The following is a 57,671-nucleotide window of genomic DNA, read 5'->3' as shown; positions in this document are numbered from 1 at the left end:
ACCGAACACCAGGACGACTACCACGAGAATAACGATCCAGTGTTTCCAGTCAAAAATGCCCATGCTGCAATTCCTCAGTCAGAAAGTTATTCAGGCGGACGGGCGCGAGGCCTTTTCGGCGTGCCCGGACAAGCCGAAGCGACGGTCCAGTTCATCCAGCACGGCCTGTGGATGCTGCCCCAGTTGGGCGAGCATGACCAGGCTATGGAACCACAAGTCGGCAGTCTCATAGATGACATCGCTGTAATCGCCGCTGATCTCGGCATCCTTGGCGGCGATGATGGTCTCGACAGATTCCTCGCCGAGTTTTTCCAGAATCTTGTTCAGGCCCTTGTGGTACAGGCTGGCGACATAGGAGCTGTCGGCGTCCGCACCTTTGCGGTCCTCCAGCACCTGGGCCACACGGTTCAGGGTATCGCTCATGTTCAATGTCCTGCCGAGTAAATGGCGTGCGGGTCTTTGAGTACGGGCTCGACGGTTTTCCACGCGTCGTTCTCGAACACCCGGTAGAAGCAGCTGTGGCGGCCGGTATGACAGGCGATGTCGCCGATCTGCTCGACCATCAGAACGATCACGTCGGCGTCGCAGTCCAGGCGCATTTCGTGCAGTTTTTGCACATGCCCGGACTCTTCGCCCTTGCGCCACAGTTTGCCACGGGAACGTGACCAGTAGATGGCACGCTGCTCGGCGGCAGTCAGGCTCAGGGCCTCGCGGTTCATCCAGGCCATCATCAGGATGCGCCCGGTCTTGTGGTCCTGGGCAATGGCTGGCACCAGGCCGTCACTGTCCCATTTGATCTCGTCCAGCCAGTCTTTCATCTTCGACTCCGACAGCCGTGCGCGACCCGCCCCGGCAATGTGCAACAGTGTATAACCGGTCGACCTATCGACGCACGACCAGATAAAGGCCCACGGCGACCATGATCCCGGCCGGCCAATGGCCCAGCTCGTTCAACGGTCCACCGGCGGCAAGCACCGCGCCACCGCCCAGGTGCGCCGCGCCGAGCAGGCGCAGGAACCAGTCGTCCTTGCGCTGGTGCCACGGCGGCGCCGGGTCCTTGGCGTGGGGCTGGGACATGCGCTCCAGCAGGTCGCGGGTCATGTTGGCCAGGTGCGGCAGTTGCTCGACCTGGCTTTGCAGGTTGCCCAGCAGGGTTTTCGGGCTGACCCGCTCGCGCATCCAGCGTTCGAGGAACGGTTGCGCGGTGTTCCACAGGTCCAGGTCCGGGTACAGCTGGCGGCCCAGGCCTTCAATGTTGAGCAAGGTCTTTTGCAGCAGCACCAACTGCGGCTGCACTTCCATATTGAAGCGCCGCGCAGTCTGGAACAGACGCATCAGCACCTGGCCGAATGAAATATCTTTTAACGGTTTTTCGAAGATCGGCTCGCACACGGTGCGGATCGCCGCTTCGAATTCATTGAGCTTGGTCTCGGCCGGCACCCAGCCCGAGTCGATGTGCAACTGTGCCACGCGCCGGTAATCACGCTTGAAGAAGGCAAACAGGTTGCGCGCCAGGTAGTCCTGGTCCTCGGGCGTGAGGCTGCCGACGATGCCGCAGTCGATCGCGATGTACTGCGGGCTCCACGGGTTCACCGTGCTGACGAAAATATTGCCGGGGTGCATGTCGGCGTGGAAGAAGCTGTCGCGGAACACCTGGGTGAAGAAGATTTCCACGCCACGCTCGGCGAGCATTTTCATATCGGTGCGCTGGTCGGCCAGGGTCGCCAGGTCGGTGACTTGCACGCCGTAGATGCGCTCCATCACCAGCACCTTTGGCCGGCACCAGTCCCAATAGACCTGCGGCACATACAGCATCGTCGAGCCTTCGAAGTTGCGCTTGAGCTGGCTGGCGTTGGCCGCTTCGCGCAACAGGTCGAGTTCGTCGTAGATGGTTTTTTCGTAGTCGGCGACCACGTCCACCGGGTGCAGCAGGCGTGCATCGGCAGAGAAACGCTCGGCGGCGCGGGCCAGAATGAACAGCCACGCCAGGTCCTGGCCGATGATCGGCTTGAGGCCGGGGCGGATCACCTTGACCACCACTTCTTCGCCGGTTTTCAGCTGTGCGGCGTGCACCTGGGCGACCGAGGCCGAGGCCAGGGGCTCGACATCGAAACGGCTGAACACTTCGCTGATTTTCTTGCCCAGCTGTTCTTCGATCAGCTTCATCGACTGCTGGGAGTCGAACGGTGGCACGCGGTCCTGCAACAGCATCAGCTCGTCGGCGATGTCTTCGGGCAACAGGTCGCGGCGGGTCGACAGGATCTGCCCGAACTTGATGAAGATCGGCCCCAGGTCCTGCAGTGCCAGGCGCAGGCGCGCGCCACGGCTCAGGTCCAGGGTCTTGCGCGGGAACCAGCGCCACGGCAGTACATAGCGCACCGCCAGCAGGAACCACGGCAGCGGCAGGGCGAACAGCAGGTCATCGAGGCGATAGCGAATGACGACGCGTTGGATTCGGAACAAACGGCGGACGGCGAGCAGCTTCATGCGTTATCGCTTGGATCAAGGGAGCGGCTCAGGCGCTCGAAGCGCGCCTCAAGCCGTTCCAGGTCGAGTTTGGCCTGGTCGAGTTCACGAAAGCGCGCTTCGGCTTCCCGTTGCCCGACGAGGGTGCGCGATTCTTCGCTCAGGTATTCGGCGAGGTTCTGATTGAGGCTGACGAAACCCTGCTGGTACCAGCGCGAACGGCTGCGCAGGTGCCCGCCGATCAACTGGGTGGCCACCGGGCCGAGCCAGCGCGACAGCTCGTATTCCCAGTCCAGATCAAGGTCTTGCAGCACCGCGGCGAGGTCCATCAGCACCGCGCTGTCGCCTTCAAGGGTCACATCGGGGCCGTGCAGGATTGCAGTCTTGTCGCGGCTCAAAGCCAGGCGCAGCAGGCTCGCCGCTGGCGCACGCAGGGTGCAGTCGGCATCGGCGGCCCAGTGCGCGGCGAGCATCAGGCCTTCATCGCTGGGCAGGATAAACAGCTGCAAGGCCGGGCTGCTGCAATCGACGGCAATGATCTTGCCGTTCAAGTGCGCCAGCCGCGCCAGGGCGGTGCTGTCCAGGCGCAGGACACGGTTGAGGCCGTGTTCGACGCTGGCGAGAAGGCCGGTGAACAACATCAGGGCTTGATGCCGCGATGCAGGGCAACGATGCCCGAGGTCATGTTGTGATAGGTCACGCGGTCGAAACCGGCCTCGACCATCATCGACTTCAGGGTTTCCTGGTTGGGGTGCATGCGGATCGACTCGGCCAGGTAGCGATAGCTCTCGGCGTCATTGGTGATCAGCTTGCCCATCAGCGGCATAAAGGCGAATGAGTAGGTGTCGTAGACCTTGGACATCAGCGCGTTGGTCGGCTTGGAGAACTCCAGCACCAGCAGGCGCCCGCCCGGCTTGAGCACCCGCAGCATCGAGCGCAGGGCGTCTTCCTTGTGGGTCACGTTGCGCAGACCGAAGGCAATGGTCACGCAGTCGAAATGGTTGTCGGGGAACGGCAGCTTTTCTGCGTCGGCCTGGACGAACTCGATATTGCCCGCCACGCCCTTGTCCAGCAGGCGGTCGCGGCCGACCTTGAGCATCGAGCCGTTGATGTCGGCCAATACCACCTGGCCGGTGGGGCCAACCAGCTTGGAGAACTTGGCCGCCAGGTCGCCGGTGCCGCCAGCGATATCCAGCACCCGGTTGCCGGTGCGCACGCCCGACAATTCGATGGTGAAGCGTTTCCACAGGCGGTGCATGCCACCCGACAGCACGTCGTTCATCAGGTCGTACTTGGCGGCCACGGAGTGGAACACCTCAGCGACTTTTTCCGCTTTCTGGCTTTCCGGGACGTTCTTGAAGCCGAAGTGAGTGGTGGGTTCGGCATCGCTGCCTTTGCGCTGATCAGTCATATCGCTGTCACCAAAAGAGAATGGGGGCATTCTAATCCCCAAGGCATGCTTTGTCTTGGCAAGGCTGAAGGTAAGATGGGTGGCCACCGAGACCTTTTGCCGCATGGCGGGTGAGTAGGGTGCTCAATACGTCTTTATAACGAGGAGTCATTCAAATGGCCCGCATTCAGATTGAACGTGCCCACGCACTGGGTAAGGAAGCTGCCAGGGCGAAAGCCGAGAAGTTGGCACATAAACTCAAGGAACAATATGGCCTGGAGCCGTCTTGGTCTGGCGACACGTTGAACCTCAAGCGTTCCGGCGTCAAAGGCACACTGAAAGTGGCCGAGGATTCGTTACGGATCGACGTGGAACTGGGTCTGTTGATGTCGGCCATGAGTGGCACTATCAAGTCCGAAATCGAGAAGGCCCTGGATAAGGCCCTGGCCTGATCTGCGACCGCGCGCCGCATTGGGTGCCGGTCGATTGCGCCGTTCTTAGGGTGCCGATTCTAATTTTTCTCCCTACTTTGTACTCAGCCCTCAACTCCTGTGGGCAGTTCCTCCACCCTTTTATGCGTGAGGTGCACCATGGCCAAAGTTATTTTGAAGAAAAAAATCGACACCCAAATCAGCGCCCTGAGCGACGTTAAAATCTATGCTCGCAAGATCTGGTTGGCGGGTTTGGGGGCTTACGCGAAGGTCGGCAGCGAAGGCAGCGAGTACTTCAAGGAACTCGTTAAGACGGGTCAACATGTTGAAAGTAAAGGCAAAAAAGTTGTGAATGAACAACTTGATGCCGCCAACAGTCAGATTGATTACGTTAAGAGCAATGTCTCCAGCGTCAAAGGTCGCGTCGAAGTGCAACTGGATAAAGTCGAGAAGGCTTTTGACGAGCGTGTTGCAAGTGCCTTGAATCGAATCGGCATTGCGTCTAAACATGACGTGGAGACACTCTCTGCTAAGCTCGATGAGCTAACGGCATTGCTCGAACGTGTCGCGCGTAAACACTAAGGAGACATCGGATGGCTGTTAAAAAGACTACTCAGAAAGAAGGCAGCTCTTGGGTCGGGAAAGTTGAAGAATACTCCCGCAAGATCTGGCTGGCTGGTTTAGGCGTGTACTCGAAGATCGACAGTGACGGTAGCAAACTCTTCGAGACTTTGGTTAAAGACGGCGAGAAGGCCGAGAAGTTGACCAAGAGCACAGTGGGCAAGCAAGTCGATGCGGCCAAGGCGAGCGCGAGCTCTGCCAAGTCCCGTATCAGTGATGCAAAAAAACAGGTACTGGGTACTTGGGGCGAACTCGAAGGCGCACTCGACAAGCGCCTGAACAGTGCTATTTCGCGCCTGGGTGTGCCTAGCCGCAATGAAGTCAAGGCGCTGCACAGCAAGGTCGATACCCTGACCAAGCAAATCGAAAAGCTGACCGGCGCTAAAGTCGCTCCAGTCAAAGCGGCGGCCAAGCCTGCTGCCAAGCCGGCCGCGAAAACGGCTGCGGCCAAACCAGCAGCGAAAACCGTGGCCAAGCCATTGGCCAAGGCCGCAGCCAAACCTGCAGCCAAGCCAGCAGCTAAACCTGCGGCCAAGGCAGCAGCCAAGCCCGCGGCGAAAACGGCAGCAGCCAAACCAGCAGCCAAGAAGCCGGTAGCGGCCAAAGCTGCGGCAAAACCAGCGGCCAAGCCGGCAGCCAAACCTGCCGCCAAGCCAGTGGCCAAAACCGCTGCCGCCAAGCCGGCGACCAAGCCAGTTGCAGCCAAACCCGCTGCCAAACCGGCTGCCGCGAAACCGGCCGCGAAACCTGCTGCAAAGCCCGCGGCGAAGAAACCCGCCGTAGCCAAGAAGCCTGCAGCGCCCAAGCCAGCTGTCGCGGCCAAGCCTGCAACCCCGGCACCTGCGACCAACTCGGCCACTGCGCCGACGCCGGCCGCGGCGACCCCGACTGTAACGCCGGCAACCCCGACGCCATCCAGTCAGTCCTGATTTTCGGGGGACGTGTAAAAACGCCCGGCCTTAAAGGCCGGGCGTTTTTTTTGGCGGGTGGAACACCGACAGTGATACACGTCTAACGGTCGGGCTCGCCTGGGGCCTCGGATTCGCGGCAGGTTTGCATCAGCAGGTTGTTGAGTACCTTCAATGCCTGGGGCCGCCTCGGGGTTGATCGGTAGAGCAGAACAATCTCCCGCTGGTAGGCGTTCGTGTGGCTTGTTGGTGTTGCGTACACATCGTCGGTCTTCAACCCGGCCCATGCCGGCACCAGGGATACGCCCATGCCCTTGGCGACCATCAGGGATATCGCCTCCAAGGCATCCAGATTGCACAGCACATCTGGCTGTAATTGGTGGTCTTGAAGGTACTGCTGGGCGATCTGGCCGCCCCAGGCATTGGTGTCATAGCTGATCAGCGGGTGGGAAAGAATGGTCGAGGCAATTTCACCGGGTTCGACAGGCGCTTTTGTAAGAATCATCAATGACTCGCGCCGCAACACTTCCAGGGTCAGGGTTTTAGGCAATGCAAAGGGCGGTCGCACCATGATGCCAGCGTCCAACTCGCCGGCGACGACCTGTTCATAAAGGTTGCGCGAATCGCCCGGAGTGATCCGCAGGCGCAAGCGTGGTGCCGCGACCAGCAGTTGTTCCATGACCTGCGGCAGGATACCGGTCAATGCCGTGGACACGGCTCCCAGCCGCAGGTCGCCGGACAGCCCGCCCGCATCCAGCTCGTCGTGTAGTTGTGCACAGCCCTGAATCAGGGCGCGAATGCTCGGCAAGAGTACAAGGCACTGCTCGGAAGGACCGACAGAATGGGCCGCTCGGTTGAGCAACTCGCAGGAAAGAGAGCGTTCAAGCGCCTGGATACGCTGGCTGATCGCCGGGGCGGTAAGGTTTTCCCTGCGCGCCGCTGCGGCGATTGAGCCGGTCTCGATGACGGCAATCAAACTTTCGAGAAATCTGATATCCACAAGAATCCCTTTCGCTGAGAGATATGTAATACGGTTTTTTATAATGATGCTACGTCGTTACTCTTTAATCGTCATTATAAAACCCGGGCATGTTACATGCGGTCAATCTTTCGTATTACCTATCATGTTACAGAGCTTGATGGTGCCACCTATCGGTCTGGTTAGGTATTTGCACGAATTTGAAACCCTGCCCGTGGTTCACTGCCCTGGCCGTCTGCATCAGGTAGCGTGGGGCTCGGGGGCTCTTGAGAAGGAAAAGAAAGCGTCGGTGATCGCAGTGCTCAAGTGTGTGTTTGCGATCATATTCAAAGTTACCCATATCGTTATGCGCTATTCGTCGATCAGGGTTTTCGGTGATGGTTACTTCAAAGAGGCTGCCGGCGTAATACATTGGCGCCCGTGATAATTGCCAAGTGAGAAAAGCAATAGCGGGAAGTTGCAACAGCAATAGATGACGATGTAAGTCTGTCAACCTTGGTTGCAGACTTGTAAGTCGCCGGCCTACGCGGGCTGTGTGTCGTCCAGGTAGCGTAGTGCAAAACGCTCGGTGGCCAACCGTGCCGGCATCAACAGGTGCGGTGCCACCAGCATCATCACTTGATACACCGCCACCCGCACCTCGGCCTCGCGGTCCAGGATCCGCTGGTAGTCCAGGGAGAACAGCAGTGTCATGGTGATCTGCTCCACCAACTGCCCCAGTGCCTGGGTCTCGCTGACCAACTGCCCTTGTGCCTTGAGCCGTGCCAGCAGTGAGGCCAGTGTGCGCTTGAGCGCGGTCAGCAGGTTACGAATCCCCTTGGCCAATTTGGGCAAGCGTCCGGCCAGGTTCGACAGGTCCTGGAACAGGAACCGATAGTGCGCCATGCGCTCGACGATCAAGTGCAGGAACAGCCAGTAATCCTCGGGCGCCAACTGCACATCCGGCGGCGGGTCGAGCAGCGGTGCCAACTCCCCCTGAAAGCGCTCGAACAGCCCCAGTACCAGGGGCTCCTTGCCATGGAAGTGGTAGTAGAGGTTGCCGGGGCTGATCCCCATTTCATTGGCCACCTCCATGGTTGAAACATTTGGCTCGCCCTTGTGGTTGAACAACTGCAGGGCACATTCAAGGATCCGGTCGCGGGTTTTCATCCAGTCTTCTTAATCTGATCGTTGAGCTCAGCGCACCCGCACATAGGTGCCCGGTGCTGCTTCCATCGGTGGGTAGTTCTGGTTGCCCAGGGCCGTCAGGGTTTCGCGCTGCACCCCGGAGCGTTGCTGGATCCACTCAAGCCACTGCGACCACCAACTGCCCTCGATGTGGCTGGCGTCGTAGTACCAGGCGCGTGGATCGCTGCTCAGCTTGAGGTTCTCGACGAAGTTCGCCTTGGGGTTGCCCGGCGGGTTGAGGATGCTCTGGATATGCCCGCTGTTGGAAAGCACAAAACGTTTGTCGCCGCCCAGCAGCAAGGTCGAACGGTAGACCGCGTCCCACGGGGTGATGTGATCGTTGATCCCGGCCACGCTGAAGCTGTCGACGGTAACCTTCTGCAAGTCGATGGGCGTGCCGCAGACTTCCAGGCCACCGGGATGGCTCAAGGGGTTGTGCTTGAAGAAATCCAGCAGATCGCCATGCAAGGCCGCCGGCAAGCGGGTGTTGTCGTTGTTCCAGTACAGAATGTCGAACGCCGGCGGCTCCTTGCCCAGCAGGTAGTTGTTGATCCAGTAGTTCCAGATCAGGTCATTGGGGCGCATCCAGGCAAAGACCTTGGCCATGTCGCGACCATCCAGCACCCCTTCCTGGTAGGAACGGCGCTTGGCCGCTTCCAGGGTCTGTTCGTCGGCAAACAGCGTGGCGGGGCTGTCGATCTGGCTGTCCAGTAGGCTTACCAGGTAAGTGGCACTGGCGACCCGCCGTTGTTGGCGCTTGGCCTGCAGGTGGCCTTGCAGGGCGGCGATGGTCAGGCCGCCGGCGCAGGCGCCCATCAGGTTCACTTCGCGGGCGCCGCTGATCGCCCGGCAGATATTCAATGCTTCCTCCAGCGCCGCCACATAGGTCGACAGGCCCCACTCGCGATGGCGCACGTCCGGGTTGCGCCAGCTGACCATAAACACTTGCAGGCCGTTTTTCAGGGCGTACTGCACGAAGCTGTTGGCCGGGCTTAAATCGAAAATGTAGTACTTGTTGATTTGCGGCGGCACCACCAGCAGTGGCTTGGCGTACTGTTTTTCGCTCATGGGCTTGTACTGGATCAGCTCCAGCAGCTCATTGCGAAACACCACCGAGCCGGGCGTGGTCGCTACCGTCTTGCCCACCTCGAACGCCTGCTTGGTGACCTGGCGTGGCAGGCCATTGTTGTGCAGCAGGTCATCGAACAGGTTGCTTACGCCGCGCACCACGCTGTGGCCGCCGGAATTGAGCAGCTCTTTGATCGCCAGCGGGTTGAGCAGGGTGTTGGACGGTGACACTGCATCGTTGAGCAACGAGAAGGCGAAGTGCGCCCGTGCACGGTCGTCGTCGCTCAGGCTGCTGTCGTCGATCCAGTGCCGGGTTTGTTTCTGCCAGCTCAAATACGCTTGCAGGCTGCGCCGGTACAGGGGGTTGAGGGCCCAGGTAGGGTCGGCGAAGCGACTGTCGTGAGGGTTGGGCTCATGCACGGTCTCACCCAGCAGCACCCGGCCCAGTTGCCCGCCCAATGCCAACGCATGCCGGGCGCTGTGCAACGGGTTGCGCAACCCGTGGGCGGCGACAGTGCGCAGGGTCGATAGCAGATCCCGGCCGCGCAGGCCGGTGATTGCACTTTGTGCATTGATGAACGCGGCGGGTGTAGGTGCCGGGACGTTTACGGGTCTGTCACGCATGGGTCAACACTCCTTCGTCAATTCGCCAACAAGCACGCCAATTCAGAACCATAGTCGGTTCTGGCCAAGTTGCGCGTAGGGGTCGTCCTGACCCGATACCGCTCAGGTGTGGCTATGGGGCGCCGGCTGCGGATGGATCACCGCGCGCAAGCGCTCCTCCTGGAGAAACTTCATGATGATCGGTGCCACCGCTTCGGCCCGGGTAATCAGGAACAGATGGCCGTCGTCGATGATGTGTAACTGCGCATTAGGGATGCGCCAGGCCAGCATGCGCATATTGACCAAGGGGATCAGCGGGTCGTCGTCGCCGGCCAGCACCAGGGTCGGCTGCTTGATCTTGTGCAGCCAGTGAATGCTGGTCCAGCCCAGGCCTGCAAACAGCTGCCAGTAGTAGCCCAGCTTGCCGGCCGAGCGCACTTTGCTTGCGTGTTCGGCGGCCAGTTTTGAATCCCGGCGGAACGAGCCGCCGTAAATCATCGGCGCGATGCGCACCACATGGGACGGTTGGATATAGCGCCGCGGGCTGGCCATCAGCCATAACACCTTCGGTTTGCCGGGCACCATAAAGGCACCGGCGGCGGTGGCGGCCAGGATCAGCTTCTTGCAGCGCTCCGGGTAGTCGTAGGCAAATTGCTGTGCCAGGGCGCCGCCCCAGGAAACCCCGACGGCATTGACCTGGCCGTAGTCCAGGTAGTCGAGCATGCGCGCGGTGAGTTTGGCCAGGCCGGGAAAGCGATAGGGGCGACTGGGTGTCGATGACCCGCCCACCCCGGGTACATCAAAGGCAATCACTTCCAGGTCCGGGTCCAGGGCCTGGACGAACGGAAACACCAGCTCAAGGTTGGCGCCGATGCCGTTGAAAATCAGCAGTGGCGTCAAGTGAGACTTGCCCGGTCGTACCGCCGTGCGGATGGTCTGGCCATCCAGGTCGATGGTACGGAAGATGAACGGTTGCGGCATGCTCAAGCCCTGTGAAGTGTTACTGCGGTCAATGTGGGAGCTGGCTTGCCTGCGTTAGCGGCGGGTCAGTCAGTACATGTGTTGGCTGACCCACCGTTATCGCAGGCAAGCCAGCTCCCACATTTGATCTCATTGCAATCACACAAAAGTGTGGCCTTAGCGCTCGTGAACGTATGTCCCTGGTGCAGCCTCCGCCGCCGCGTAGGCTTTATTGCCTAGGTTCGCAGGCGACTTCTTCAATTTGCCCGAACGCTCCCCTAGCCAGCCCTGCCAGTGCAGCCACCACGAGTCGGTATGCTTGGTGGCGTTTTCCTGCCAGTCCAATGCCTTCTCGCCCATGCTCTCGCTGGTCTGGTAACGCGCCTTGGGGTTGCCGGGGGGGGTTGAGGATGCTCTGGATATGCCCGCTGCTGGACAGCACGAACTCGACCTTGCCGCCAAACAGTTGCGCCGACTTGTAGCAGGACTGCCAGGGCGTGATGTGGTCGTTGGTGCCCGCCAGCGAGTAGATGTCGGCCGTCACCTGCTTGAGGTCAATCGGGGTGCCGCACACTTCCAGGGCATTGGCCCGTATCAGCGGGTTGTTCTTGAACAGTTCGATCAGGTCGCCGTGGAAGGCCGCCGGCAAGCGCGTGGTGTCGTTGTTCCAGAACAGGATGTCGAACACCGGTGGCTCATTGCCCAACAGGTAGTTGTTGACCCAGTAGTTCCAGATCAGGTCATTGGGGCGCATCCAGGCGAACACCTTGGCCATGTCCCGGCCTTCCAGCACGCCGGCCTGGTAGGAATGGCGCTTGGCCGCCTCCAGGGTCTGCTCATCGACGAACAGGGCTACCTGGGTGTCGAGGGTGGTGTCCAGCACACTGACCAGCAAGGTCAGGGCGTTGACCTTCTTCTCGCCCAGCGCCGCATAGTGGCCCAGCAGCGCGGTGCAGGTGATGCCGCCCGAGCAGGCGCCGAGCATGTTGATGTCTTTGCTGCCGGTAATCGCCGTGACCACGTCGACCGCCTCTTTCAGCGCTTCGATATAGGTCGACAGGCCCCATTCGCGCTGGGCCTTGGTGGGGTTGCGCCAACTGACGATAAAGGTCTGCTGGTTATTGCGCAGGCAGAAACGCGCCAGGCTCTTGTCCGGGCTCAGGTCGAACACATAAAACTTGTTGATCTGCGGCGGCACCACCAGCAGTGGGCGTTCGTACACCTGTTCGGTGATCGGCTTGTACTGGATCAGCTCCAGCACGTCATTGCGAAACACTACCGCGCCTTCGCTGGTGCCCAGGCTCTTGCCCACTTCAAAGGCACCCATATTCACCTGGCTCGGCATGCCGCCGTTATGCACCAGGTCCTTGGCCAGGTGCGAGAGGCCATCGAGCAGGCTCTTGCCGCCGGTTTCAAAGAAGCGTTTGACCGCTGCCGGGTTGGCGGCGCTGTTGGTGGGGGCCATGGCTTCGGTCATGAGATTGATGACGAAGTGCCCACGGCTGATGTCCTGCTCCGACAGGTTGCTGTCGCCGATCCAGTCGTGCAGTTCCTTGCGCCACGCCAGGTAGGTTTGCAGGTAGCGCTTATAGAGCGGGTTCTGGCTCCAGGCCGGGTCGTTGAAACGACGGTCATCGCTTTCAGGGGCAAGCTCGGACTTGCCGAACACCACGTTTTTCAATTCGACGCCAAAGTGGGCGACGTGCTTGACGCTGTGCAGGGGTTGCTTGATGGCCTGGGTTAGCACCATGCGTGCAGAAGCCAGTAAATCCTTTTTCCGTAATGCGATGATCGGGTTCAGCCCCAGGGTGTTTTCCGAGGCCTGGCGTTTCAAGTCATCGTTATTCTTGTTACTCATCCACGACGCTCCATTGTCCGAAAGACGAGTACCGGGTACCGCTGTGCACCCAATTATCGAGGCACAACACAAGCCTGGTACTGCTGCTCGGGTGACCGTTGATACCGCATCGTAAAATGCAGGGAACTTGCCAACTCCATTGGTTACCCGAGTTTTATTTAATGCGCAAGCGGACCAATCTTTGGTCACACCACAGGGCATTCAAGCAGATGAAATTAGAAAATGCCCACTAATGAGCAAGAGGCTTGATTTAGAGCATCAGCTTGACGACGGACTGGCTCGGGTCGCGGGTTTTTCCGGCCGCCTTGAGCTCGGCAAGATAATCGGCCCACAGCGCGTCCTGACGTACGGCGAGTTGGTAGAGGTAGTCCCAGGTGAACAGTCCGCTGTCATGACCGTCGTCGAAGGTCAATTTCAGTGCGTACTGCCCGGCAGGTTCGATCTTGGTCAGGCCGACATTCAGCTTGCCGAATTGCAGGATCGGTTTGCCGTGGCCCTGGACCTCGGCGGAAGGTGAGTGCACCCGCAGCAGTTCGGCGCTCAGGTGATAGACCTCGTCGGGGCCGTAGGTCAGAGAGAGGGTCTTGGAGGCTTTGTGCAGATTGATGGCGGTGGGCATTTTAGACATTGGGGGAACCGCTCGTGGATGATCCTGAAGGAACCGGCTTTAAAATGTGGGAGCGGGCTTGCTCGCGAATGCGGTGGGTCAGTCACAGTTGCAGAAACTGACCCACCGCATTCGCGAGCAAGCCCGCTCCCACATTAAAGCAGAGCGGTTCCTGTGCAAGTCTTACAGGATATAACGAGACAGGTCTTCGTTCTGCGCCAACTCGCCCAGGTGGCTGTTGACGTAGTCGGCGTCGATCCTGATCGCCACGCCATTCTGCGCGCCCGCCATGTCGCCGGCGCTGAAGGATACTTCCTCCAGCAGACGCTCAAGCAAGGTGTGCAGGCGACGGGCACCGATGTTCTCGGTCTTCTCGTTGACCTGCCAGGCAATTTCCGCCAAACGCTTGATACCGTCTGGCAGGAACTCAATCCCCAGGCCTTCGGTTTTCAGCAGCTCGCGGTATTGCTCGGTCAGCGAAGCGTGTGGCTCGCTGAGGATGCGTTCGAAGTCGCCCGGGGTCAGTGCCTTGAGTTCCACGCGAATCGGCAGGCGGCCTTGCAGCTCCGGCACCAGGTCGCTTGGCTTGCTCAGGTGGAACGCGCCGGATGCGATAAACAGGATATGGTCAGTCTTGACCATGCCCAGCTTGGTATTCACCGTGCAGCCTTCGATCAGCGGCAGCAGGTCGCGCTGTACGCCTTCGCGGGAGACATCAACGCCGCCGGAATTGCCGCGCTTGGCCACCTTGTCGATCTCGTCGATAAACACGATGCCGTGCTGCTCGACGGCTTCCAGGGCCTTGGCCTTGAGTTCTTCCTCGTTGACCAGGCGCCCGGCTTCTTCGTCACGCACCAGCTTGAGCGCGTCCTTGACCTTGAGCTTGCGGCTTTTCTTCTTGCCCTTGCCCATGTTGGCGAACAGGTTCTGCAACTGGCTGGTCATTTCTTCCATGCCAGGCGGCGCCGAGATATCGACACCAGCGCTTTCGGCGACTTCGATCTCGATTTCCTTGTCGTCCAACTGGCCTTCACGCAGGCGCTTGCGGAACAGCTGGCGCGTGTTGGAATCCGAGGCAGGAGCGGCGTCTTCATTGAAGCCCGCGCGTGCCGGTGGCAGCAGGGCGTCGAGGATGCGCTCTTCGGCAGCGTCTTCGGCGCGATGGCTGACCTTGGTCATTTCCTGTTCGCGCAACAACTTCAGGGCGGCGTCGGCCAGATCACGGATGATCGACTCGACGTCACGGCCCACGTAGCCGACTTCGGTGAACTTGGTGGCTTCGACCTTGATGAACGGTGCGTTGGCCAGCTTGGCCAGGCGCCGGGCGATTTCGGTCTTGCCGACACCGGTCGGGCCGATCATCAGGATGTTCTTGGGGGTTACTTCAACGCGCAATTCTTCGGGCAGTTGCATCCGGCGCCAGCGGTTACGCAGGGCGATGGCAACGGCGCGCTTGGCATCGTCCTGGCCGATGATATGGCGATTGAGTTCATGGACGATTTCGCGGGGAGTCATGGACATAGTGGTGTGTGGTCCTCAAGCAGGAAAAAGCCGACGGCTTATTCCGCGAGGTCCTGCTCCTCAATGGTCAGGTTGTGGTTGGTGAACACGCAGATATCGCCGGCGATACCCAAGGCGGTCTCGACGATTTCCCGGGCCGACAGGTCGGTTTTTTTCAGCAAGGCACTGGCTGCGGCCTGGGCATAGCCCCCACCGGAACCCATGGCGATCAGGCCGTTTTCGGGCTCAACCACGTCACCGTTGCCGGTGATGATCAGGGACGCGTCTTTGTTGGCGACGGCGAGCATGGCTTCGAGGCGGCTGAGGGAGCGGTCGGTGCGCCACTCCTTGGCCAGTTCGACGGCGGCACGTACCAGATGGCCCTGGTGTTTTTCCAGTTGGCCTTCAAAACGCTCGAACAGGGTAAAGGCGTCAGCGGTGGCCCCTGCAAAACCGGCAAGGACCTGGCCGTGGTACAGGCGACGCACTTTTTTCGCGTTGCCTTTCATCACGGTATTGCCAAGGGAAACCTGGCCGTCGCCGCCCATGACGACTTTGCCGTGGCGACGAACTGAAACGATGGTGGTCAAGGGGAGAGTCTCCACGCTGCGGGGCGAAAATGCCCTGATGGAACTCATATGGGGGTGGCGGGGGAGATTTCAACCGTAGGAAGGGTGCGCGGACGAGTGGTGTCTAGCGCACTGGCACAGGCTCGAGAGCCCTATAAAACCAATGTGGGAGCTGGCTTGCCTGCGATAGCGGTGCACCCGTCACTGAAAATATTGACTGATGCACCGTCATCGCCGGCAAGCCAGCTCCCACAGTTGATCCGTGTTGGCTGCGGCTCAGCGGCTCTGGCGTTGTTGTAACAACAGGTTGCTAAAGCCCGCGCCCGCCAGTTGTTTCTGCGCCACGGTCAGCTGTTCACGGTTGCTGAACGGCCCCACCAGCACGCGATACCAGGTCGCTTCCTTCACCGTCCCGGATTCCACCGTTACCGCTTGCCCCAGCAGGATAATCTGCGCCCGCACTCGGTCCGCATCCGCCTGCTTGGGGAACGAGCCCGCTTGCAGGAAGAACTTGGTCACCGGCGCCGCCTTGGTGGTGGCGACCGGTGGTGCCGGTGGCGGGGTAATCCCGGCCAGTGCGGCCTGGGCCCGCGCGGTGTCGATCTTCGCCGCTTCTGCCGGGGTCACCGGGGTGGTCGGTACTTGCGGGGTCGGCAGGGTTTTCTCCGGCACGGCGTCTTGCGGCACGATCACTTCCGATTCCGGCAGCAACGTGTAGAAGTCGTACTTCGGCTTCACCGGCGCGGTCGGGCTCGGCGGTGTCTTGTTCGCTTCGGCGATCTTGCTGGCCTTCTGCTGCTCCTGCTTGACCCGCTTCACGTCTTCGCCCTGGCCCGGCTCCAGCTTCATCAGGAACACGATAAACGCACCGACCGACAGGCCGATGGCCAGCCACATCCAGCCCGGGATCGGTTGTTTTGCCGGTGCCTGGTAGCGGCTGGCGCCGCGCTTGGGTGCAGGTTTTTTCTTGGCTGCCAACTTACATACGCTCCAGAGTTTCCAGGCCCAACAGTTCCAGGCCTTGCTTGAGGGTCCGTCCAGCCAGTGCGGCGAGGCGCAGGCGGCTTTGCTTTTGCGTTTCGTCGTCGGCGCTCAGGATCGGGCAGTTCTCGTAGAAGCTGGAGAACAACCCGGCGACTTCATACAGGTAGGTGCACAGAATGTGTGGCGTACCTTTCTCGCCCACGCTGTTGAGCACTTCGCCGAACTGCGCCAGCTTGGCCGCCAGTTCCTGCTCGTGGGGCGCGTCCAGCACGATCTGCCCTTCGACTTCGCTGAAATCCTTGCCCAGCTTGCGGAACACGCCCGCCACACGGGTGTAGGCATACAGCAGGTACGGCGCGGTGTTGCCTTCAAAGTTGAGCATCAGCTCGAAGTTGAAGCTGTAGTCGCTGGTGCGGTGCTTGGACAGGTCGGCGTATTTCACCGCACCAATACCCACTACCTTGGCGATATTGCGCAGGTCGGCTTCGGCCAGTTCCGGGTTCTTTTCTTTCACCAGGTTGTAGGCACGCTCCTGGGCTTCGTTCAGCAGGTCGATCAGCTTCACGGTGCCGCCGTCGCGGGTCTTGAACGGGCGGCCGTCGGCGCCGTTCATGGTGCCGAAGCCCATGTGCTCCATGTGCATCGGGTGGGTGACGAAACCGGCGCGGCGCGCCACTTCGAACACTTGCTGGAAGTGCAGGGACTGGCGCTGGTCGACGAAGTACAGCGCGCGATCGGCTTTCAGCACGCCGCTGCGGTAGCGCACGGCCGCCAGGTCGGTGGTGGCGTACAGATAGCCGCCGTCGGCCTTGACGATGATCACCGGCAGCGGTTCGCCGTCGGCGGTCTTGAATTCTTCGAGGAACACGCACTGGGCGCCGTTGCTCTCAACCAGCAGACCCTTGGCCTTGAGGTCGTTGACCACGTTGATCAGGTCGTCGTTGTAGGCACTTTCGCCCATCACGTCGGCCATGGTCAGTTTGACGTTCAGCAGCTCGTAGATTTTCTGGCAGTGGGACAGGGAAATATCGCGGAAACGTGCCCACAGCTCCAGGCACTCCGGGTCGCCGGCCTGCAGCTTGACCACCAGGCCACGGGCGCGGTTGGCGAACTCTTCGGATTCGTCAAAGCGCTTTTTGGCGGCGCGGTAGAAGTTTTCCAGGTCCGACAGCTCGTTGCTGGTGATGGGGTTTTCTTGCAGGTATGCCATCAGCATGCCGAACTGGGTACCCCAGTCGCCTACGTGGTTCTGGCGGATCACGGTGTCGCCGAGAAACTCCAGGACCCGCGCCACGCCGTCGCCAATGATGGTCGAGCGCAGGTGGCCGACGTGCATCTCTTTGGCCAGGTTGGGGGCCGACAGGTCGATGGCCACACGCTGCAGCGGGCCGGCCTTGCGCACGCCGATCTTGGCGTCGGCCAGGGCTGCGTCCAGGCGCGAAGCCAGGGCCTGGGTGTTCTGGAAAATATTGATAAAACCGGGGCCGGCGATTTCGGCCTTGCTGACCTGCGGATCAGATGGCAGTGCGGCAATGATTTTTTCCGCGAGGTCGCGCGGTTTCATGCCCGCGGGCTTGGCCAGCATCATCGCGATGTTGCTGGCGAAGTCGCCGTGGGTCTTGTCTCGAGAGTTTTCCACCTGGATCGCCGGCGTCAGGCCTTCAGGCAACACACCTTCGTTGACGAGTTGGGTGAGGGCTTGTTGGATCAACTGGCGAATTGTGTCTTTCATGGTGTTCTCTTTCGACCGCATGCGGCGGCGCGCGATGCGCAGGTGGAAAAACTGGACATTATCCGGTGCGAGGGCGGGCTTGCCAACCATCAAGGTCGGTTACTGGACCTGCGGGCCTCATCGCGGGCAAGCCCACCGTTCAAAATGTAGGCTGGCTTGCCGGCGATAGCGATTTACCTATCAGTACAAATCCACCGGATCGACATCCAACGACCATCGCACCTGTCGCCCGCTGGGCATTTGCTCCAGAGCAAGCAACCAGCTACTTAATAGCCGATGTAGCGGCGCGCGGGCGGTGGCTTGCAACAGGAGCTGTGCGCGATAACGCCCGGCGCGGCGCTCCATCGGTGCAGGCACAGGGCCCAGCAACTCGATGCCGCTCAGACCCAGCTCGCCGAGCAAGCGTTCAGCCGCGCTGCACGCTTCATCCAGGAAACCTTCGGCCTGCCCCGGTTTATGGGCCTCGGCGCGCAACAGCGCGAGGTGCGCAAAGGGGGGCAAACCGGCGGAGCGGCGCTCGCTCAAGGCCTGCTCGGCGAAGGCGAAGTAGCCTTGTTCTGTCAGTTGAATCAGCAATGGGTGGTCGGCCAGGTGGGTCTGGATGATCACCTTGCCTGGCTCTTCGGCACGCCCGGCGCGGCCTGCGACCTGCACGATCAGCTGCGCCATGCGTTCGCTGGCGCGAAAGTCCCCGGAGAACAGGCCGCCATCGGCATCCAGGATCGAAACCAGGGTCACGCGGGGGAAGTGATGACCTTTGGCAAGCATCTGCGTGCCCACCAGGATGCACGGCTGGCCTTTCTGGATCGTGGCGAACAGCTGGTTCATCGCATCCTTGCGCGACGTACTGTCGCGGTCCACCCGCAGTACCGGGAAGTCCGGGAACAGAATCCCCAGGCGCTCCTCGGCGCGCTCGGTGCCGGCGCCTACCGGCCGCAGGTCGACTTTGCCGCATTGCGGGCAGTGGCGTGGCACTCGCTCCACATGGCCGCAATGGTGGCAGCGCAACTCGCCGGAGCGCTGGTGCACCGTCATGCGCGCATCGCAGCGGTTGCACTCGGACATCCAGCCGCAGTCATGGCACAGCAGGGTCGGCGCAAAGCCCCGGCGGTTGAGGAACACCAGCACTTGCTGGCCGGCCGCCAGGGTCTGGCCGATGGCTTGTTGCATCGGCCCGGAAATGCCGCTGTCCAGTGGCCGGCTTTTCACATCCAGGCGCAGGAAGCGCGGTTGTTTGGCGCCGCCCGCGCGCTCGTTGAGGCGCAGCAGGCCGTAGCGCCCGGTGTAGGCGTTGTGCAGGCTTTCCAGGGAGGGGGTGGCCGAGCCCAGCACAATCGGGATGTTTTCCTGGCGCGCACGCACCAGGGCCAGGTCGCGGGCGTGGTAGCGCAGGCCTTCCTGCTGCTTATAAGAGCCGTCGTGTTCTTCGTCGATGATGATCAGGCCGGGGTTTTTCATCGGCGTGAACAGCGCCGAGCGGGTGCCGATAATAATGTCGGCTTCGCCGTCCCGGGCGGCGAGCCAGGACTCCAGGCGTTCGCGGTCGTTGACGGCCGAGTGCACCAGGGCAATCCGTGCATTGAACCGTTGCTCGAAGCGCGCCAGGGTCTGTGGGCCGAGGTTGATTTCGGGGATCAGCACCAGTGCCTGCTTGCCGGCTTCCAGGGTTTCGCGGATCAGTTGCAAATAGACTTCGGTCTTGCCGCTGCCGGTGACACCGGCCAGCAGGAACGCGTGAAAGCTGTCGGCACCGGCGCTGATGGCCTCAAAGGCCGCACGTTGTTCCGGGTTCAGCGGCAATTCCGGTTGGGCCAGCCAGTGTTCATGGCGTTCGCCGGGGGCGTGGCGGCGGATTTCCACTTGCACCAGCTCCTTGGCCAGCAGCAGGTCGAGGCTGTCCTTGCTCAACATCAGCTTGCTCAGCAACTGGTGAGCAACGCCATGGGGATGCTGCGCCAGGGTGGCCAGGGCCTCACGCTGGCGCGGGGCGCGGGCGATGCGTGGGTCGTCCAGGCGCGCGCCGGGGGCCATCGACCAGAAACGCTCCTGGCGGGCCTCGGCCAACTCGCCCTGGCGCAACAGCACCGGCAAGGCCCAGCTCAAGGTATCGCCCAGGCTGTGCTGGTAATACTGGGAGGTCCACAGGCACAGCTTGAACAGCGACGCCGGCAGCGGTGGCGTGGCATCGAGGATGGCCAGGGCCGGCTTGAGCTTTTCTGCCGGTACTTCGCTGTGGTCCGCCACCTCGATCAGAATCCCGATCATCTCCCTTCGGCCAAACGGCACGCGCACGCGCATCCCCGGCTGCAACTGCGACCGCACGACACCCGCAGGCGCCCGATAATCGAACAGACGGCGCAGGGGCGAGGGCAGGGCGAGGCGCAAAATGGCGTCGGGCACGCGGGAGGTTCTCATATGGCAGGCGGTGGAGAAGGGCGCGAGCCTAGCAGACCCGCAGGGGAGTGTCCTGCCACAGTTTCTGATGAAAGGGGGCATGGCGGCGCTTGCGCGTTTAAAAAGCTCTGGTAGAATCCGCGGCCTAATTACGTGCGGTATTCGACAATAGTGTCGAGTGGCGGCACGCTAGCCTGAGGAAGACACCATGAAAGCCGATATCCATCCAGCGTACGAAACCATCCAAGTTACTTGCAGCTGCGGCAACAAGTTCGAAACCCGTTCGAACCTGTGCAAGCCACTGGGCACTGACGTATGCAACGAGTGCCACCCGTTCTACACCGGTAAGCAGAAGACTCTGGATACTGGCGGCCGTGTACAGCGCTTCGCCGACCGTTTCGGTGCTTTCGGCAAGAAAGCTCCAGCTGCTGCAGAGTAAGGTTCGAAAGCCTGATGGGCTTTTACCTGCTTATGAAGAAGGCGTCCCTTGCGGGCGCCTTTTTTGTGCCTGCGATCTGGCTGTCGACCGCCCAGGCCGAGGTGTTTTGCCCTGCGCCTGCGGCGGTCAGCACCTTCGAGGTACAGCGCGTGGTGGATGGCGACACCGTCCGTCTCAAGGACGGGCGCAGTGTGCGCATGATCGGCGTCAACGCGCCTGAGACCGGCAAGAAAGGCCGCCCGGACGAGCCGTTCGCCGTGGCTGCGCGCCAGCGCCTGCAAGGCTTGGTGGATGCCAGCGACGGTCGGGTCGGGGTCGTGCCGGGTCGCGAGGGCAAGGACCGTTATGGGCGAACCCTGGCCCATCTGTATGGGGCCAACGGCGCGAATCTGGAGGCCCAACTGCTCGCCGAGGGGCTCGGGTTCCTGGTGGCGGTGGCCCCCAATGTTGACCTGGTCGCCTGCCAGCAAGCTGCCGAGCGCAGTGCGCGCGCAGCCAGGTTGGGCCTGTGGCGTCAGTCGCCTGTGCAAAAAGCCGGGCAAATCCAGCAGTCGGGCTTCGCCGTCGTCAGCGGTCGCGTGAGCAAGGTCGAACGCAATCGCGGCGGGATCTGGATCGAACTGCAGGACTCCTTGGTATTACGGGTTGCACCCAATCTGGTCGGGCAATTCGACAATGCCCTGCTCAAGCGCCTGCAAGGCCAGGATATCGAGGCCCGTGGCTGGGTGTTGGATCGCTCCCGGCGTGGCGGCCTGAAAAGTGGCCAGGCGCGCTGGCTGCTCCCCTTGACCGATCCCGGCATGCTGCAATTGGCACAATAAGAAAAATTGTAGACATTTTTTCTGTCGATTGTGAACAGTTGTAGGCCTTGTATCCCGTGGCTCTTGGCCGAAAGTCGTAGGGTAGGGCCCTTGACACCGGTGACTACCCAGTCTTGTAGGGACTTTGCGAGGCGAGTATCCTCGGCGGTCCGTCGTCCAACAGTAAAAAGCGGAATGCCGATATGTCTGATTTGAAAACTGCCGCTCTCGAATATCATGCCCATCCTCGTCCAGGAAAGCTGAGTGTCGAGCTCACCAAAGCCACTGCTACCGCACGCGACCTGTCGCTGGCGTACAGCCCCGGTGTAGCCGAGCCCGTGCGTGAAATCGCCCGCGATCCTGAACTGGCCTACAAATACACCGGCAAGGGCAATCTGGTTGCAGTGATTTCTGATGGCACCGCGATTCTCGGCCTGGGTAACCTCGGCCCATTGGCTTCCAAGCCAGTGATGGAAGGCAAGGGCGTACTGTTCAAGCGCTTTGCCGGCATCGACGTATTCGACATCGAAGTCGACTCCGAAAGCCCGCAAGCCTTCATCGACACCGTCAAGCGCATCTCCATCACCTTTGGTGGCATCAACCTGGAAGACATCAAGGCACCTGAGTGCTTCGAGATCGAAAAGGCCCTGATCGAACAGTGCGACATCCCGGTATTCCACGATGACCAGCACGGCACCGCGATCGTTACTGCGGCCGGCATGATCAACGCCCTGGAAATCGCTGGCAAAACCCTGTCCGACGCGAAAATCGTCTGCCTGGGCGCTGGTGCAGCGGCTATCTCCTGCATGAAGCTGATCGTGAGCATGGGCGCGCGCCTTGAAAACATCTACATGGTCGACAGCAAGGGCGTGATCCAGTCCGAGCGTACCGACCTGAACCAGTACAAGGCGATGTTTGCCCACCCGTCCTCCAAGCGCACCCTGGCTGACGCACTGGATGGTGCTGACGTGTTCGTTGGCCTGTCCGGCCCGAACCTGCTGAGCGCTGAAGGCCTGAAGTCCATGGCGGCCAACCCGATCGTGTTCGCCTGCTCGAACCCTGATCCGGAAATCGCCCCGGAACTGGCACACGCCACCCGTAACGACGTGATCATGGCCACTGGCCGTTCGGACTACCCGAACCAGGTCAACAACGTACTGGGCTTCCCATTCATCTTCCGTGGCGCCCTGGACGTTCGCGCCAAGCGCATCAACGAAGAGATGAAGGTGGCTGCCGCCAACGCCCTGCGTGAACTGGCCAAGCTGCCAGTGCCTCAGGACGTATGCGACGCCTACGGTGGCGCCAAGCTGGAATTCGGCCGTGAGTACATCATTCCAAAACCAATGGATAAGCGCCTGATCACCGTGATCTCCGATGCCGTGGCCAAGGCCGCCATCGAGACAGGTGTGGCAACCCTGCCGTATCCGAAGAACTACCCGCTGCAAAGCGTGGATGATGTGTTCAACGGCTAAACCGTTGTAGCGCACCAACAAAAAGCCCCGGCTCTTGCGAGTCGGGGCTTTTTTTGTGGCTGCAAAACGGGGGAGTGTGCACCGTCCAATGTGGGAGCGGGCTTGCCCGCGAAAGCAGTGGCTCAGTCAACATCAATGTTTGCTGGGCCGACGTCTTCGCGGGCAAGCCCGCTCCCACACAAACCCGCTCCCACAGTTGGATCTGTGTTTATCAGAACAAGTCGATCGGCGCAGATTCATCCGCCGGCAACGGGCTGCCCGGTGCCACGCCATTGCCCAGTTCATTCATCGACGGCGGCGTGTCTTCGCTCTTGAATAGTTCAAAGTACGCATTTGGCGTGCCCGGTGCGGCGGCGCGGCCGCTGATCGGGTCGATGCGCAGGCTGAGGATGCCTTCCGGCTCGGCCTGGGTGTGGGCCGGCTTGTCCTTGAGGGCGCCGCCCATGTAGCTCATCCAGATCGGCAGGGCGACGGTGCCGCCGTATTCGCGGCGACCGAGGCTTTCTGGCTGGTCGTAGCCGGTCCAGACGGTGGTGATGTAGTCGGCGTTATAACCGGAGAACCAGGCGTCCTTGGATTCGTTGGTGGTACCGGTCTTGCCCGCCAGGTCCGTACGGCCCAGGGCCAGGGCGCGGCGGCCGGTGCCGCGCTTGATCACGTCCTGCAACATGCTGGTGAGAATATAGGTGGTGCGGCCATCGACAATCCGCTCCGCCACCGCTGGTGCGGCTGGAGCCGGCGTGGCATCAGTGGGTGCAGCACCGGGTGTCGGTTCGATGGTGATACCGCTGTTGGCCGGTGCAGCCAGGCCATCGCTGGCGGCGACGCCGTTGGGCACGCTCGGTGGGTTGGCGACAAACAGTGTGTCGCCGTTGCGGCTTTCGATCTTGTCGATCAGGTACGGCGTGACTTTGTAGCCGCCGTTGGCAAACACACTCCAGCCGGTGGCGATCTCCATTGGCGTGAGGGTCGCGGTGCCCAGGGCCAGGGACAGGTTTGGCGGCAGGTCCTGCTTGTTGAAGCCGAAGCGGGTCATGTAGTCGATGGTCTTGCCCACGCCCATCGCCTGCAGCAAGCGGATCGACACCAGGTTGCGCGACTTGTACAGCGCCTCGCGCACGCGGATCGGACCGAGGAAGGTATTGGTATCGTTCTTCGGACGCCAGACCTTGTCCAGGTACTCGTCGACAAACACGATAGGCGCGTCGTTGACCAGGCTGGCGGCGGTATAGCCGTTATCCAGCGCGGCACTGTAGACAAACGGTTTGAAGCTGGAGCCCGGCTGGCGCTTGGCCTGGGTGGCGCGGTTGTAGTTGCTCTGCTCGAAGGCGAAGCCACCGACCAGGGCGCGGATCGCACCGTTCTGCGGGTCCAGGGAGACCAGGGCGCCCTGGGCGACCGGGACCTGGCTGAATTTCAGGCTGTCGTCCTTCTGGCGCTGCACGCGGATCAGGTCGCCGACCTGGGCCACATCAGATGGCTGCTTGGGCATCGGCCCCATGCTGTTGGTGTTCAGGAAAGGGCGGGCCCACTTCATGCTGTCCCACGCCACATGTTCTTCGCCGCTGCGGGTCAGGACCTGCACGCCATCTTTTTTAACCTGGGTGACGATGGCCGGATCCAGGCCGCTGATGGAGCGCTGCTTGCCCAGTTCAACCGTCCAGGCGCTCAGGGTCTTGCCTGGCAGGCGCGATTCCGGCCCACGGTAGCCGTGGCGCTGGTCATAGGCGATCAGGCCCTCATGCACCGCGTGGTTGGCGATTTCCTGCAAATTGCTCGGAATGGTCGTGGTGACACGGAAACCTTCGGTGTAGGCATCGCTGCCATAGCGGCCGACCATTTCGGCGCGGGCCATTTCGGCGATATACGGCGCGCTGACCTCGGGCGTCGGCACGTGGTAGCTGGCATTCAACGGCTCGGCCACCGCGCTTTCATAGGCGCTCTGGTCGATCTTGCCCAGCTTGTACATGCGCCCCAGGATCCAGTCGCGACGCTCCTTGCTGCGGGCCGGGTTGGCCAGCGGGTTAAAGCGTGACGGGGCCTTGGGCAGGCCGGCAATCATTGCCATTTGTGCCAGGCTGGCATCACGAATCGACTTGCCGTAGTACACCTGGGACGCTGCCTCGATCCCATAGGCCCGATTGCCCAGGTAGATCTTGTTGACGTACAGCTCAAGGATTTCGTCCTTGGTCAGTTGGCGTTCGATCTGCAGCGCCAGTAGGATTTCCGTGGCTTTGCGCGAGAAGCTGCGCTCGCTGGTGAGGAAGAAGTTCTTCGCCACCTGCATGGTGATGGTGCTGCCGCCCGATTGAATGTGTCCGCTTTTTACCAGCTGCGTGGCTGCACGCACCAGGCTGCTGGGGTCCACGCCATAGTGGTTGGCAAAATTATCGTCTTCGGCCGATAACAGGGCATTGATGAAATTGGGTGGAATGTTGGCGAAACGGATCGGGGTGCGGCGCATTTCGCCGAACTCCGCGATCAGTTTTTCATCGCTGCTGTAGACCCGCAAAGGAATCTGCAACTGGATACTTCTCAGGGCCTCTACCGAGGGCAATCCCGGACTAAGGTAGAGATAGGCGCCGCTGAACACGAGCAGCAGCCCGCAAACGATAGCGACGAAGGAGTACCCGAAAAACTTCAGCAGACGAATCAAGGCTTTTGGATTTCCAGAGAAAAGAATGGGTTAGGTGTCGGGATAGGCATGACTAAGGATGTATCGACCCGACCTGCAGATAAAAAGCGGGAAAAAACGCTGGGCATTAAAGCATTTTTCGCCTCGGGGCGTCATGGGCGCCGCTCAACCGAGCCGACCGAATGCATCAAGCCCGGAACTGACCAGCCCTGAGACAGGCAAAGCTTTAGGGAGTTTTATGAGAAAGGGATTTTTCAGGCAAAAAGCCGATACCGTGCTGGGTGTGGACATCCAGGACAGCGGCGTGAAGGTTCTGGAGCTGGCCCGCGCCGGCGATGGCTATGCAGTGCACGCGTATGCGAGCCAGGCTTTACCGGGGCATGCGGTGGTCGACAGTAATATCGTTGATCTGGAGGTTGTCGCGCAGACCCTTTCCAAGGCATTGTTCCGGGCGCGGACCCAGGTCGCCCATGCGGCGGTTGCCGTGGCGGGCCCTTCGGTGATCAGCCGGGTGGTTGCGCTGGAGGCGGGGCTTGAAGCAGGCGAGATGGAGCAGCGCCTGCGCTGCGAAGCTGACCAGTACATTCCTTATCCGTTGGATGAGGTTGCAATTGATTTTCAGGTCCAGGGCCCATCGAGTCGTAAACCCGGTTATGTTGATGTGCTGCTTGTGGCATGCCTCAAGGAGCAGGTAGAAGCGCGCGAAGCGGTGCTGGCCATGGCCGGCCTGGTTGCTCGAGTGGTGGATGTAGAGGCGTTTGCCCTGGCGCGGATGACCGATCAGGTGGTCGCCCGGATAGCGCCGGGGAGTGGGATCAATAGTGCACAATGGGCTGCCGATGCCCAGGGATTGCGGGTCGCCTGCGGTTTGGCCCTCAGGAGTTTCGATTGATGACAAGAATCAACCTTTTACCCTGGCGTGAAGAACGCGCTGAGCGCCGTCGCAAATTTTTTCTGATTTTCCTGTTGGCGATTACCACTATTGCCTTGGTCGCCGTCTGGCTGGCCGACCGGGTCATCGACCGCGCGATTGATCGGCAGGTGGCTCGTAACAACCACTTGAGCAAGCAAGTCACGGTATTGGATTCGCGTATCAAGACCATCGACGAGTTGCGTGAGCAGCGTCAGCAGTTGATGGAGCGGATGAAGGTGGTCGAAGACCTCCAGGGCCATCGCACATCGGGCCAGGAGTTGCTCGACCAGTTGGCCCGCGCCATGCCAGATGGGGTTCAACTGAGCGAGGTAAGCGTCAGTGGCACATCGGTGGAGGTCACTGGTACGGCGGTGTCCAGCGATGATGTCACCCGGCTGATGCGTAGCCTGGAAGCCTCCAATACCCTGCGTGCGCCTAATCTGCGCCATGTACGGGCCGAGGAGGGCGGTGCGGGTAGCGCCTTCCAGTTGATGGTGGACCATGGGGAGCATCAGGAGACGCTGCGGTGAGCCTTGGGTCCAGCCTGTCAGGGCTGGCACTCCCGCAACTCTCCACGCTGTACCGCAACACCGCCCACTGGCCTTTGGCTGGCCGGATTGTGGTGGGCGCGGTGCTCGCCTTGCTGGTGCTGATGGTCGGGAATGCTGTCTACCTGAGCAGCGCGCGCGAGGTCTTGCAGCGTCACGAGGTGGGAGAGATAAGCCTGCGCCAGCAGTTTGCGGCCAAAGCCCGGCAAGCCGCGCAGCATGACGGCGTGGTGCGTGAGCTTGAAACCCTGCGCACCGCCTTCACTGAACAGTTGCGCCAAATGCCGACGCTGAGGCAAATGCCCGGCCTGCTGGACGACTTCACTCGGCTGGGGCAGCTCAGCGGGGTGCTGGTGGAGCAACTCAGTGTGCTGGATGAGCACGTGCAGCCGGTGTTCGTCGAGCGGCCGATGCAGCTCAAGCTGGTCGGCACCTATCACGACCTCCTGGCCTTCGTCAGTGGCGTGGCCGGGTTGCCGCAGATCGTTACCCTGCATGACTTTGTCATTCGCCCTGCGGATTCCGAGGGTGGGGCATTGTTGAGCCTGATGATGCTCGCCAAGACCTACAGGTACAGCGACCAGGGAGCATTGCCATGAGCCGTCTCAAGGTTGTGGGCCTGGGCCTGGTATTGCTTGCTGGATGCGACAGTGACCCGCAGTTGCAGGCACTGAATGACGAGTTGCAAACGATTCGCCAGCAAGCGCTGCCTATGGCGGATGAGGTGCACGTGGCGAGACCGGGGCTACGGTTTGTCTCCAGCTCGCCACCCCTGCGTGACCCCTTCCAGCCGCCGGACCAGCCCTCCAGTCGTCCTACCGGCAAGCCTGGAGCTGCGCCGGACCTCGACCGCCCCCGGCAGTTTCTCGAAGGGTTTGCCGTGGATCAGTTCCAGATGGTCGGCACCCTGTCGCTGGGCGCGCAGACGTTTGCCCTGCTACGCGGCGCGGCGGGTGTTCATCGCCTGGCGGTGGGGGATTACCTGGGGACTGATCATGGGCGCGTCGTGGCGATCCATGAGGGGCAGTTGGAGCTGGTCGAGCTTTTCCCCGATGGTGAGGGCGCCTGGCTTGAGCGTCCGCGCACTTTGGTATTGAACGTGAACTCATAACGGAAGCAAAAAATGAAAAGGATTATTTCGTCCTTCGGTGTGGCGCTATGGATAGCGTTCACGGCACCGATGACTGAGGCTGTGCCCAAGCGAATCGACCTGATTCAATTGCCTCCTCCCGGTAGTTCACCCTTGAACACTGCGCGTGGCCCATTTACCGGCAACAGGCTGTCCCTCAACTTTCAGGACATTGAGGTGCGCGCCGTCTTGCAGCAGATTGCCGATGTGGCCGGGCTCAACCTGGTGGCCGGTGATGATGTGCAAGGCTCGATAACCCTGCGCCTCAAGGATGTGCCGTGGGACCAGGCCCTGGACCTGGTGTTGCAGGCCAAGGGCCTGGACCGGCGGGTGACCGCCAACGTGCTGCTGGTGGCCCCGGCCGAGGAACTGGCCGCACGGCAGTTGCTGGCCCTGGAGTCGCGCAAGTTGATGACCGAGCTGACGCCACTGCGTCGGGAGCTGCTGCAAGTCAATTACGCCAAGGCGTCTGAGCTGGCCAAGCTGTTCCAGTCGGTGACCGGGCTGGAGGGGGCGACCGATGAGCGCGGTTCGGTGACGGTGGATGACCGCACCAACAACATCATCGCCTACCAGACGGGCGAGCGCCTGGAGGAGCTGCGGCGCATCGTCAGTCAGTTGGATGTGCCGGTACGCCAGGTGATGATCGAGGCGCGGATAGTCGAGGCCAATGTCGACTATGACAAAAGCGTGGGGGTGCGCTGGGGCGGGTTGCTGCGCAGTAAAGGTAATTGGAGTGGGGGCGGGGTCGATAAAAAACCGTCCGGTGAGGGCGAGTCGCCCGATAGCTCACCGTTCGTTGACCTGGGCGTGGTCAGCCCGAGCTCCGGCCTGGGCATCGCCTTTATCACCGATAACGTGCTGCTGGACCTGGAACTCACGGCCATGGAAAAAGGCGGCAATGGCGAAGTGATCTCCCAGCCCAAGGTGGTCACCTCCAACAAGGAAACCGCGCGGATTCTCAAGGGCACCGAGATTCCTTACCAGGAAGCCACGTCCGAGGGGGCGACCTCGGTCTCGTTCAAGGAAGCCTCGCTGTCCCTGGAGGTGACGCCGCAAATCACCCCCGATGACCAGGTGATCATGGAGGTTCGGGTGACCAAGGATGAGCCCGACTACCTGAACAAACTCAACGATGTGCCGCCGATCAAGAAGAACGAGGTCAACGCCAAGGTTCTGGTCAGGGACGGCGAGACCATCGTCCTCGGTGGGGTTTTCTCCAAAAACCAAAGCAAGGTGGTAGATAAAGTGCCATTTTTGGGCGATGTGCCGTATCTTGGCCGCCTTTTCCGGCGTGATGTGGTTGCCCAAAGAAAATCCGAGCTGCTGGTATTCCTGACTCCGCGTATTATGAATAACCAGGCGATTGCTGTGAGTCGTTGATTCTGTGCGAAATTTGATTCTTGTAGGGCCGATGGGGGCTGGAAAAAGCACCATCGGCCGTTTGCTGGCCAAAGAGCTGCGCCTGCCATTCAAAGACTCCGATAAGGAAATTGAATTGCGCACGGGCGCCAATATCCCGTGGATCTTCGATAAGGAAGGCGAGCTGGGCTTTCGTGATCGCGAGCAGGCAATGATTGCCGAGCTGTGCGGCTGCGATGGCGTGGTATTGGCCACCGGCGGCGGCGCCGTGATGCGCGAGGAAAACCGGCGGGCGCTGCATGCTGGCGGTCGGGTGATCTATTTGCATGCGTCGGTCGAGCAGCAGGTCGGGCGCACCGCCCGTGACCGCAACCGGCCATTGCTGCGCACCGCCAACCCCGAGAAAACCCTGCGGGACTTGCTGGCGCTGCGCGATCCGCTTTATCGGGAAATCGCCGATCTGGTGGTGGAAACCGATGAACGGCCACCGCGCATGGTCGTAATCGACATTCTCGAGCGCCTGCAGCAACTGCCGCCCCGTTAAAGCCAGGGCCGAAATGCGCTATCCTCGGCAGCGCGTTACAGCCGTCCGAGGTGTGGCGTAGAGCCATCAGGCAGCGTCCGATCTCGACGGTGCCGACAACGTTAATACAAGGCAGGACGCCTGCTTCCATCTTCAGCGCGGGGACACATGCAGACACTTAAGGTCGATCTTGGCGAGCGTAGCTACCCGATCCATATTGGCGAGGGTTTGTTGGACCAGCCCGAGTTGCTCGCGCCGCACATTGCCGGGCGACAAGTGGCGATCATCTCCAACGAGACCGTGGCGCCGCTCTACCTTGAGCGCCTGAGTCGCAGCCTTGCGGCGTATTCGGTGATCTCGGTGATTCTTCCCGACGGCGAAGCCTTCAAGAACTGGGAAACCCTGCAGCTGATTTTTGACGGCCTGCTCACCGCGCGCCACGACCGGCGGACCACGGTAGTGGCCCTTGGTGGCGGCGTGATCGGCGACATGGCCGGGTTTGCGGCGGCCTGTTACCAGCGTGGCGTGGACTTTATCCAGGTGCCGACCACCCTGCTGTCCCAGGTCGATTCGTCGGTGGGCGGCAAGACCGGGATCAACCATCCCCTGGGCAAAAACATGGTTGGCGCGTTCTACCAGCCCAATGCTGTGTTGATCGACACCGCTACCCTCAACACCTTGCCGCCCCGCGAGCTGTCGGCGGGCCTGGCGGAAGTCATCAAGTACGGGTTGATCTGCGACGAGCCGTTCCTGACCTGGCTTGAAGAGCACGTCGATGCCTTGCGCAACCTGGATCTGGTGGCGCTGACCGAAGCTATCTCCCGCTCCTGCGCGGCCAAGGCGCTGGTGGTCAATGCCGACGAACGTGAGTCTGGTGTGCGTGCCACCTTGAACCTGGGCCACACCTTCGGCCATGCGATTGAAACTCACATGGGCTATGGTGTCTGGTTGCATGGAGAGGCCGTAGCGGCTGGCACAGTGATGGCGTTGGAGATGTCGCAACGCCTGGGCTGGATCAGTGTCCAAGAGCGTGATCGCGGTATCCGCCTGTTCCAGCGCGCCGGGTTGCCGGTCATCCCCCCTGAGGAGATGACCGAGGCTGATTTCCTTGAACATATGGCGATAGACAAAAAAGTGATCGATGGTCGTTTGCGTCTGGTGCTGTTGCGCCGAATGGGCGAAGCGGTAGTGACCGACGATTATCCGAAAGAGATTCTACAGGCCACGCTGGGAGCGGATTACCGCGCCCTGGCCCAGCTGAAAGGTTAACCAGATCCCGATGACTAGTTTGCATGCCGACGAGGCTTTCCTCGGCCATTACCAGTTGAGCCACGACCCTTTTGCGCCACGGGTTCCCGGTTTCAAGTTTTTCCCTGCGCAGCGCAAGCCGGTGCTCGGGCAGTTGCATCACCTGGCGCGCTATAGCCAGTTGCTGCTGGTGGTCACTGGCCCCCTGGGCAGCGGCAAGACTTTGCTGCGCCAGGCCCTGGTGGCCAGCACCAACAAGCAATCGGTGCAGAGCGTGGTGGTTTCCGCCCGTGGTGCCGGCGATGCGGCAGGCGTGCTGCGCCAGGTTGCCCAGGCGCTGGACGTGGCCAATGCCGAGCCCACCGCCATTCTCAAGCAAGTGGTGCAGTTGGGCCTGACCGGCCAGGAAGTCTACCTGCTGGTGGACGATGCCGAGCAGCTCGACGAGTCCGCTCTGGAAGCGTTGCTGGCCCTGGCGGCGGGTACGCCGGAAGGTCGTCCCCATGTCTTCCTGTTCGGTGAGGCGTCGCTGATTGCCGATCTGGAGCAGCTCAGTGGCGAGCAAGAGCTGTTTCACGTCATCGAATTGCAGCCCTACGAAGAAGAAGAAACCCGCGAGTACCTGGCCCAGCGCCTTGAAGGTGCCGGCCAGGGCATCGAACTTTTCTCTGCCCAGCAGATCTCTGATATTCACGAAAGCTCCGACGGCTGGCCTGGCACCATCAACCAGGTTGCCCGCGATGCAATGATCGAAGCCATGATTGCCAGCCGCTCTGCGGTTAAGCGTCCAAAGATGGGGTTCACCATGCCGAAGAAACACGTACTGGCGATTTCTGCCGTTGTCGTGGTTGCCGTAGCCGCCGCCTGGTTGATTCCTGGCCGCAGCAAGGCACCGACCGCACCAGGCGCGCCTACCGAGCAGGCACAACTGCCACTGGGCAAGCCCACCACCAATGGCGCACCTGCCGTTGAGTTTGCCGGTTCCGGCCAGCCTACCAACCTGCCGATGGTTGGCCAGCCGGTCATGCGTGGCCCGTTGGCAGAAGAGGCCGGCGCCATCTCCGAAGGCGACGACGGTGTGCCGGTAGAAGGCTCCAGCGCCACGCCGCCGACCGTTACCACCGTAGCTCCGCCACCTGGTGAAACAGCCAGCCCGGCACCTGTGCCGGCGGCCAAGCCAACGCCTGCGCCGACCCAGGTTGCCACCGCCAAGCCAGCCCCGGCGCCAGTGGTCAAGCCGACGCCAGCCCCGGTGGCCAAGCCCGCGCCAGCCGCCAAGCCTGCTGAAAAACCGGTGACCGTGGCCAAGGCAGCTGCCGGCAGCGGCTGGTACGGTAGCCAACCGGCCAAGAACTATGTGGTGCAGATCCTCGGCACCAGCTCCGAAGGCAACGCCCAGGCGTTCGTCAAAGAGCACGGCGGCGAGTACCGTTACTTCAAGAAAGTGCTCAACGGCAAGCCTCTCTACGTGATCACCTACGGCAGTTTCCCGAGCCGTGCGGCTGCCGATTCCGCTATCAAAGCCTTGCCAGCGAAGGTCCAGGCTGGTAAACCTTGGCCTCGCACTGTTGCCAGCGTTCAACAAGAACTCGCAACAACTCGCTGAAGAACCGGCGACCTTACCCAGGTCGCCCTCCCAGCACCTCAAAAAAACTACAACAGCGTGCAGCCCTGAAGGCCGCGCGCTTTGTGGTGTCTGCGCCACAGTGGCTTTTGAGTAGTAGCAGTCAGAATTAAAAAAGTTTTGACTAGCACAGCATATCGCTTTAAACCTTTCATAAATGCGACATAGATTTGCGACAGTTCGTCGCCAAATTTGTGGGCGTCTGTGTCGGTGTGTACAATGACCTCCCTTTTGCCCCCGCTAAGCCGGCGTACGTTCGGCGTGGGAGGTAACCGGTTGAATTGAAAAGAAATTTGCCTCGAAATAAGAGGCAGCCTGGTGAGAAAGTGTCTATGAAAGCAGGTCTGTACCAACCCGACGAATTCAAGGATAACTGTGGTTTCGGCCTGATAGCCCATATGCAGGGCGAACCCAGTCATACCCTTCTGCAAACGGCCATCGAGGCCCTGACCTGCATGACCCACCGCGGTGGGATCAACGCCGACGGCAAAACCGGTGACGGTTGTGGCTTGCTGATTCAAAAGCCCGACCTGTTCCTGCGCGCTGTCGCCAAGGAAACCTTCGGCGCCGATTTGCCCAAGCAATACGCGGTGGGCATGGTGTTCTTCAACCAGGACCCGGTCAAAGCCGAGGCCGCTCGCGAGAACATGAACCGCGAGATCCTCGCCGCCGGCCTGCAACTCGTTGGCTGGCGCAAAGTGCCGATCGACACCAGCGTGCTCGGCCGCCTGGCCCATGAGCGCCTGCCGCAGATCGAACAAGTGTTTATCGCAGGCGACGGCCTGAGCGACCAGGACATGGCGATCAAGCTGTTCACCTCGCGTCGCCGTTCGTCCGTGGCCAACGCCCTGGACACCGATCACTACATCTGCAGCTTTTCCCACAAGACCATCATTTATAAAGGCCTGATGATGCCGGCGGACTTGACCGCCTTCTATCCGGACCTGAGTGATGAGCGCCTGCAAACCGCGATCTGCGTGTTCCACCAGCGCTTCTCCACCAATACCCTGCCGAAATGGCCGCTGGCCCAGCCATTCCGCTTCCTCGCCCACAACGGCGAGATCAACACGATCACCGGCAACCGCAACTGGGCCGTGGCCCGTCGCACCAAGTTCGCCAACGACCTGATGGACCTCGAAGAGCTCGGCCCACTGGTCAACCGTGTGGGTTCCGACTCCTCGAGCATGGACAACATGCTCGAACTGATGGTCACCGGCGGCATCGACTTGTTCCGTGGCGTGCGCATGATCATTCCGCCTGCGTGGCAGAACGTCGAGACCATGGACCCCGATCTGCGGGCGTTCTATGAGTACAACTCGATGCACATGGAACCGTGGGACGGCCCGGCCGGCGTGGTCATGACCGATGGTCGCTACGCGGTGTGTCTGCTCGACCGTAACGGCCTGCGCCCGGCGCGTTGGGTGACCACCACCAACGGCTTCATCACCCTGGCTTCGGAAGTTGGCGTGTGGAACTACCAGCCTGAAGACGTGATTGCCAAAGGCCGCGTCGGCCCTGGTCAGATCCTTGCCGTGGACACCGAAACCGGGCAGATCCTCGACACCGATGCCATCGACAACCGCTTGAAGTCGCGTCACCCGTACAAGCAATGGCTGCGCAAGAACGCCCTGCGCATCCAGGCGACCATGGAAGACAACGACCACGGTTCGGCGTTCTATGACGTCGACCAGCTCAAGCAGTACATGAAGATGTACCAGGTCACGTTCGAGGAGCGCGACCAGGTGCTGCGCCCACTCGGCGAGCAAGGCTACGAGGCGGTCGGCTCCATGGGCGACGATACGCCGATGGCCGTGCTGTCCCAGCGCGTGCGCACGCCGTATGACTATTTCCGCCAGCAGTTCGCCCAGGTCACCAACCCGCCGATCGACCCGCTGCGTGAAGCCATCGTCATGTCCCTGGAAGTGTGCCTCGGTGCCGAGCGCAATATCTTCCAGGAATCGCCAGAGCACGCTTCGCGCGTGATCCTCAGCTCGCCGGTGATTTCCCCGGCCAAGTGGCGTTCGTTGATGACCTTGGAGCGTCCAGGCTTCGACCGGCAGATCATCGACCTGAACTACGACGAGAGCCTCGGCCTGGAAGCCGCTGTGCGCAACGTCGCCGATCAGGCTGAAGAAGCCGTGCGCGCCGGTCGTACCCAGATCGTGCTGACCGACCGCCATATCGCCCCAGGCAAGCTGCCGATCCACGCGTCCCTGGCTACCGGCGCGGTGCACCATCGCCTGACCGAAAAAGGCCTGCGCTGCGACTCCAACATCCTCGTCGAAACCGCCACCGCCCGCGACCCGCACCACTTTGCGGTGCTGATCGGCTTTGGCGCCTCGGCAGTGTACCCGTTCCTCGCGTACGAAGTGCTGGGCGACCTGATCCGCACCGGTGAAGTGCTGGGCGACCTCTACGAGGTATTCAAGAACTACCGTAAAGGCATCACCAAGGGCTTGCTGAAGATCCTGTCGAAGATGGGCATCTCCACCGTCACCTCTTACCGTGGCGCGCAGTTGTTCGAGGCCATCGGCCTGTCGGAAGAAGTCTGCGAACTGAGTTTCCGTGGCGTGCCAAGCCGCATCAAGGGCGCGCGTTTCGTCGATATCGAAGCCGAACAGAAAGCCCTGGCCTTGGAGGCCTGGAGCGCGCGCAAGCCGATCCAGCAAGGTGGCCTGCTCAAGTTCGTGCACGGTGGCGAATACCACGCCTACAACCCGGACGTGGTCAGCACCCTGCAGGCCGCTGTGCAGCAGGGCGACTACGCCAAGTTCAAGGAATACACCGCGCTGGTGGATAACCGCCCGGTATCGATGATCCGCGACCTGTTCCAGGTGAAAACCCTGGACACGCCGTTGGCTATCAGCGAAATCGAACCACTGGAGTCGATCCTCAAGCGTTTCGACTCTGCCGGTATCTCCCTGGGCGCCTTGTCTCCCGAGGCCCACGAAGCCCTGGCCGAAGCCATGAACCGCCTGGGTGCGCGTTCCAACTCCGGCGAAGGTGGCGAAGACCCGGCGCGCTACGGCACCATCAAGAGTTCGAAAATCAAGCAGGTCGCCACTGGCCGTTTCGGCGTAACCCCGGAATACCTGGTCAACGCCGAAGTGCTGCAGATCAAAGTCGCCCAGGGCGCCAAGCCCGGTGAGGGCGGCCAGCTGCCAGGCGGCAAGGTCAACGGTCTGATCGCCAAGCTGCGTTATGCAGTGCCGGGCGTGACCCTGATTTCGCCGCCGCCGCACCACGACATCTACTCGATTGAAGACTTGTCGCAGCTGATTTTCGACCTCAAGCAAGTCAACCCGCAGGCCCTGGTCTCGGTGAAGCTGGTCGCGGAAGCCGGCGTCGGCACCATCGCCGCTGGCGTGGCCAAGGCCTATGCTGACCTGATCACCATCTCCGGCTACGACGGCGGCACCGGCGCTTCGCCGCTGACCTCGATCAAGTACGCCGGCGCACCGTGGGAGCTGGGCCTGGCCGAGACTCACCAGACCCTGCGCGGCAACGATCTGCGCGGCAAGGTCCGGGTGCAGACCGACGGCGGCCTGAAAACCGGTCTCGACGTGATCAAGGCCGCGATCCTCGGCGCCGAAAGCTTTGGCTTCGGTACCGCACCGATGATCGCCCTGGGCTGCAAATACCTGCGCATCTGCCACCTGAACAACTGCGCGACCGGCGTGGCCACGCAGAACGAGAAGCTGCGCAAGGATCACTACATCGGCACCGTCGACATGGTGGTGAACTTCTTCACCTACGTCGCCGAAGAAACCCGTGAATGGCTGGCCAAGCTCGGCGTGCGCTCCCTGGAAGAGCTGATCGGGCGTACCGATCTGCTGGACATCCTCGAAGGCCAGACCGCCAAGCAACAGCACCTGGACCTGACGCCGCTGTTGGGCAGCGATCACATCCCGGCAGACAAGCCGCAGTTCTGCCAGGTGGATCGCAACCCGCCGTTCGACAAAGGCCTGTTGGCCGAGAAAATGGTCGACATGGCCGGCTCCTCGATCAATGACGCCAGCGGTGGCGAGTTCGCCCTGGATATCTGCAACTGCGACCGTTCCATCGGCGCGCGGATCTCCGGCGAAATCGCCCGCAAACACGGCAACCAGGGCATGGCCAAGGCGCCGATCACCTTCCGCTTCAAGGGCACTGCGGGCCAGAGCTTTGGCGTGTGGAACGCCGGCGGCCTGCACATGTACCTCGAAGGCGACGCCAACGACTACGTGGGCAAGGGCATGACCGGCGGCAAGCTGGTGATCGTTCCGCCAGCGGGTAGCATCTACAAGACCCAGGACAGTGCCATCATCGGCAACACCTGCTTGTATGGCGCTACCGGTGGCAAGCTGTTCGCTGCCGGTACGGCCGGCGAGCGTTTCGCCGTGCGTAACTCCGGTGCCCACACCGTGGTCGAAGGCACTGGCGATCACTGCTGCGAGTACATGACCGGTGGTTTCGTCTGCGTCTTGGGCAAGACCGGTTACAACTTCGGTTCGGGCATGACTGGCGGTTTCGCCTACGTGCTGGACCAGGACAACACCTTCGTCGACAAGGTCAACCACGAGTTGGTCGAGATCCAGCGGATCAGCGGCGAGGCCATGGAGTCCTACCGGAACCACTTGCAGCACGTGCTGGACGAGTACGTCGAGGAAACCGGCAGCGAATGGGGTCGTAACCTCGCCGAGAACCTCGATGATTACCTGCGTCGTTTCTGGCTGGTCAAGCCCAAGGCTGCCAACCTGAAATCGTTGCTTTCCAGCATCCGTGCCAACCCGCAGTGATATGCGCCTGAAGAGTTTGATGAGGTTTTAACATGGCTGAACGTCTGAATAACGACTTCCAGTTCATCGATGTCGGGCGCAAAGATCCGAAGAAGAAACTGTTGCGTCAACGCAAGAAAGAGTTCGTGGAGATCTACGAGCCCTTCAAACCCCAGCACTCGGCCGATCAGGCCCACCGCTGCCTGGGGTGCGGTAACCCGTATTGCGAATGGAAGTGCCCGGTGCACAACTTCATTCCCAACTGGCTCAAGCTGGTGGCCGAGGGCAATATCCTCGCCGCCGCCGAGCTGTCGCACCAGACCAACACCCTGCCGGAAGTCTGCGGCCGGGTGTGTCCCCAGGATCGTCTGTGCGAGGGTGCCTGCACCCTCAACGACGGCTTTGGTGCGGTGACCATCGGCTCGGTGGAGAAGTACATCACCGACACCGCGTTCGCCATGGGCTGGCGCCCGGACATGTCCAAGGTCAAGCCGACCGGCAAGCGCGTGGCGATTATCGGCGCGGGCCCGGCGGGCCTGGGTTGTGCTGACGTGCTGGTGCGTGGCGGTGTGACCCCGGTGGTGTTCGACAAGAACCCGGAAATCGGTGGCCTGCTGACCTTCGGCATCCCCGAGTTCAAGCTGGAAAAGACCGTGCTGAGTAATCGCCGCGAAGTCTTCACCGGTATGGGTATCGAGTTCCGTCTCAACACCGAAATCGGCAAAGACATCACCATGGAGCAACTGCTCGAAGAATACGATGCGGTATTCATGGGCATGGGCACCTACACCTACATGAAGGGCGGCTTTGCCGGTGAGGACCTGCCGGGCGTGTATGACGCGCTCGACTTCCTGATCGCCAACGTCAACCGCAACCTGGGCTTTGAAAAGTCGCCGGAAGATTTCGTCGACATGAAAGGCAAGAAGGTCGTGGTACTGGGCGGTGGTGACACCGCGATGGACTGCAACCGCACGTCGATCCGCCAGGGCGCCAAGTCGGTGACCTGTGCCTATCGCCGTGACGAGGCCAACATGCCGGGCTCGCGCAAAGAGGTGAAGAACGCCAAGGAAGAAGGCGTGAAATTCCTCTACAACCGCCAGCCGATCGCGATTGTCGGTGAAGACCGCGTCGAAGGCGTGAAGGTGGTCGAGACCCGTCTCGGCGAACCGGACGCCCGTGGCCGCCGCAGCCCCGAGCCGATCCCGGGTTCCGAAGAGATCATCCCGGCTGACGCCGTGGTCATCGCTTTCGGCTTCCGCCCAAGCCCGGCGCCGTGGTTCGAGCAGTTCCAGATCCAGACCGACAGCCAGGGCCGCGTCGTGGCCCCGGAACAAGGCCAGTACAAGCACCAGACCAGCAACCCGAAAATCTTCGCCGGTGGCGATATGGTGCGCGGCTCTGACCTGGTGGTGACGGCGATCTTCGAAGGCCGCAACGCCGCCGAGGGCATCCTGGACTACTTGCAGGTCTAATACTGATCCCCCTGGAATGGGATCAAAAATGTGGGAGCGGGCTTGCTCGCGAATGCGATCTAACAGTGACCAGATATGTCCACTGACAACCCGCATTCGCGAGCAAGCCCGCTCCCACATTTGTTTTGCGGTGCTTTCATGTCCGCGACAAATTGACCCGATAGACAAAAGGCTGACCTGTAACCGTGCCTTTTGCGTCCGGCTCTGAGAAAATGCCCGCACTTTTTTTGCGGATGCCGACATGACTGCCCTCAAGAACGACCGTTTCCTTCGTGCCCTGCTCAAGCAACCCGTAGACGTCACCCCCGTGTGGATGATGCGTCAAGCCGGTCGCTACCTGCCGGAGTACCGCGCCAGCCGCGCCAACGCGGGCGATTTCATGAGCTTGTGCATGAACCCGGAGTTCGCCTGCGAAGTCACGATGCAGCCGCTGGACCGCTATCCACAACTGGATGCGGCCATTCTTTTCTCCGATATCCTGACCATCCCCGATGCCATGGGCCAAGGCCTGTACTTTGAAACCGGCGAAGGTCCACGCTTCAAGAAAGTGATCAGCACCCTGGCCGACATCGAAGCCCTGCCGATCCCGGACCCACACAAAGACCTCGGTTACGTGATGGACGCCGTCAGCACCATCCGCCGTGAACTCAATGGCCGCGTACCGCTGATCGGCTTCTCCGGCAGCCCGTGGACCCTGGCCACCTATATGGTCGAAGGCGGTTCGTCGAAAGACTTCCGCAAGACCAAGGCCATGCTCTACGACAACCCACAAGCCATGCACTTGCTGCTGGACAAGCTGGCGCAGTCGGTCGTGTCCTACCTCAACGGCCAGATCATGGCCGGCGCGCAAGCGGTGCAGATCTTCGACACCTGGGGCGGCAACCTGTCGGCGGCGGCGTACCAGGAGTTCTCCCTGGCCTACATGCGCAAAATCGTCAGCGGCCTGATCCGCGAACACGAAGGCCGCAAAGTGCCGGTGATCCTGTTCACCAAGGGTGGCGGTCTGTGGCTGGAAAGCATCGCTGATGCGGGCGCCGATGCGCTGGGCCTGGACTGGACCTGCGACCTGGGCGAAGCCCGTCGCCGCGTCGGCAACCAGGTGGCCCTGCAAGGCAACATGGACCCGACCGTGCTCTACGCCAAGCCGGAAGCGATCCGCGCCGAAGTGGGCCGCATCCTCGCCAGCTACGGCAAGGGCAGCGGCCACGTGTTCAACCTCGGCCATGGCATCACCCCGGAAGTGAACCCAGAGCATGCAGGCGCGTTCCTGCGTGCGGTGCATGAGTTGTCGGCGCAGTATCACGAGTAAGCGCCCGCTAACAAAAAACCGGCAATTGGACTCATATCCTAAAGGCACATGGTTCGTGTGCGAGTGATCATAATTCCAGTAAGTACGGTTTTTTTATCAATGCCTTGTTATGTACAAATACATCGCAAGGCATCGTAAATTCCAAGCGCCGACGACAACGTCGGCGTTTTTTGTTGTTGCCGCTGACCCAAAACTGACCCAGTGGATGCTGTTCTGCCGACTGAAAACCGGACCCAGGTGTTCAACTGCTTCTGCTCACTTCCCGAGCAGTAGAAAACAGGGTGATCAGCATGGAAATGTGGTGGGAATTCCGGCGGGTGTACTTAAGCGACAAGTTCTCGCTGCACCAGTTACCCCAAACAGTTCAAGGGTAGCGAATGGCCCTACTAAGCTCAAATGAGAACGCCCCTCACCCTCGTTCTGCGCTATCAAGTGATGGCGGAAACTATTTATGAGTTAAATAAAACCTGACCATCCGACTTGCGCCTAGACTCCGATAGGTCGCTGCATAGCTTCTGCTAATGATCCGAGAATTGCCGCCGTTGTGTGGCTTGTTTTTGTCCCCCCCCTAGGACTCATAGCGCTATGAACGCAGCTAAAACATCGCGGACGCTTTACGGCTTGTTGCTTCTGATCGCCATAACATTCGTGGCTTTGGTTTATACGTTTTATTCGATAAAACTATCCTCCAAGGACTTATTGGTCTCCAGCGAAAAGCGCTACCACTCTTACTTACTGGCAGACGAGTTGCGGCAGAGTTCTGATGACCTGACGCGCCTGGCCCGAACCTATGCCGTCACGGCGGATCCTGAGTACGAACGTGAATACCTGCAGGTCCTGCAGATCCGCAACGGTAAAGCCCCTAGACCTGAGGGATACCATCGAATCTACTGGGATTTTGTTGCTGCCGGTAATATGAAACCAAGGCCAGATGGCGAGACAGTTCCATTGAGTGAACTCATGCGTCGTGCGGGCTTCAATGATGCAGAGTTTGCGAGGCTTAAAGAGGCTCAGGATAAATCCGACGGTTTGGTCCAGCTTGAAACCAAGGCAATGAATGCCGTCAAAGGTAAATTCATTGACCCTCAGGGCACTTACTCAATCAACGCTGCACCTGATTTGGCGTTGGCGCGTGACTTGTTGCACGGCCGCGAATATCACCAGTTCAAAGGGCAAATCATGAAGCCCGTTGACGAGTTTTTTGGCTTGGTGGAGGAACGTACCGATCAACAGGTAGCCGTCGCGGATAGTACGCTGTCTCTATTCCAGAACCTGTTTATTGCCGTGCTCCTGGCGCTGATCCTGGAAATTGCTCTGTTGGTTATGCTCGGGCGAAAACAAATGCTAGCGCAGCTGGGCGGTTCACCCGCTGTGCTGGATAAGATTTTGAGCGAAATCGCCAATGGCAACCTTGGGGTTCTGATTCCCGACGCGCCCGCCAATAGCGCGATGTCTAGTATCCGGGTGATGAGTACAAGGCTCAGGGAGCTGATCGGCCAAGCACTGGCAACCAGCGCGCAACTCAATGTAGCGGTTGGCCAAGTCACGCAGGTTGTTGAAGGGACGGCAGAGAGAGCGGTACAGCAAAACGAGATGACCGATATGGTCGCCACGGCGGTGAATGAAATGGGCCTGACGGTGCAGGAGATCGCACGTAATGCCAGTAGCGCAGCAGAGGCCTCAAACAGCGCTCGCTCTGAAGCTCAACAGGCCAGCCAAATTGTTGGCAGTTCGACGGTGCATATCGAGCAAATGGCCGACGGCATTGGTCATGCAGCAAAATCGGTCAGTGCGTTGGCCGAACAAATAGCGACGATTGATCAGGTGCTGGCAGTTATTCGTGGGATATCGCAGCAGACCAATCTGTTGGCCCTGAACGCTGCTATTGAGGCTGCCAGGGCAGGGGAGATGGGCCGAGGTTTTGCGGTTGTTGCTGACGAGGTGCGCACGCTTGCTGGACGTACTCAGGGTTCTACTGACGAAATCCAGGGGATCATCCAGAACCTCAAGCAAAGCGCGGAGGCCGCAGTAAGCTCAATGAGTTCTGGCCAAGCAGCCACCGGTACGGGCGTTGAGGCGAGCGAAAGTACCAACCGCCTGCTGCAAACTATCTCCAACCAGATTGAGCACATCAGTGATATGAACCGCCAAGTGGCGACTGCCACAGAAGAGCAATCGTCAGTAACAGAGGAGATAAATCGTAATGTACAGGGGATAGCCGACCTCGCAACCACTACCAATAGCGAGGTGCAACGCTGTCGCGAGGATTGTCGTACTCTGCGTGGGCTATCCGAAAACCTGACGAAGCAGATGGGTAGTTTTCGGCTTTAAATGTCGGCTCTTTTTTGAACGCCGTTTTGCTGAGTAGGAGCCGGCTTGCCGGCGATGACATGCCTGAGCCTTGTGGTGATTCTTCGGGCCACATCGCTGGCAAGCCAGCTCCTACAGTTTGAGCGGTGGCAACTTGGCCAGTTTCAACGCCACCAGCAGCGCCACGATCAGCAGCGCGATGATAAACCCGCCAATCCCGTTCCATCCGGCGTAATGCCAGAAAAACCCACCGGCCGTCCCGGCAATGCTCGATCCTGCGTAATAACTGAACAGGTACAGCGACGACGCCTGCCCTTTGGCTTTCAGGGCGCGGCGGCCGATCCAGCTGCTGGCTACCGAGTGGGCGCCGAAGAAGCCGAAAGTGAAGATCAGCATGCCGATGATGATCAGTGGCAGCGGGCTGAACAGGGTCAGGGTGATGCCGGCCAGCATCAGTACAATCGTGGCCCAGAGTACGCGACGGCGGCCGAGGCGGTCGGCCAGCGAGCCAATCTTCGCCGAGCTGTAGATGCCCGACAGGTACACCACCGACAGCAGGCCCACCACCGCCTGGCTCAGGTCATAGGGATCGGCCAGCAAGCGGTAGCCGATGTAGTTGAACAGCGTGACAAACGCCCCCATCAACACAAAGGCCTCAAGAAACAGCCAGGGCAGGCCGGCATCCTTGAAGTGCATGACGAAACCGTTGATCAGGTTGCGCGGCTTGAGGCTGCTGGCGCGGAAGTTGCGCGAGGGCGGCAGGATCTTCCAGAACACCGTCGCCGCAATCAGCGCCAGTGCGCCGATGATCAGCATTGCCGTGTGCCAGCTGACAAAGTCGATCAATACGCCAGTGATCAGGCGCCCGCTCATGCCCCCAATCGCGTTGCCGCCGATGTACAGGCCCATGGCCAGGCCGATGTGCTGCGGGTGGATCTCTTCGCTGAGGTAGGTCATGGCCACGGCCGCCAGGCCACTGAGGGACAGACCGAGCAGCGCGCGCATCCACAGGATGCCTTCCCAGGTCGGCATCAGGCCGCTGGCGATGGTGCACACGGCTGCGCAGAACAGCGAGGTGACCATCACCGGTTTGCGCCCCAGGCGGTCGGAAATCGGCCCGGTGATCAGCAGGCCAAAGGCGAGCATCGCGGTGGAGACGGAGAGGATCAGGCTGCTCTGCGCGGCGTTGATGGAAAATTCGTGGGACAGCACCGGCATCATCGGCTGTACGCAATACAGCAGGGCAAAGGTGGCAAAGCCACCGGAAAACAGCGCCAGCACTGTACGCATAAACATCGGCGTACCTTTTTCGATGTACACGTCGTTGAGCTGCGCCACCACCTCATCCAGGGCAGTGGGCGGACGTTCTTGGGCAAGCGGAGCGACAGCAGCTTTCACGCGGGACCTCGGGAAGCAAAGGCAGCCAGGACTGGCCATGCAAAAAGAATATAGCTGGCTAATGATTCTTTCCAATATATTGTTCGACCTGTTTGATAGCTTTTACGACCTAATGAGGTTTTCATGGAATTACGCCACTTGCGCTACTTCATCGCCGTGGCTGAAGAGCTGCATTTCGGCCGGGCCGCCCAGGTCCTGGGCATCTCCCAGCCGCCCTTGAGCCAGCAGATCCAGGCGCTGGAGCAGGAGGTCGGCGCCCGCTTGTTCGAACGCACCAATCGTCGGGTCGAGCTGAGCGAGGCCGGGCGCTTGTTCCTCACGGAAGCCCGCCTGGTACTGGCCCAGGTCGACAAGGCTGCGGATGTGGCACGCAGAGCGCAGTTGGGGGAGCTGGGGGAACTGAAGATTGGCTTCACCTCTTCGGCGCCGTTCAACTCCAGCATCCCACAGGCGATTTTTGCTTTTCGCCAGGCCTTCCCGGCAGTGCATTTGAATTTGCAGGAGATGAGCAGCACCGAGGTGGCTGATGCGCTGGGGGATGAAACGATCCAGGTCGGCTTGATGCGCCCGTTGCCATTGCCCGATGCATTGAGTGTCGTAGAGCTGATGCGTGAGCCCCTGGTGGCGGTACTCAGTGCCGGGCATCCGTTGGCGCAAGGCAGCGAGCGCGGTTTGCACCTGACGCAGTTGGCTGAAGAACCCTTCGTATTCTTCCCACGGGCCTACGGTAGTGGTTTGTACGCACAGTTGATCAACCTGGCCCGCGATGCCGGTTTCAGCCCGCACTTCGCCCAGGAGGCGGGCGAGGCCATGACCATCATCGGCCTGGTGGCGGCGGGGTTGGGAGTCTCGGTGTTGCCGGCGTCATACCAGCGCATCCGCATCGACGGTGTGGTCTACCGCACCTTGCTCGACCCGGAGGCGGTAACGGCAGTGTGGCTGGTGCAGCGCAAGGACCAGCAGTCACCCATGGCCAAGGCGTTTGTCGAGCTGCTGACGCGTAAGGCGTTGGTGTAGCGGCGTTCACATATCAGGTAACGGAACCATTTGTTTTTCACTGAGTGACATGGATGACACTTCTCTATCAGCCCAAAGAAGGCAGCGTGTTGATTTGTGATTTTCGAGGCTATGAGGTGCCGGAAATCATCAAGATCAGACCCGTCATTGTGATACGCAGGCACAGGACCAATAAGCTGTTGGTAACGGTTGTGCCCCTAAGTACCACGGCGCCGCAGACGGTACTCGCACACCACTTGCAGCTTGAAAGCGAACCCAGTGTGCTGGGCGAAATGCGACATCGTTGCCACCGTCAGCCTTGGACGACTTGATCGAATCAAGCGTAAGGATCGGCATGGCAAACGAACTTACAAAATCGCTGAACTTTCCAGTGAGCAGTTTTTAGCTGTTAAGGCCAAGCCAGCCTGCTTGTGAAGAGGGCGCCGAAAGGCGCCCTTTGTCGTTTCTGGTGCTAGGTAGGTGCCGGTTTTTCAGGCGCCGATCAGTTCTGCTTCGACGTTCCCGTCTCCTTGAACAACTGCGCCGCGGTACCCGCTTGCGCGGCGCCGTTAGAGCGCAACGCGGCCATGATGTCGCGGTCGAGCATGCTCACCCAGCGGTTGTAGTTGCGATGGATCTTGCCGTTCTTGTAGCCCAGTTCCTGGCTGTCGCGATAAGTGATGGCGTAGCTGGTGCCGGTGTAGCGAATGTCGATTTCGGCGTAGTAGCGGTTGCGCACGTTGATCTGTGCCTGGATCAGGCGTGGGTCGGCGCGTTGCACGGTCCAGTTGCGCTTGTCCAGGGCGGTGAGGATGCTCTGTTTCATTTTCTCTTCACTGACCTGCTCGTTGGCGGCAAGCGCGTGCTGGGTGTTGAGCACCGGCTTGCTGGTGCAGCCGGCAGCGGTCAGCAGGGTCAGGGCGATAAGGGTGGCGCGTAGCAACAAAGACATTGCGTTATCTCCAATCAAATAAAAGGCTTACTGCCAGCGGCGAAAAATCAGCGACGTGTTGACGCCGCCAAAGGCAAAGTTGTTGTTCATCACGTAGTCGTTGTGCATCTGGCGGAACTCGCCGCGCAGGTAATCCAGCTCGCCGCAGCGCGGGTCCACTTGATCGAGGTTGAAGGTCGGCACGTACTGGTCGCGGTTCATCATTTCGATGCTGAACCACGACTCCAGCGCCCCGCAGGCGCCCAGGGTATGGCCGAGGAAACTCTTCTGCGAGCTGATGGGCATGCGGCTGCCGAACAGGCTGCTGGTGGCCTGGGTTTCGGCAATGTCGCCTTGTTCGGTGGCGGTGCCGTGGCCGTTCACATAACCGATGGCATCCGGCGCCAGGCCGGCATCTTCGAGGGCCAGCTCCATGGCGCGGCGCATGGTGGTCTGTTCAGGCCGCGTGGTGTGCTGGCCGTCGGCGTTGCTGCCAAAACCAACGATTTCGGCATGGATATGCGCACCACGGGCCAGGGCATGTTCCAGCTCCTCAAGCACCAGCATGCCGCCGCCTTCGCCGATCACCAGGCCGTCGCGACCGCTGTCGTAGGGCCGTGGGCTGGTTTGCGGCGCGTCGTTTTTCAGGCTGGTGGCGTAGAGCGCGTCAAACACCATGGCTTCGGTGGGGCACAGTTCTTCGGCGCCACCGGCGAGCATCAGTGGCAGGCGGCCGAACTTGATCGCTTCATAGGCATAGCCGATGCCCTGGCTGCCACTGGTACACGCGCTGGACGTGGGGATCAGGCGCCCGGTGAGGCCAAAGAAGATGCTGATATTGGCCGCCGTGGTGTGCGGCATCATGCGCACGTAGGAGTTGGCGTTCAGACCCTCGGCCACCGAGTTGAGCAGCATATTGCCGAATGCCTTGATCTCGTCGGTGCTGCCGGTGGATGAGCCGCAGGCGACACCCATGCGCCCATCCTTGATCGACGCATCGCCCAGCAGGCCGGCGTCCTGCAACGCCTGCTCGGCGGCCCACACCGCCAGGCGCGAGACCCGGCCCATGCTGCGCAATTGTTTGCGGGTCCAGTGGGCCGGCACCACAAAGTCGTCAATCGGCCCGGCCAGGCGGGTGTTCAGTTCGCTGAAGCGATCCCACTCGTCCATGCGCCGGATACCGCTGCGCCGGGCGCGGAAGTTGGCGACGATGGTGTCCCAGTCGCTACCCAGGGAGGTCATGCCGGCCATGCCGGTGACTACCACACGTTTCATCAGCACAGGCCCCCGTTCACGGCCAGGACCTGGCGGGTGATGTAGCCGGCCTCGGCCGACATCAGGAAGTTCACCGCACTGGCGACCTCTTCGGGGGTGCCCATGCGTTGCGCGGGGATCATTTTCATCAGTTCTTCCACCGGCACATTCTCATCGAGCATTGCCGTGTCGATCAGGCCCGGGGCCACGCAGTTGACGGTGATCTTGCGCTTGCCCAGCTCAATGGCCAGGGCCTTGGCGGCGCCGATCAGGCCGGCCTTGGACGCGCTGTAGTTGACCTGGCCACGGTTGCCGATCAGCCCCGAGACCGAGGTAATACACACAATGCGCCCGGCCGCACGACGCCGGATCATCGGCATCATCACTGGGTGCAGCACGTTATAGAAACCATCGAGATTGGTACGCATCACCACGTCCCAGTCGTCTTCCGACAACGCCGGGAACGCGCCATCGCGGGTCAGCCCGGCATTCAGCACCACGCCGTAATAGGCGCCGTGGGTTTCTACGTCGGCTTCAAGGATCTGCTTGCAGGTGGCCCGGTCCGCCACGTCGAATTGCAGTACCCGCGCCTTGCGGCCCAGGGCCTCGACTTCGACCTGTACGGCATCTGCCTCGGCGCGGCCGCTGCGGCAATGCAGCACAATGTCATGGCCGGCCTGGGCCAGGCGCAGGGCGATAGCGCGGCCGATACCCCGGCTGGAGCCGGTGACCAGTACGGATTCAGTCATGACGCGTGTCCTTCGACTCAGCTAAATAGTTGGCCGCCTGGGGCGGTCGAAATACGTTCAGGCGGGCGCTTGCCTGGATCCCGTCGCCGGTCAGGTGGCATTCGAACACACCCATGCCGTTGTCGTCTTCCAGGGAGCGCAGGCCGTGGATGGTCAGTTCGCTGCCGGCGGGAAAGTGCTCGACATTGCATTCGAATTTGCGCGTGCCCAGCAGGAAGCCCAACTCCACCGCTTCGCCGTTCTGGCGCGCGCGGCAGCCGGCATAGGCGGCCACGCTTTGCGCCATCAACTCGACGCCGACCCAGGCCGGCAGGCTGCCGTCAGGGCGGTTGAACAGGCCGCCGGGCTTGACGGTGACGCGGGTGCGGATCTGTTCTTCATCGAACGCCAACACCTGGTCGATCAGGATCATGTCCCCGGCGTGGGGCAGCAGTTCGGCGAGTGGCCAATGGCTCATAGGGCGTCTCCGATAATCAGGCTGACGTTATTGCCGCCGAAGGCAAACGAGTTACTCATCAGGCAGCGTTTTTCCAGGAGGTCGCCGACCTTGGCCCAGCGCAGGGCGGGCAGCGCCGGGTCGGCTTGGCCGTCCCAGATATGGGGCGGCACAGCACCTTCCATCAGGCTCAGCCAGCAGAACGCCGCCTCCAGCGCCCCGGCGGCGCCGAGGGTATGGCCGGTCATGGGCTTGGTCGAGGAACAGGCTACACCGGCGGGGAACAGGCTTGCCACGGCCAGGCTTTCCATGGCGTCGTTATGCTGGGTGGCGGTGCCGTGCAGGTTCAGGTAGCCGATCTGCGCCGGCGCCAGTTTCGCGCTGGCCAGGGCCTTGCTCATGGCCTGCAATGCGCCCTTGCCGCTGGGCTCTGGCGCAGAAATATGGTGCGCATCGCAACTGGCGCCGCTACCCAGCAGGGCGATGGGCGCCGGGGTTTTGCTCATCAGGAACAGCACCGCCGCCTCGCCGATATTGATGCCGTTGCGGTTCACCGAAAACGGGTTGCAGCGTTCGCTGGAGACCGCTTCCAGCGAGGTAAAGCCATTGAGGGTCAGCTTGCACAGGCTATCGACCCCGCCACACAGCACCGCATCGCACAGGCCCAGGTCCAGCAGGCGGCGTGCGCTCATCATTGCGCGGGCGCTGGAAGTGCAGGCGGTGGAAATCACATAGGCCGGGCCGCTCAGTTGCAGGCAGTCGGCGAGGAAGTTGGCCGGGGCGCCGAGTTCCTGCTGCCGGTAGTCATAGGCCTCGGGGAACTGCCCTTCGCGCAGGTAATGGGCGATGCCGCGACTGGCTTCATCAATGCCCGAGGTGCTGGTACCCAGCACCACACCGATACGCGAGGCGCCAAAGGTGTCGATCGCCTGCCGGATCGGGCCTTCGATCTGCAAGGCGGCCTCCAGCAACAGCTGGTTACTGCGACTGCTCTGCTGGGCCAGGTGCGGCGGCAGTGGCGCCAGTTCGCCAGGCACGCTGCCCACCGGGAGTACTCGCTCGGGCACCCAGCCGCTCTCGGCGCGCATACCCGAGCAATCCCCGGCAAACAGATTGCGCCGCACGGCCTGCTGGCCACGGCCCAGGGCGCAGATGATCCCCAGGGCATTGAGGTAGGCGGTCATGGGCTGCTCTCAAGCGCGGTGACGCGATAGTTCAGGTGCTGGCCGGGCATGTTCACGCTGAAGGTCAAGGGCGCGCGGTAGATCACCTGCCAGTGCGGCTTGAGTACCCGGACGCCATCGTCTTCACGGGCGTGGGGGTAGTTGCCGGGCATTTCAGCGGCCGGGGTCAGGGCGAACAGCAGCGCCGCAAACAGCTCGCGGGCCTGGGGGTTGGGCGGTAGCAGGCCATCTGCCTGCCAACGGCCGGCCACCAGCTTTTGCCGGGCCTGGGGGATGCCCAGCGGGTCCATCAGTGACCAGCGCAGGGCCTCGCCTTCGCGCTGGATCACCAGCAACCAGTCCTGGCGCTGGCCGTCCTGCTCGCGCTCGATATGCAATTGCAGGGGCAAGGCCAGGCTCGGTGTATGCACCGGCAGTGGCGGCTGGCTGGCGCACGCGGCCAGCAGCAACAGGCAGCCGATCAACAACGCGCGGATCATGCTGGCGGGCCTGCGAGTGGCTTGCGTGCAACCACATTCACCAGGGTCTCTTCACGCTCGCCAAACGGCTTGGGCTGACGCAGGCCCCAACGCTCCAGCAGGCCGAAGTCAGCCGAGCGGCTCCACCACAGGTACGGGTACGACACATTCTGCGGGCCAAACTCGAAACCCTGGTCGCGGATCATCTCCAGGTACTCGGCGGCGCTTTTCTGCACATGCATCGGGTGGCGGAACAGCCAGCGAATCACCCAGGTGTCGATATAGGCTTCGGTGGACTCGGCGAACAGCAGGTAGCCGCCCGGCTTGAGCACCCGATAGAACTCGGTGAGTGCCCGCTGTTGCTCCACCAGGTGGTGGAAGGTCTGGTGGCAGAACAGGATATCGACACTCTCATCGGCCACCTTGAGGGTTGCGCAATCGCTGCCGATCAACTCGATATCAATGCCCTGGCGCGCCGCTTCGGCACGGCTCAGGTCGAGGCTATGGGGGTCGGCGTCAAGGCCGATCAGGCGCTGGGGGGCGAACACCTGCTGCAAATAACGGAACGACTTGCCCTGGCCGCAACCGGCATCCAGCAGCACGGGTGCTTCCGGCAGCGGGGTGCCGAACAGGCTGCGCAGGTCGTTGATTGCCACGCGCAGCACATGATGCTGCCAGGTGTGGCTGCGCAGGAACCAGAAGCCGAATTTGGTTTCTTCGACGTAGTTTTTGCTCAAGTACTCTTTTGACACAGGTGGGCTGCTCATAGGTTTTCTGCCGCACAAATTTCCGAGAGCATCCGCAAGCGGCGCTTGGGTTCGCTGACAAAGGGGTTGCGTTCATCCCAGGCGTAGCCGGCGAGGATCGAACTGATCATGCGGCGGATTTCCGGCGAGCTGCCAGGGTGATAGATCACATCCTGGAAGGTGCCGGCGTACCAGCCTTCGACGTAGCAGCGGAAGGTGTCGACCCCGCGTTTGAGCGGCACCGCGAACTCGGTTTGCCAGTCCACGCTTTCGCCCTTGAGCTGGCGGTGCAAGAGGCCGGCGGCCATGCTGGCCGAGCGCATGGCGATGGTCACGCCGGACGAGAACACCGGGTCGAGGAACTCCGCGGCATTGCCCAGCAGCGCAAACCCCGGGCCATGCAGGGTGGTGACGTTCGCCGAGTAGCCGCCAATGGTCCGGGCCGGGGTATCCCACACGGCATTCGCCAGCACACTGGACAGGCTCGGGGTTTGTTCGATAAAGCGGCGCAGGCAGGCATCCAGATCCCCATCGCAGCCGGCGAAATGCTCCTTGGCCGCGACCACGCCCACCGAGCAGCGCCCGTTGCTGAACGGGATGGTCCAGAACCAGATATCGCGCTGGGTCGGGTGGGTGGTGATAAGGATCTTGCTGCGGTCGAAGCCCGGATGTTCGATACGGTCCTGGACGTGGGTGAACACCGCCTGGCGCAGCGGGAAGTTCGACGGCGCCTCCAGGTTCAGCAGGCGTGGCAGCACGCGGCCGTAACCGCTGGCGTCGAGGACGAAGCCGGCCTTGATGTGGTATTCGCGACCGTTTTCGCGGCGTACATGCAGGTAGCGGTGGCCGGCGGCGAAATCCACCCCGACCAGGGTCTGGCCGTAACGGATCTCTACGCCTTGCAGCGCCGCCTGATCGGCCAGCAACTTGTCGAAGTCGGCGCGCTGGACCTGGAAGGTCGTGGGCTTGCCGTCGCTGAACGTGTCACCGAAATCAAAGGCGCTGTAGCGCTCGCCCCAGGCAAACGCGGCACCGGTTTTCAGTTGGAAACCGGCGGCGTTGACGGCCTCGAGCATGCCGGCTTCTTCGATAAAGTCGATGCAGTGGGACAGCAGGCTCTCGCCGATGGAAAAACGCGGGAAGTGCTCGCGCTCGATGATCAATACATCATGCCCGTTACGCTTGAGCAGCGCGGCCGCAATGGCACCGGACGGGCCGGCACCGATCACCACGACCTGGCGGCGTTCCATTTCAACTGTGGGCACTGTGGCTCCTTGCCGGGTTGGCGATCATCACATTCAACTCAAAAAAATTAGTGGGCATCATTGCGCATGTTCCTGGCGGCCGGCCCATGGCGCCAGCATAAAGCTGAAGGCCAGGCCCAGGCTGACCGACAGGCCGAAATTACTCACCGCCGGGGTGCTGGACACCGCCAGCAGGCCAAAGGACAGCCAGGTGGTGACGGCTGCCAGCAACGTCCCCAGCAGGCTGACAGCGGCACCGCCGATCTGTTCGCGCATGAGGATTGCATAATCGACGCTGATCGCCGTCACCAGCAGCAGGCCGAACAGGCTGAACAGGGTCAACGGCTGCCCCAGCCAACCGAGGCTGGCCAGGCTGCACAGCGCAGCCAGCAGCGGCAGGGCGACAATCCGCAGCGCGCCGCCCAGGCCAAAGGGCAGGATCAGCAGCAAGACGATCAGTACACAGGACAATAATTTCAATTCGGCAGCGCTGATCTGGGTTGCGGCAAATACCTGGTTCAAGTCGCCGAGGCGGTCCACCAGTTGCACGCCCGGCAGGTCCAGGGCCTGGATGCGCAGCAGCGCCGGGTTGTTCAAGCCTTGCAGGCTGACCATCGCCGCCACGCCGCCCTCGACATTGCCCAGCCACAGCAGGCGCCACGGCTCGGCCAGCGGGCCCGCCAGGGCGGCGTCGATGTCGGCGGTGGGCAGCGCCTGCAACTGCGCCAGCTCTGCTTGCAGGGCGCTGGCGGGGATGCCGAGGTCGAGCAGCGGCTGCCACAGGGCGGGCAGTTGATTCAGGGCTTCGCGCAATTGCTGCTGTTCGCCGGGGGTGCTGACCAGTTGATTGAGCGCCAGGTAGCCTTGCAGTTTTTCCATGTGCACCAGTTGATCCAGACGCAGGCTCAACGCCGCCTGGCGTTCCAGCAACTGCTGTTGATTGTCCGCGCGTACCAGGAAGAACTGGCTGGTGGGCTGGTAGCCGGTAATGCGGGCAATCGCCTGGGCTTCTTGCAGCAGTTGCGGCGGCGCGCTGATCCACTGGCGAATATCGTTCTTGCTGTTCAGCTGCCACAGGCCACCGGCGCAGAACAGCAGGGCCAGCACCAGCAATGCCTGGCTCGGCAGGCGCTTGAGCAGCGACTCACGCACCCCCAGCAGGAACTCGGCGACCCGCAGCGGCCATTGCGCCGGGCGCAGGTCCATGCCGTTGAGCAGCGCCGGCAACAGGCACACCGCCGACAGGTAGGCGCCCACCAGGCCGGCGGCGGAGAACACGGCGATTTGGGTCAGCGCCGGGAACGGCGTCCAGGCCAGGGCCAGGTAGCCGATGCAACTGGTGGCCAGGCTCAGGCTCAGGCCCGGCAGGGTCAGGCGCAAGGCTGGCCAGCTGCGCCAGGGTTGCAGGCTCCAGCTCTTGGACAGGTAGTGCAGCGGGTAGTCGACGGCCACGCCGATCAGGCTCGCGCCCAGCACCAGGGTCATCACATGCATATGGCCGAACAGCGCCACACAGGCCACCGCGCCAAACAGCATGCCCACCAGCACCGGGACAAACGCCAGCAACACCCGCCAGCGACGAAACGCCAGCAGCAACAGCAACAGGATCCCCACTGTTGCGCCACCGCCGACCCAGGTCATCTCGCGGCTGGCTTGTTGTTGACCGTTGGCCGCGTACAACAGGCCGCTGGCGGCGAGCAGTTGCACGCCGTGCTGGGCGGCCTGTTCGCGGCTGGCTTGCAGCAAGTCGGCGACTTGCAGCGGCAGCTTCATATCAAAGGCATTGCCCTGGGTACGCGCACGCAGCAGTACCCAGCTCTTGCCGTCGGCATCGGCGATCAGCGCGCCGCTGCCGATGTCCAGTTGCACCGCGCCGTGTTGTGGCTGGCTGCTCTGGATGCGTCCGGTCAGGCCCAGCCAGTCGTCCTGGCTGGGGACCAGGCTGAAGCCGGTAAAGGGATCGAACAGTGTGTGTACCCGCTCTGCGATAAACGCCGCAGGCTCGCCGATCAACTGTTCGCGGTCCTTGGTCGATAGCATCGCCAGGCGCCCTTGCAGCAATTGTTGGCGCAGGGCGGGCAGGTCGGCTTGCAGGGTCCAGGTGACTTTTTCAAACAGACCGCTGGCCTGCCAGCGCTCGCCCAATTGTTCGGCCATGGTCACCGCCTGCTGACGCTCGGCATGCCCGACCAGCACCAGCATCTCGCGGTTCAGTGGTTCCTGCATGCGCTGCTCGGCCGCCAGCTCCAGGGCGTCCGGGGTGTTACCCGGCACCAGTTCCATCAGGTTGGCCGACAACGGCGCGCCCTGGCGCCATTGCCAGCCGGCCAGGGCCAGCACCGCCACCAGCAGGATCAGGAACAGGCGCGGCAACCAACGCTCACTGGGCAAAGTCGTGTTGCTCCGCGTCGCTCAAAGGTTGCGTGCTGGTACTGTCCTGCATGCGCAACAGGGTGCTGTCGCCTTGGGTTTCCAGCAACTCGATGGTGTGCACCAGTTCGCCGCCGTCGATATTGATTTGGGTGAACACTTGCTTGAGCAGCAGCGAGCGCGGGATCAACGTGAGTTTCCAGGCCTTGGCTTCGCCTTGCAGCTGCAACTCGAAGTCGCGCTGCAAGCCACTGCTGTCGCCTTGCAGCACGGCGAGGAACAAACGGTTCTGCTCGGCGCCGGCGCTTTTGTTCGGCAGTGGCTGCCAACCGTTTGCATCACGGCGGGCAATACCCTGGGCGTTGATGCGGTAGTCCTGCTGCAGCGGGGTTTTCAGCAGCCAGAGCAGGCCGTGGTCCTTGGCCAGGACGAAGGTACCTGTGCTGGTCAGCGGCTGGGGCAGGGCACGCAGGTGTTTTTCCTGGATGAAGTTGCCGTGGATCACCGTAGGCTTGGCCAGTTGATCGCTGAGCTGTTGCAGGTCAAAAGCATAAGCCCCGAAGCTCAGCAACAACCCGGCCGCTGTAGGTGCGAGCTTGCTCGCAAAAAACCTCAGGGCGCTGCGCAGTGTCAGGGCCCCTGGGTTAGCGTTGACGTCCATCGCCGGCAAGCCAGCTCCCACAGGGGTCAGCATTTCAAGGCCCTTTCGACGGCGGTGGTGAACACGGTTGGCGAGGCCAGTTGCATCTCGCGGCTGGCAATTTTTACGGCCACTTGCACGGTGCTGGCGCGGGTCAGGCGCTCGCCGCTGGCAAGGTCGGTGATCAGGTAGTTGACCTTCAAGCGGTTCTCCCACTCCACCAGGCTGGCGCGCACGTTGAGGGTCTGGCCAAAGGTGGCGCCACGCACGTAGCGCAGTTGCATGTCGATCACCGGCCACGCATAGCCGGATTCGAGCATTGCCGTGTAGTTGTGGCCGAGCTTGTCGAGCAACGCGCAACGGGCGATTTCCAGGTACTTCACATAGTGGCCGTGCCAGACCACGTTCATCGTGTCGATGTCGAAGAACGGTACGAGGATTTGTGTGTCGCTGTGCAATACGCCGGGGCTACGCATGCAGCCTCCAGTGTTGCGCGGCGATGCGTTGCAGGCACAGGCGCAGTTCGCCCTCCAGGGCCCGGTCTTCGATCACCGGCGGGAAGTCCTTGGCCAGTGCCTCGTGCATCGCAGCCAGGGCTGGCGGCAACGGCCGTGCATCCTTGACCTGGGCGCGCAACCACACGCCCTGGTTGGCGGCGAGCAAGGTGGCGGCGGCCACTTGTTCGGTCAGCTCCAAGACGCGGATCGCATCGCGGGCGGCGATGGTGCCCATGCTGACCTTGTCCTGGTTGTGGCATTCGGTGGAGCGCGAAAACACGCTGGCCGGCATGGTGTTTTTCAACGCTTCGGCGGTCCAGGCGCTGGTGCCGATCTGCACCGCCTTGAAGCCGTGGTTGATCATTGCGCGGTCCGCCGGGGCGCCCGACAGGTTGCTCGGCAAGCCATGGTTGTAGCGCTCGTCCACCAGCAGCGCGAGTTGCCGGTCGAGCAGGTCGGCGACGTTGGCCACCAGGTTCTTCAGGCTGTCCATGGCAAAGGCGATATGCCCGCCGTAGAAGTGCCCGCCGTGCAGCACGCGTTCGGCTTCGGCGTCGATGATCGGGTTGTCGTTGGCGCTGTTGAGTTCGATCTCGATAAACGAGCGCAGCCAGTTCAGGCTGTCGGCCAGCACGCCGAGGACGTGGGGCGCGCAGCGTAGCGAGTAGCGGTCTTGCAGGCGGTGCAGCGGTGCGGTCGGGGCGTCGATCGCCAGGTCCTTGCGCAGCCAGGCTGCGACCTGCATCTGCCCGGGGTGTGGTTTGGCGGCGAACAGGCGTTCGTCGAAGTGCTCCGGGTTGCCTTGCAACGCCACCACGTTCAGCGCGGTGATGCGTGTGGCCAGTTGCAGCAGGTAGTCGGCGCGGGCGAAGGCCAGGCAGGCCAGGCCGGTCATCACCGCGGTGCCGTTCATCAACGCCAGGGCTTCCTTGGGTCGCAGCACCAGCGGGGTCCAGCCCAGCTCGCGATGGACATCGGCAGCCAGGCGGCGCTCGCCACGGAACAGCACTTCACGCTCGCCGGACAAGGTCGCGGCCACGTACGACAGCGGCGTCAGATCGCCGCTGGCGCCGACCGAGCCTTCTTCCGGGATCAGCGGCAGGATGTCGTGTTCAAGAAACGCATGCAGGCGCTCCAGCAGTTCAACCCGCACCCCGGACACGCCATGGCACAGCGACTGCAAACGCGCCGCCAGCACCGCACGGGTGGCCTGGGCGTCGAGCAACTTGCCCAGGCCGCAGCCGTGGAAGGTGTACAAGTGGCGCGGCAATGCCTCGACATGCTGCAACGGCACCGCCACCACGCACGAGTCGCCATAGCCGGTGGTCACGCCGTAGATCACGCCTTCTTTGTCCAGCAGCGAATCGAGGAACTGCGCGCCCTTGGCGATGCGCAGGCGGTACCCGGCATCGTCTTGCAGGCGAGTGGGCGCCTGACGGTTGGCCAGGGCCAGCACGTCTTCGATGCGCAAAGGGAGTTCGCCGAAGGTTACCGGCTCAAGCAGATGCGTCGTCATCGGTCTTCCAGAAAGGGTAAAAGTTGAACCATTGTTGGGGCGCTTCCAGGCAGAACTGGCCCAGGCGTTCGGCGTAGCGGGCGGCCCAGTGGGCGATCACTTGCGGGCGGTCGCTGCGTTTCCATTCGATCAATTGGGCGAAGGGCTCGATGATCAAACGATAGCGGCCCTGGTGCTTGAGGCACATCAGCAGGTTGACCGGGCATTTGAGCAGCCCGGCCAGCAACCACGGGCCCTGGGGGAAGGCCGCGCTATGGCCGAGAAAGTCCACGCGCACGGTGCGCCCGCCATGCAGCGGGATTCGGTCGCCGGCAATCGCCAGCCATTCACCGTCGTCCAGGCGCTGGCTGAGCAGCAGCATCACCGCCGGGTCCAGTTCGCTGACCTGGATCAGCCGCAGGTTGCTCGCCCCGGCTTCGCCCAGCAGGCGGTTGAACTGTTCGGCATGCTTGGTGTGCACCAGCACATTCATGG

General features: G+C 61.5%; 50 protein-coding genes and 2 pseudogenes (2 of these 52 cut by a window edge). 20 read left to right on the top strand and 32 right to left on the bottom strand.

All coding sequences use genetic code 11. The features are described 5' to 3' along the window. The 6 genes from HBR93_RS05370 to ubiE form a co-directional block, all read right to left on the bottom strand. Nucleotides 1-63, bottom strand: partial view of a twin-arginine translocase TatA/TatE family subunit gene (locus HBR93_RS05370; RefSeq protein ID WP_038445371.1) — the 5' end (the start) only. Its footprint begins 216 nt before the window's first position; 63 of the gene's 279 nt are visible here — the first part of the coding sequence; its start codon is at nt 61-63; its stop codon lies beyond the left edge, outside the window. A 27-nt stretch (nt 64-90) separates the two neighbouring features. Then, nucleotides 91-423 (bottom strand): phosphoribosyl-ATP diphosphatase, encoded by a 333-nt coding sequence (locus tag HBR93_RS05365; protein ID WP_029295998.1) that lies wholly within the window; start codon nt 421-423, stop codon nt 91-93. 2 nt (nt 424-425) lie between these two features. After that, on the bottom strand, nt 426-818 hold the full coding sequence (gene hisI, locus HBR93_RS05360) for a phosphoribosyl-AMP cyclohydrolase (RefSeq protein WP_169959927.1): 393 nt from the start codon (nt 816-818) through the stop codon (nt 426-428). A gap of 64 nt (nt 819-882) precedes the next feature. Continuing rightward, nucleotides 883-2,487 (bottom strand): ubiquinone biosynthesis regulatory protein kinase UbiB, encoded by a 1,605-nt coding sequence (gene ubiB, locus HBR93_RS05355; RefSeq protein WP_057958067.1) that lies wholly within the window; start codon nt 2,485-2,487, stop codon nt 883-885. Next, nucleotides 2,484-3,107, bottom strand: coding sequence for an SCP2 sterol-binding domain-containing protein (locus HBR93_RS05350; protein WP_169959926.1), 624 nt, complete (start codon nt 3,105-3,107; stop codon nt 2,484-2,486). The genes ubiB and HBR93_RS05350 overlap by 4 nt, the downstream gene beginning before the upstream one ends. After that, nucleotides 3,107-3,877: a bifunctional demethylmenaquinone methyltransferase/2-methoxy-6-polyprenyl-1,4-benzoquinol methylase UbiE gene (ubiE, locus tag HBR93_RS05345; protein ID WP_003209306.1), complete on the bottom strand. Its 771-nt coding sequence runs from the start codon at nt 3,875-3,877 to the stop codon at nt 3,107-3,109. Before ubiE ends, HBR93_RS05350 begins: the two co-directional genes overlap by 1 nt. A 155-nt stretch (nt 3,878-4,032) precedes the next feature. Here ubiE and HBR93_RS05340 point away from each other — a divergent pair, with 155 nt between their 5' ends. The 3 genes from HBR93_RS05340 to HBR93_RS05330 all read left to right on the top strand — a co-directional run bounded on the left by HBR93_RS05340 (nt 4,033) and on the right by HBR93_RS05330 (nt 5,837). Beyond that, nucleotides 4,033-4,308 carry a polyhydroxyalkanoic acid system family protein gene (locus HBR93_RS05340; protein WP_038445377.1) on the top strand — a complete coding sequence of 92 codons (276 nt, stop codon included), beginning with the start codon at nt 4,033-4,035 and terminating at the stop codon, nt 4,306-4,308. A 138-nt stretch (nt 4,309-4,446) separates the two neighbouring features. After that, entirely contained in the window at nt 4,447-4,869 is a 423-nt protein-coding gene (locus HBR93_RS05335) for a phasin family protein (protein WP_057437211.1), read from the top strand. An 11-nt stretch (nt 4,870-4,880) separates the two neighbouring features. Beyond that, nucleotides 4,881-5,837 carry a phasin family protein gene (locus HBR93_RS05330; RefSeq protein WP_169959925.1) on the top strand — a complete coding sequence of 319 codons (957 nt, stop codon included), beginning with the start codon at nt 4,881-4,883 and terminating at the stop codon, nt 5,835-5,837. Nucleotides 5,838-5,919: 82 nt separating this feature from the next. Here the strand turns inward: HBR93_RS05330 and HBR93_RS05325 are convergent, their stop codons facing one another. The 11 genes and pseudogenes from HBR93_RS05325 to HBR93_RS05275 all read right to left on the bottom strand — a co-directional run bounded on the left by HBR93_RS05325 (nt 5,920) and on the right by HBR93_RS05275 (nt 20,243). Then, on the bottom strand, nt 5,920-6,816 hold the full coding sequence (locus tag HBR93_RS05325) for a LysR family transcriptional regulator (RefSeq protein ID WP_057958069.1): 897 nt from the start codon (nt 6,814-6,816) through the stop codon (nt 5,920-5,922). A gap of 501 nt (nt 6,817-7,317) precedes the next feature. After that, on the bottom strand, nt 7,318-7,944 hold the full coding sequence (locus HBR93_RS05320) for a TetR/AcrR family transcriptional regulator (RefSeq protein ID WP_128593006.1): 627 nt from the start codon (nt 7,942-7,944) through the stop codon (nt 7,318-7,320). A 27-nt stretch (nt 7,945-7,971) separates the two neighbouring features. After that, on the bottom strand, nt 7,972-9,654 hold the full coding sequence (gene phaC / locus HBR93_RS05315) for a class II poly(R)-hydroxyalkanoic acid synthase (RefSeq protein ID WP_169959924.1): 1,683 nt from the start codon (nt 9,652-9,654) through the stop codon (nt 7,972-7,974). Nucleotides 9,655-9,756: 102 nt separating this feature from the next. Then, nucleotides 9,757-10,614 (bottom strand): poly(3-hydroxyalkanoate) depolymerase, encoded by an 858-nt coding sequence (gene phaZ, locus HBR93_RS05310; protein WP_057437223.1) that lies wholly within the window; start codon nt 10,612-10,614, stop codon nt 9,757-9,759. A 156-nt stretch (nt 10,615-10,770) separates the two neighbouring features. After that, nucleotides 10,771-12,451, bottom strand: a pseudogene (gene phaC, locus HBR93_RS05305) (class II poly(R)-hydroxyalkanoic acid synthase). Between the two features lie 250 nt (nt 12,452-12,701). Then, entirely contained in the window at nt 12,702-13,079 is a 378-nt protein-coding gene (locus HBR93_RS05300) for a DUF971 domain-containing protein (RefSeq protein WP_057437225.1), read from the bottom strand. A 162-nt stretch (nt 13,080-13,241) separates the two neighbouring features. Continuing rightward, nucleotides 13,242-14,579 (bottom strand): ATP-dependent protease ATPase subunit HslU, encoded by a 1,338-nt coding sequence (hslU, locus tag HBR93_RS05295; RefSeq protein WP_057437226.1) that lies wholly within the window; start codon nt 14,577-14,579, stop codon nt 13,242-13,244. A 38-nt stretch (nt 14,580-14,617) separates the two neighbouring features. Further along, nucleotides 14,618-15,148 carry an ATP-dependent protease subunit HslV gene (hslV, locus tag HBR93_RS05290; RefSeq protein WP_017738857.1) on the bottom strand — a complete coding sequence of 177 codons (531 nt, stop codon included), beginning with the start codon at nt 15,146-15,148 and terminating at the stop codon, nt 14,618-14,620. Between the two features lie 255 nt (nt 15,149-15,403). After that, the gene (locus HBR93_RS05285) at nt 15,404-16,105 is read right to left on the bottom strand and encodes an SPOR domain-containing protein (protein WP_115127198.1); all 702 of its coding nucleotides are present in this window, start codon (nt 16,103-16,105) and stop codon (nt 15,404-15,406) included. A gap of 1 nt (nt 16,106) precedes the next feature. Beyond that, nucleotides 16,107-17,843 carry an arginine--tRNA ligase gene (gene argS / locus HBR93_RS05280; RefSeq protein ID WP_057958086.1) on the bottom strand — a complete coding sequence of 579 codons (1,737 nt, stop codon included), beginning with the start codon at nt 17,841-17,843 and terminating at the stop codon, nt 16,107-16,109. Between the two features lie 180 nt (nt 17,844-18,023). Continuing rightward, nucleotides 18,024-20,243 carry a primosomal protein N' gene (locus HBR93_RS05275; RefSeq protein ID WP_057437227.1) on the bottom strand — a complete coding sequence of 740 codons (2,220 nt, stop codon included), beginning with the start codon at nt 20,241-20,243 and terminating at the stop codon, nt 18,024-18,026. Between the two features lie 202 nt (nt 20,244-20,445). Here HBR93_RS05275 and rpmE point away from each other — a divergent pair, with 202 nt between their 5' ends. The 3 genes from rpmE (at nt 20,446) to HBR93_RS05260 (ending at nt 22,948) form a co-directional block, all read left to right on the top strand. Then, a complete protein-coding gene (gene rpmE / locus HBR93_RS05270) occupies nt 20,446-20,676 on the top strand; it encodes a 50S ribosomal protein L31 (protein ID WP_029296053.1) in 231 nt (76 codons plus the stop codon). Between the two features lie 14 nt (nt 20,677-20,690). Next, nucleotides 20,691-21,497 carry a thermonuclease family protein gene (locus tag HBR93_RS05265; protein ID WP_169959923.1) on the top strand — a complete coding sequence of 269 codons (807 nt, stop codon included), beginning with the start codon at nt 20,691-20,693 and terminating at the stop codon, nt 21,495-21,497. Nucleotides 21,498-21,679: 182 nt separating this feature from the next. Further along, entirely contained in the window at nt 21,680-22,948 is a 1,269-nt protein-coding gene (locus HBR93_RS05260) for a malic enzyme-like NAD(P)-binding protein (protein WP_057958076.1), read from the top strand. 211 nt (nt 22,949-23,159) lie between these two features. On the opposite strand, the gene HBR93_RS05255 is transcribed toward HBR93_RS05260, so the two are convergent. After that, nucleotides 23,160-25,604, bottom strand: coding sequence for a penicillin-binding protein 1A (locus tag HBR93_RS05255; RefSeq protein ID WP_169959922.1), 2,445 nt, complete (start codon nt 25,602-25,604; stop codon nt 23,160-23,162). 217 nt (nt 25,605-25,821) lie between these two features. On the opposite strand from HBR93_RS05255, the gene pilM reads away from it, so the two are divergent. The 12 genes and pseudogenes from pilM to HBR93_RS27135 all read left to right on the top strand — a co-directional run. Next, entirely contained in the window at nt 25,822-26,475 is a 654-nt protein-coding gene (gene pilM / locus HBR93_RS05250; protein WP_169959921.1) for a type IV pilus assembly protein PilM, read from the top strand. After that, nucleotides 26,475-27,026, top strand: a complete 552-nt coding sequence (locus HBR93_RS05245; RefSeq protein ID WP_057437231.1) for a PilN domain-containing protein — start codon at nt 26,475-26,477, stop codon at nt 27,024-27,026. Before pilM ends, HBR93_RS05245 begins: the two co-directional genes overlap by 1 nt. Further along, nucleotides 27,023-27,643 (top strand): type 4a pilus biogenesis protein PilO, encoded by a 621-nt coding sequence (gene pilO, locus HBR93_RS05240; RefSeq protein ID WP_169959920.1) that lies wholly within the window; start codon nt 27,023-27,025, stop codon nt 27,641-27,643. The genes HBR93_RS05245 and pilO overlap by 4 nt, the downstream gene beginning before the upstream one ends. Continuing rightward, nucleotides 27,640-28,155, top strand: coding sequence for a pilus assembly protein PilP (locus HBR93_RS05235; protein ID WP_143110320.1), 516 nt, complete (start codon nt 27,640-27,642; stop codon nt 28,153-28,155). The genes pilO and HBR93_RS05235 overlap by 4 nt, the downstream gene beginning before the upstream one ends. Before the next feature lie 69 nt (nt 28,156-28,224). Further along, nucleotides 28,225-29,556, top strand: a complete 1,332-nt coding sequence (locus tag HBR93_RS05230) for a type IV pilus secretin PilQ family protein (RefSeq protein ID WP_169960032.1) — start codon at nt 28,225-28,227, stop codon at nt 29,554-29,556. 4 nt (nt 29,557-29,560) lie between these two features. Beyond that, nucleotides 29,561-30,079 (top strand): shikimate kinase AroK, encoded by a 519-nt coding sequence (aroK, locus tag HBR93_RS05225; RefSeq protein ID WP_057437234.1) that lies wholly within the window; start codon nt 29,561-29,563, stop codon nt 30,077-30,079. Between the two features lie 147 nt (nt 30,080-30,226). Then, the gene (aroB, locus tag HBR93_RS05220) at nt 30,227-31,327 is read left to right on the top strand and encodes a 3-dehydroquinate synthase (RefSeq protein WP_169959919.1); all 1,101 of its coding nucleotides are present in this window, start codon (nt 30,227-30,229) and stop codon (nt 31,325-31,327) included. Between the two features lie 10 nt (nt 31,328-31,337). Continuing rightward, nucleotides 31,338-32,912 (top strand): AAA family ATPase, encoded by a 1,575-nt coding sequence (locus HBR93_RS05215; RefSeq protein WP_057958083.1) that lies wholly within the window; start codon nt 31,338-31,340, stop codon nt 32,910-32,912. A gap of 350 nt (nt 32,913-33,262) precedes the next feature. Continuing rightward, nucleotides 33,263-37,708, top strand: coding sequence for a glutamate synthase large subunit (gene gltB, locus HBR93_RS05210; protein ID WP_115127208.1), 4,446 nt, complete (start codon nt 33,263-33,265; stop codon nt 37,706-37,708). A 32-nt stretch (nt 37,709-37,740) separates the two neighbouring features. After that, nucleotides 37,741-39,159, top strand: a complete 1,419-nt coding sequence (locus HBR93_RS05205) for an FAD-dependent oxidoreductase (protein ID WP_034105894.1) — start codon at nt 37,741-37,743, stop codon at nt 39,157-39,159. Between the two features lie 241 nt (nt 39,160-39,400). Continuing rightward, nucleotides 39,401-40,468, top strand: a complete 1,068-nt coding sequence (hemE, locus tag HBR93_RS05200) for a uroporphyrinogen decarboxylase (protein WP_057437235.1) — start codon at nt 39,401-39,403, stop codon at nt 40,466-40,468. Nucleotides 40,469-41,950: 1,482 nt separating this feature from the next. Then, nucleotides 41,951-42,799: pseudogene (locus HBR93_RS27135) on the top strand (methyl-accepting chemotaxis protein); the annotation flags it as partial. 111 nt (nt 42,800-42,910) lie between these two features. Here the strand turns inward: HBR93_RS27135 and HBR93_RS05190 are convergent. Beyond that, on the bottom strand, nt 42,911-44,176 hold the full coding sequence (locus tag HBR93_RS05190; RefSeq protein WP_169959917.1) for an MFS transporter: 1,266 nt from the start codon (nt 44,174-44,176) through the stop codon (nt 42,911-42,913). Between the two features lie 123 nt (nt 44,177-44,299). Here HBR93_RS05190 and HBR93_RS05185 point away from each other — a divergent pair, with 123 nt between their 5' ends. Further along, nucleotides 44,300-45,193, top strand: a complete 894-nt coding sequence (locus tag HBR93_RS05185) for a LysR family transcriptional regulator (RefSeq protein ID WP_057437242.1) — start codon at nt 44,300-44,302, stop codon at nt 45,191-45,193. 53 nt (nt 45,194-45,246) lie between these two features. Next, nucleotides 45,247-45,504 carry a type II toxin-antitoxin system PemK/MazF family toxin gene (locus tag HBR93_RS05180; protein ID WP_262377251.1) on the top strand — a complete coding sequence of 86 codons (258 nt, stop codon included), beginning with the start codon at nt 45,247-45,249 and terminating at the stop codon, nt 45,502-45,504. A 170-nt stretch (nt 45,505-45,674) separates the two neighbouring features. Here the strand turns inward: HBR93_RS05180 and HBR93_RS05175 are convergent, their stop codons facing one another. The 13 genes in view from HBR93_RS05175 to HBR93_RS05115 are tightly spaced (at most 57 nt apart) and all read right to left on the bottom strand, a layout consistent with a single transcriptional unit that may run on beyond the window. Further along, on the bottom strand, nt 45,675-46,124 hold the full coding sequence (locus HBR93_RS05175) for a hypothetical protein (protein ID WP_057437244.1): 450 nt from the start codon (nt 46,122-46,124) through the stop codon (nt 45,675-45,677). 27 nt (nt 46,125-46,151) lie between these two features. Further along, nucleotides 46,152-47,378 carry a beta-ketoacyl-ACP synthase gene (locus HBR93_RS05170; RefSeq protein ID WP_115129347.1) on the bottom strand — a complete coding sequence of 409 codons (1,227 nt, stop codon included), beginning with the start codon at nt 47,376-47,378 and terminating at the stop codon, nt 46,152-46,154. Then, nucleotides 47,378-48,106: a 3-oxoacyl-ACP reductase FabG gene (fabG, locus tag HBR93_RS05165; protein ID WP_115127211.1), complete on the bottom strand. Its 729-nt coding sequence runs from the start codon at nt 48,104-48,106 to the stop codon at nt 47,378-47,380. The genes HBR93_RS05170 and fabG overlap by 1 nt, the downstream gene beginning before the upstream one ends. Continuing rightward, a complete protein-coding gene (locus HBR93_RS05160; RefSeq protein ID WP_057437248.1) occupies nt 48,099-48,563 on the bottom strand; it encodes a hotdog family protein in 465 nt (154 codons plus the stop codon). The genes fabG and HBR93_RS05160 overlap by 8 nt, the downstream gene beginning before the upstream one ends. Further along, on the bottom strand, nt 48,560-49,726 hold the full coding sequence (locus HBR93_RS05155; protein ID WP_169959916.1) for a beta-ketoacyl-[acyl-carrier-protein] synthase family protein: 1,167 nt from the start codon (nt 49,724-49,726) through the stop codon (nt 48,560-48,562). Before HBR93_RS05155 ends, HBR93_RS05160 begins: the two co-directional genes overlap by 4 nt. Next, nucleotides 49,723-50,205: a hypothetical protein gene (locus tag HBR93_RS05150; RefSeq protein WP_169959915.1), complete on the bottom strand. Its 483-nt coding sequence runs from the start codon at nt 50,203-50,205 to the stop codon at nt 49,723-49,725. Before HBR93_RS05150 ends, HBR93_RS05155 begins: the two co-directional genes overlap by 4 nt. Beyond that, nucleotides 50,202-50,951 carry a class I SAM-dependent methyltransferase gene (locus HBR93_RS05145; protein ID WP_178111958.1) on the bottom strand — a complete coding sequence of 250 codons (750 nt, stop codon included), beginning with the start codon at nt 50,949-50,951 and terminating at the stop codon, nt 50,202-50,204. Before HBR93_RS05145 ends, HBR93_RS05150 begins: the two co-directional genes overlap by 4 nt. Then, nucleotides 50,948-52,195, bottom strand: a complete 1,248-nt coding sequence (locus HBR93_RS05140; RefSeq protein ID WP_169959914.1) for an NAD(P)/FAD-dependent oxidoreductase — start codon at nt 52,193-52,195, stop codon at nt 50,948-50,950. Before HBR93_RS05140 ends, HBR93_RS05145 begins: the two co-directional genes overlap by 4 nt. Before the next feature lie 57 nt (nt 52,196-52,252). Continuing rightward, on the bottom strand, nt 52,253-54,565 hold the full coding sequence (locus tag HBR93_RS05135) for an MMPL family transporter (protein ID WP_169959913.1): 2,313 nt from the start codon (nt 54,563-54,565) through the stop codon (nt 52,253-52,255). Beyond that, nucleotides 54,555-55,238, bottom strand: a complete 684-nt coding sequence (locus HBR93_RS05130) for an outer membrane lipoprotein carrier protein LolA (RefSeq protein ID WP_225923833.1) — start codon at nt 55,236-55,238, stop codon at nt 54,555-54,557. The genes HBR93_RS05135 and HBR93_RS05130 overlap by 11 nt, the downstream gene beginning before the upstream one ends. Continuing rightward, entirely contained in the window at nt 55,232-55,660 is a 429-nt protein-coding gene (locus tag HBR93_RS05125) for an acyl-CoA thioesterase (RefSeq protein WP_169959912.1), read from the bottom strand. Before HBR93_RS05125 ends, HBR93_RS05130 begins: the two co-directional genes overlap by 7 nt. After that, nucleotides 55,653-57,197: an aromatic amino acid ammonia-lyase gene (locus HBR93_RS05120; RefSeq protein WP_169959911.1), complete on the bottom strand. Its 1,545-nt coding sequence runs from the start codon at nt 57,195-57,197 to the stop codon at nt 55,653-55,655. Before HBR93_RS05120 ends, HBR93_RS05125 begins: the two co-directional genes overlap by 8 nt. Then, nucleotides 57,178-57,671: the 3' portion of a glycosyl transferase gene (locus HBR93_RS05115; protein ID WP_057958095.1), read on the bottom strand. The gene runs 445 nt beyond the window's last position; only the last 494 of its 939 coding nucleotides appear in the window; its start codon lies off the right edge, out of view; the stop codon is at nt 57,178-57,180. Before HBR93_RS05115 ends, HBR93_RS05120 begins: the two co-directional genes overlap by 20 nt.

Source organism: Pseudomonas sp. WS 5411, from assembly GCF_012985595.1.
GTDB classification, from domain to species: Bacteria; Pseudomonadota; Gammaproteobacteria; order Pseudomonadales; family Pseudomonadaceae; genus Aquipseudomonas; species Aquipseudomonas shahriarae.
The sequence above is the reverse complement of the archived record's forward strand: the minus strand, read 5'-3'. Positions and strand labels throughout refer to the sequence as shown.

Bases quoted from the DNA above. Each gene is read 5' to 3' on its own strand.
- aroB (WP_169959919.1), top strand. From the start codon at position 30,227: ATGCAGACACTTAAGGTCGATCTTGGCGAGCGTAGCTACCCGATCCAT.
- argS (WP_057958086.1), bottom strand. From the start codon at position 17,843: ATGAAAGACACAATTCGCCAGTTGATCCAACAAGCCCTCACCCAACTC.
- HBR93_RS05130 (WP_225923833.1), bottom strand. From the start codon at position 55,238: ATGCTGACCCCTGTGGGAGCTGGCTTGCCGGCGATGGACGTCAACGCT.
- HBR93_RS05245 (WP_057437231.1), top strand. From the start codon at position 26,475: ATGACAAGAATCAACCTTTTACCCTGGCGTGAAGAACGCGCTGAGCGC.
- HBR93_RS05205 (WP_034105894.1), top strand. From the start codon at position 37,741: ATGGCTGAACGTCTGAATAACGACTTCCAGTTCATCGATGTCGGGCGC.
- HBR93_RS05170 (WP_115129347.1), bottom strand. From the start codon at position 47,378: ATGAAACGTGTGGTAGTCACCGGCATGGCCGGCATGACCTCCCTGGGT.
- HBR93_RS05150 (WP_169959915.1), bottom strand. From the start codon at position 50,205: ATGATCCGCGCGTTGTTGATCGGCTGCCTGTTGCTGCTGGCCGCGTGC.
- phaZ (WP_057437223.1), bottom strand. From the start codon at position 10,614: ATGCCGCAACCGTTCATCTTCCGTACCATCGACCTGGATGGCCAGACC.
- HBR93_RS05330 (WP_169959925.1), top strand. From the start codon at position 4,881: ATGGCTGTTAAAAAGACTACTCAGAAAGAAGGCAGCTCTTGGGTCGGG.
- HBR93_RS05155 (WP_169959916.1), bottom strand. From the start codon at position 49,726: ATGACCGCCTACCTCAATGCCCTGGGGATCATCTGCGCCCTGGGCCGT.
- HBR93_RS05340 (WP_038445377.1), top strand. From the start codon at position 4,033: ATGGCCCGCATTCAGATTGAACGTGCCCACGCACTGGGTAAGGAAGCT.
- HBR93_RS05300 (WP_057437225.1), bottom strand. From the start codon at position 13,079: ATGTCTAAAATGCCCACCGCCATCAATCTGCACAAAGCCTCCAAGACC.
- rpmE (WP_029296053.1), top strand. From the start codon at position 20,446: ATGAAAGCCGATATCCATCCAGCGTACGAAACCATCCAAGTTACTTGC.
- fabG (WP_115127211.1), bottom strand. From the start codon at position 48,106: ATGACTGAATCCGTACTGGTCACCGGCTCCAGCCGGGGTATCGGCCGC.
- hslU (WP_057437226.1), bottom strand. From the start codon at position 14,579: ATGTCCATGACTCCCCGCGAAATCGTCCATGAACTCAATCGCCATATC.
- ubiE (WP_003209306.1), bottom strand. From the start codon at position 3,877: ATGACTGATCAGCGCAAAGGCAGCGATGCCGAACCCACCACTCACTTC.
- HBR93_RS05335 (WP_057437211.1), top strand. From the start codon at position 4,447: ATGGCCAAAGTTATTTTGAAGAAAAAAATCGACACCCAAATCAGCGCC.
- HBR93_RS05180 (WP_262377251.1), top strand. From the start codon at position 45,247: ATGACACTTCTCTATCAGCCCAAAGAAGGCAGCGTGTTGATTTGTGAT.
- ubiB (WP_057958067.1), bottom strand. From the start codon at position 2,487: ATGAAGCTGCTCGCCGTCCGCCGTTTGTTCCGAATCCAACGCGTCGTC.
- HBR93_RS05175 (WP_057437244.1), bottom strand. From the start codon at position 46,124: ATGTCTTTGTTGCTACGCGCCACCCTTATCGCCCTGACCCTGCTGACC.
- HBR93_RS05365 (WP_029295998.1), bottom strand. From the start codon at position 423: ATGAGCGATACCCTGAACCGTGTGGCCCAGGTGCTGGAGGACCGCAAA.
- HBR93_RS05320 (WP_128593006.1), bottom strand. From the start codon at position 7,944: ATGAAAACCCGCGACCGGATCCTTGAATGTGCCCTGCAGTTGTTCAAC.
- HBR93_RS05145 (WP_178111958.1), bottom strand. From the start codon at position 50,951: ATGAGCAGCCCACCTGTGTCAAAAGAGTACTTGAGCAAAAACTACGTC.
- HBR93_RS05215 (WP_057958083.1), top strand. From the start codon at position 31,338: ATGACTAGTTTGCATGCCGACGAGGCTTTCCTCGGCCATTACCAGTTG.
- phaC (WP_169959924.1), bottom strand. From the start codon at position 9,654: ATGCGTGACAGACCCGTAAACGTCCCGGCACCTACACCCGCCGCGTTC.
- pilM (WP_169959921.1), top strand. From the start codon at position 25,822: ATGAGAAAGGGATTTTTCAGGCAAAAAGCCGATACCGTGCTGGGTGTG.
- hemE (WP_057437235.1), top strand. From the start codon at position 39,401: ATGACTGCCCTCAAGAACGACCGTTTCCTTCGTGCCCTGCTCAAGCAA.
- gltB (WP_115127208.1), top strand. From the start codon at position 33,263: ATGAAAGCAGGTCTGTACCAACCCGACGAATTCAAGGATAACTGTGGT.
- HBR93_RS05265 (WP_169959923.1), top strand. From the start codon at position 20,691: ATGGGCTTTTACCTGCTTATGAAGAAGGCGTCCCTTGCGGGCGCCTTT.
- HBR93_RS05260 (WP_057958076.1), top strand. From the start codon at position 21,680: ATGTCTGATTTGAAAACTGCCGCTCTCGAATATCATGCCCATCCTCGT.
- HBR93_RS05120 (WP_169959911.1), bottom strand. From the start codon at position 57,197: ATGACGACGCATCTGCTTGAGCCGGTAACCTTCGGCGAACTCCCTTTG.
- HBR93_RS05350 (WP_169959926.1), bottom strand. From the start codon at position 3,107: ATGTTGTTCACCGGCCTTCTCGCCAGCGTCGAACACGGCCTCAACCGT.
- HBR93_RS05125 (WP_169959912.1), bottom strand. From the start codon at position 55,660: ATGCGTAGCCCCGGCGTATTGCACAGCGACACACAAATCCTCGTACCG.
- HBR93_RS05235 (WP_143110320.1), top strand. From the start codon at position 27,640: ATGAGCCGTCTCAAGGTTGTGGGCCTGGGCCTGGTATTGCTTGCTGGA.
- HBR93_RS05230 (WP_169960032.1), top strand. From the start codon at position 28,225: ATGACTGAGGCTGTGCCCAAGCGAATCGACCTGATTCAATTGCCTCCT.
- hisI (WP_169959927.1), bottom strand. From the start codon at position 818: ATGAAAGACTGGCTGGACGAGATCAAATGGGACAGTGACGGCCTGGTG.
- HBR93_RS05185 (WP_057437242.1), top strand. From the start codon at position 44,300: ATGGAATTACGCCACTTGCGCTACTTCATCGCCGTGGCTGAAGAGCTG.
- HBR93_RS05160 (WP_057437248.1), bottom strand. From the start codon at position 48,563: ATGAGCCATTGGCCACTCGCCGAACTGCTGCCCCACGCCGGGGACATG.